We start from the raw sequence: 57,671 nt of genomic DNA, 5'->3' as shown, positions 1-57,671 counted from the left end.
TTGCCCAATGGAATCCGGGTTACAGTGTGAATATAGAGACTGACGTTATCGGAAAATACGTTCAGCGTATGCTTGGTGCATGGCAGCCCAACGCATCGCAGGAGAAATCTGCTCCCAGCTCTATTACTGAAGAGTTTCTCAGAAAAAATGGATTCTAATTTTCGCATTCATTAATCTGCTTCGTGGGACATGCAGTTTAAGAACATACAACGAGGTGCGACAATGCCAATGTGTACGGCCGAAGAGGCCATTGAAGAGATTAAAAAAGGTCGGATGGTAATTCTCGTAGATGACGAGGATCGCGAGAACGAAGGTGACCTTACTATTGCTGCTGAGCATGTAACACCAGAAGTTATTAACTTTATGGCAACATACGGTCGCGGACTTATTTGTCTAGCGCTCGCTCCGGAAGGAGTAGACAAGCTTGAGTTGCCTATGATGACCCAGCGCAACGGTTCCAAATTCGGCACCAACTTTACGGTTTCTATCGAAGCCCGCACTGGCGTAACAACCGGTATTTCTGCAAAAGACCGTGCAACAACAATCCTTGCAGCTATTGCAGATAACGTACAGCCGGACGATATTGTTACCCCGGGTCATATTTTCCCACTGCGCGCACAGCGTGGCGGCGTTCTGGTTCGTGCAGGTCAGACAGAAGGCTCTGTAGACCTTGCAAAACTCGCCGGTCTGAAAGGTGCAGCAGTAATCTGCGAAATCATGAAAGACGACGGTGAAATGGCACGCATGCCGGATCTCGTTGAATTTGCTGAAAAGCATGACATGAAAATCGCAACTATCCGCGATCTTATCCGCTACCGCATGCGCCCTGACGAACTTTCAGTCACCCGTGTTGCGGAAGCAGAAATGCCGACCAAATACGGTGAATTCAAAATCATCGCATACGAAAACGAGCTTGAGCCGGAAACTCATATTGCCCTTGTAAAAGGCCCAATTGATTCCAGTAAGCCAGTCCTTGTCCGCGTTCACAGCGAATGCCTCACAGGTGACGTGCTCGGCTCCATGCGTTGTGATTGCGGCGACCAGCTTGCAAACGCAATGTGTAAAGTTCAGGCAGAAGATCAGGGCATTATCCTGTACATGCGCCAAGAAGGCCGCGGTATCGGTCTTGCTAACAAAATCAAAGCATACAATCTTCAGGATCAAGGCTACGATACAGTGGAAGCAAACGAAAAGCTCGGCTTTAAAGCAGACCTTCGTGACTACGGTATCGGCGCACAGATGCTTGTGGACCTTGGCGTACGCCAGATGCGCATGATGACCAACAACCCTAAGAAAATTGTTGGTATCGAAGGGTACGGCATTGAAGTTGTAGAACGCGTTCCTATCGAAATGAACGCATGCGAATTCAATGAGGATTACCTGCGCACTAAAAAAGAAAAAATGGGACACATGCTGGAACATCTTAATGATTCCAAGTAGTAACCATACGATTAGCTGACAATACGCTCCCTAACCCTAAAAATAGTTCTTTTCAGGGCTAGGGGGCTTGTTCTATACTTACCGACCCACTTTTGCTGTTGGAGCAAAAGCAGGTTTCAAGAAGGAGATTATACCATGCTGCATATCAAAACTATCGAAGGTCAGTTCGACGCTAAAGGTCTCAAAATTGCTATCATTGCAACCCGCTTTAACGATTTCGTTGTAGATCGTCTTGTCGGCGGCGCAGTAGACTACTTGGCTCGCAACGGCGGTGACCGCGAAGACATGACTATTGTTAAACTTCCTGGCGCATTTGAAATGCCAATCGCTGCTAAAAAACTGGCAGAAAGCGGTAAGTATGACGGCATCGTAGCACTTGGCGCGGTTATTCGCGGCGCTACTCCTCACTTTGATTTTGTATGTAATGAATGTGCAAAGGGTCTTGCTCAGGTAAGTCTTGATTCCGGCATTCCTGTTGGTTTCGGTCTGCTCACTTGTGATTCCCTTGAACAAGCAATTGAACGCGCTGGCTCCAAAGGTGGCAACAAAGGCGTTGAAGCCGCTTCCGCCATGCTTGAAACATACCGTGTTCTGGAGCAATTGTAATATATGGCTAACAAACCTAAAAAAACACCACGCAAGTTGGCACGTGCACAAGCATTCCAGTTTCTGTACGGCTTAAACTTCTCTCCGGCTATGACTATTGAAGCACTGCAGGAAGCATACATGACCTCTCCTGACAATGCGGACAAGCCGGAAGCCCAGTGCCAGCCGGAAGGCTTCACTTGGGACCTCATCGAAGGCGTATGGAGTAACTACCGCGCTCTCGACGATGTGATTTCTCAATTTTCCCGCCACTGGAAAGTGGAACGTATCGGCAAAATCGAAATCACTCTGCTCCGTCTTGCAGTTTTCGAAATGCTCTACCGTGAAGACATTCCGCCAAAAGTTGCAATCAACGAAGCAATCGAACTTGCAAAGCAGTTTGGTGATGACCGTTCCCGTCCATTCGTTAACGGTCTACTAGATGCTGCAGCAAAAGCTCTCGAAGAAGGCAAACTGGAACTGAAGTACTAACAAGTAATACAAGAGAACGCCTTGGTCGGCACTTCACTTTGCTCAATACGTGAAGTTTCCGCCCTCGCAAAAAGTGGAAGAAACAAATTTTCTCACCAGTTACGCACAGGCTTCTTACTGTACCTCTTTCAGTCGCCTTCATATATAGCGTTTTTTTGTGCCCGGACTCCTTGAAAAAGGAGTCCGGGCATATCCCGTTAAAATAACATTTTTGCACAAAACAAGCCCCCTTCTCTTGCCGAAGAACAGGTTGTTTTGTATTGCAAGGCATTAAAAATAAATATGATGTTCCAGAACCTTTATACTGCATCTGCTAAGCAAAAAGTTTCTGCGTAACCATGTATATTTTATAAAGAATCAAAAAACTGCTGTAGACACCCGTTTTCTTTTTATCGCGACTTCGTAAAAAAACGGGTGAAAGCATCGTCACAAAACGCTCCGCAACGGCATCGAGAAAAGACTCTCCGTCATCAGGTACCGTTTTATGACTCTTTTCAGCAGACTTTTTTAATGAGCGAAAGATTAAAGGAACTGTCGGCAATGAAATATGATCCGCAAGCCATAGAAACAAAGTGGCAGGAAACTTGGGCTACCAACGGCGATTTCCACACTGATCACAAATCAGACAAACCTAAACACTATGTGCTGGAAATGTTCCCGTATCCTTCCGGCAACATTCACATGGGTCATGTTCGTAACTACTCCCTAGGCGATGTTGTAGCACGCTTTATGCGCATGAAAGGCAAAAACGTTATGCACCCAATGGGTTGGGACGCTTTTGGTCTTCCTGCAGAAAACGCAGCTATTAAAAACAACATCCACCCGGCAAAGTGGACTCATTCAAACATCGACAACATGCGGAACCAGCTTTCACGCCTCGGTTACTCCTTTGACTGGCGTCGTGAACTTGCTACCTGCGATAAAGAATACTACCGCTGGGAACAGCTTTTCTTCCTCAAATTTCTTGAAAAAGGTCTGCTCTACCGTAAGCGTCAGGCTCAGAACTGGTGCCCTACTTGTAACACTGTTCTTGCTAACGAACAGGTTGAAGACGGTCTTTGCTGGCGTTGTGACACTGTTGTTGAACAGCGTGACCTTGCTCAGTGGTTCCTTAGAATTACCGACTACGCAGAAGAGCTTCTTGCTGACCTTGATAAACTCAAAGGCGGCTGGCCTGATCGCGTTATCTCCATGCAGGAGAACTGGATCGGTAAATCTGTAGGTGCTGAAATTCAGTTTAAAGTTGAAGATTCTGAAGAAGTAATTCCGGTCTTCACCACCCGTCCAGATACCGTATTCGGTGTATCTTTCATGAGTCTTGCTCCTGAGCACCCAATGGTTGAAAAACTTATTGAAGGCAAAGAGCAGGCTGAAGACGTTCGTGCGTTTGTAAAACGTATTACCAACATGGATCGTATCGAACGTACTTCTGACAACCTTGAAAAAGAAGGTATCTTCACCGGTGCTTACTGCATCAACCCTGTAAACGGTGCAAAAGTTCCTGTTTACGTAGCAAACTTTGTTCTCGTTGATTACGGTACAGGCGCTGTTATGGCAGTACCTGCACACGACCAGCGTGACTTTGAATTTGCCCGCAAATACGATCTTCCACTTCAGGTTGTTATTCAGCCGGAAGGTGACGAACTCGATCCGGCAACCATGACTGAAGCAATTTCTGCTCCGGGTAAAATGGTAAATTCCGGCGAATTCTCCGGTCTATCTAACGAAGAAGGTAAAGATAAGGTTGCTGTTTGGTTGCAGGAAAACAACTGCGGCGAAAAAACCATCAACTACCGTCTCCGTGACTGGAACATCTCCCGTCAGCGCTACTGGGGTGCTCCAATCCCTGTAGTGTACTGTGACGAGTGCGGAATCGTTCCGGAAAAAGAAGAAAATCTTCCTATCGAATTGCCGCTGAACGTTCAGACTCACGCAGATGGTCGCTCTCCGCTTCCTGACACCCCTGAGTTTGTAAACTGCACATGCCCTAAGTGTGGCAAGCCTGCACGCCGCGAAACAGACACCATGGATACTTTCGTTGAATCTTCATGGTACTTCGCACGCTACACAGACGCACAGAACCACGAAGCACCGTTCACTCCTGAAGCGCTTAACTACTGGGCGCCTGTAGATCAGTACATCGGCGGTGTTGAGCACGCAATTCTCCACCTGCTTTACGCACGCTTCTTTACTAAAGCTCTGCGTGACTGCGGTTACATGAACTTTGATGAACCATTCAAGAACCTGCTCACTCAGGGCATGGTACTTATGGACGGTTCTAAAATGTCCAAATCTAAAGGCAACGTAGTTGATCCGACTGACATGATCGCACGCTACGGTGCAGATACTGTACGTTTGTTCTGCCTCTTTGCTGCACCACCGGAACGCGACTTCGAATGGTCAGAAACCGGCATTGACGGTTCTTTCCGCTTCGTAAACCGCATCTGGCGTCTCATTGAAGAACTTGAAGGCGAGCTCCTTACTGTTGAGCCTTGTTCTTCCACTGCTGACGACTGCACTTGCAAAGAAGCAAAAGGCATCCGTCTTAAAGAGCATGAAACAGTTAAGAAAGCCGGTGACGACATTGAACAGCGCTTCCAGTTCAACACTGCAATTGCAGCTGTTATGGAACTGGTTAACGAGCTGTACCTTGCTAAAGATGCACTTAAAGGCGACGAAAAAGGACGTAAGGTTCTTTCTTCTGCCATCAGCACAGTTATCAACCTCATGTCTCCATTCACTCCTCACCTGTGTGAAGAGATTTGGGAAATGCTTGGACACAAAGACCGTCTCGTTCACGCTCTGTGGCCGACCTACAGCGAAGAAGCCATGGTTAAAGATGTGCTTACCGTTGTAGTTCAGGTAAACGGTAAAGTTCGGGCACGTCTCGAAGTTCCTGCTTCTGCAAGCAAAGATGAAGTTGAAGAACTTGCTAAAAACGATGCGAACGTTCTTAAGCACGTTGAAGGAAAAACTATCCGTAAAGTGATTGTTGTTCCTGGTAAGCTTGTTAACATCGTAGCGAACTAGTCCAACGACGTTCCAAAAATACAAAGGACTGTCCAGCAATGCTGGGCAGTCCTTTTTTATTGCTTGTGTCTCTAAGCCATCGATATTTGAAGAATCCAGCTAAACTTGGTACCGCCTGTTTTAACACGCATTCAAAGGGCGCTCTTGGTAAAACACACCGCTTCGGTGATTGTTTCAAAGACAATTCTTTCAAACCTGTCATCTCAATTCTAACAAAAAAATAACTTCACTTTCTGAAAACAATGCGCGAGGAATTAGAGATAGAACGCACAACTTCATCTCCGTGCTTTGGTGCACGGACATTCTCTGGATTCACATGCATTCAAAAATAAAAATTATTCTTTATCTCCTTGGCGGAATTATTGCCATTGCTCTCGGTTCCTTATTGCTTTCCGGCATTCGGGTACTGGCGGACATTGCCGGTTACATTGACCCGACCTACGTTCCCGTAGTTTTCTGGACACTCACCATCGCAGGCTGCGGGCTGTTAGGCTACGCCGCGCTAACTCTCTTTATCTTTCCAAAACCGCTGTTGCTTCCTGAAGATCCGTCAGAAGAACAGATTCAAGAGTATCGCAAAGCATACGTAGACCGCCTTCAACGCAATCCTTTCCTCAAAAGCCAAAAAGTCTCCTGTAAAACAGAACAGGAAATAGAAAACAGTATTGCTGCGCTTGAAACAGAGGCAAACAGACTTATTGATGAATCAGCAAAACGTGTATTCATCGGGACAGCCACAGCGCAGAACGGCAGATTGGATACGCTCATTGTCTTCGCGCTCATCACGCATCTTATTTATAAAATCACAAAGCTGTATGCCCAACGTCCTCATGTGAATGATCTAATCACGCTTTATAAAAACGTTGCTGCAACAGCGTTCTTCGCTGGAGCAATGGAAGACATTGTTGTCGAAGAATACACTCAGCAAATAGTGGGACCGCTCGTTGCAACCTCTGTCATAGGGAGCATCCCGGGAGCACAGGCTGTAGCTTCTGTGGTAACCTCGTCCATCCTTGATGGCTCTATGAATTCACTCCTGACAATGCGTTGTGGAATTATCGCTCGAAACTATATGAGCATCTACACTGATAAGGATCTGATGAGCCGAAAAGAATTACGCAGATCTGCCACAAGAGAAGCCGCCGCCATGTTCATGCGTACTTCAGGTGACACCATTGCAACGGTTGCCCAGCTTCTTATTTCCGGCGCTTCAAAAACCGTCAAACGCGGTATGACTCGAGCATGGGATGCTGTGCGAAATATCGGCCCTTCCTCGAAAAACGACTGTGTAGAAGAAGATCATTCTACCGCGAGTGACAAGTCTGAGAAAAAAACAAGGCTCCACTCTGCACGCAAGGGCGTAACCCAAATGGCGTCTTCTGCAACCAAGGGCGTAGCTAAGGCGGCGTCCTCCACAACTGAAGGCGTAGCTAAAGCGGCGTCCTCCGCAACTAAAGGTGTTTCCAACACAGCGGGAAAAATAGCTTACGGTGCCGCAACTACAGGGAAAACAATATCTACAGTTTCAAAAAATGCTGCTTCAGGCGTTGCTTCCGGAGTAACAACCGTTACCACCTCTGCAACCAAGGGCGTAACCAAAGTGGCGTCTTCTGCACGCAAGGGCGTAGCTAAGGCGGCGTCCTCCACGACTGAAGGCGTAGCTAAAGCGGCGTCCTCAGCAACTAAAGGCGTTTCCAACATAGCGGAAAAAATAGCTTACGGTGCCGCAACTACAGGGAAAACAATCTCTACAGTTTCAAAAAATGCTGCTTCAGGCGTTGCTTCCGGAGTAACAACCGCTACCACGTCTGCAACCAGGGGCGTAACCAAAGTGGCGTCTTCTGCACGCAAAGGCGGAGCTAAGGCGGCGTCCTCCACAGCTGAAGGCGGAGCTAAAGCGGCGTCCTCAGCAACTAAAGGCGTTTCCAACACAGCGGAAAAAATAGCTTACGGTGCCGCAACTACAGGGAAAACGATCTCTACAGTTTCAAAAAATGCTGCTTCAGGCGTTGCTTCCGGAGTAACAACCGCTACCACGTCTGCAACCAAGGGCGTAACCCAAATGGCGTCTTCTGCAACCAAGGGCGGAGCTAAAGCAGCGTCCTCCCCAACTGAAGGTGGAGCTAACGCGGAGTCCTCCACGACCGAAGGCGTAGCTAACGCGGCGTTTTCCGCAACAGAAGGAGTGACTAAAGTCGCCTCTACGGCAGCCAAAGGAGGAGCAGCAGCCGCAGCAAATGGTATAAGTTCCGCTGCATCTTCTACAACCGCAGGAGTACATACCGTAGGAAAAAAGACAGCCTATGTTGTTTCCAAAACTGACGCTTCTGTAAAACGAGGAATCAAAAAATCTGGAAAGAAAATTTTTTCTGCAGCAAGTAAAGCTAAAAAAGTTCTGAAAAAACCTTTTTTACGCAAGAAAAAACAAGAAACAGAGGCTCAATAAGTATCTGTTGCCAACTGAAAACACAAAAAAAGAGATCTGTTGCACAGAAAAAACACTCATTTATACAGCCAATAAAGCTGTTCAACTGACATATAAAGGAATGCTCCCCAGCCTTTTTCTCTAAAAGCCGGGGAGCATTTTTATAAAAACAAAAACTTATGCTGTAGATAAAATCCGTTAACACAATACATATAATATCTTGAAATAAAACAAAAAAAATAAAATCTAGTTCAGCACCAAATAGTTCTAATTTAATGGGCTACAACGCTTGTTCTTCTTTCAACCTTCGAGTTACATACTTATCCAGCTGATTTGTAAATTCTTGTTTATCGCGTGCTCCAAGCGGCGCCGGCCCACCGGACACCATCCCTCCACTTCGCAGTTCTTCCATCAGATGACGCATCCTAAGTAGCCCTTTTATATTATCTTCTGTATATAACTGCCCCCTTGGATTCAAGGCAGTAGCTCCTTTTTCAACAACCTTATCTGCAAGCGGCACATCTGCTGTAATTACCAAATCCCCTTCACATGCAAGCTCAACGATTTTATTATCCGCAACGTCAAAACCAGCATCCACGCGAATAAAATCTATATACTGAGACATCGGAATAGATAAATGACTGTTCGCCACAAACGTTGTCTTTATCTTCCTACGTCCGGCCACAGTGAACAATACTTCTTTTATCACTTTCGGACACGCATCCGCATCTACCCATATCTGCATATATGCTCCTGTACACACAGCGTTGCGCCGGATATGCATTTTCACCACTATTAATCTATTACCTGTTATCCCTAGACGAAGCTAGACGTAATCACACTTCATCTGCTATCACGTAGCGTGTTGGTATCACTTTGCTTATACTGCAACCAACCAACATCACTTTTACCTTTAGACATCAAAAACACAGGAACCTTGGTATGACGCTTCCTCGATTTTCTTCTATATCCCGAATCATCACAATCTGTTGTCTGCTCGCCACAGTAACTCTTACTGGATGCGGATACACTCTTACAAACAATCAGCCAAGCGTTCTTGGTACTGGTTCCTCGACCGTGCGTATCAGAGAAGTTAAAAACTCAACAATTTACCCTTGGATTAACCAAGTGGTTCGTTCCAGCATGTATGATGAAATTACAAAACGTAATATCGCCATCATGACAGCGTCTGAATCTTCTGACTATAGCATGGTTATTGATATTACTAAGTTCACTATCAATAGCCGAATCAATGGCACAAAAGACGAAACTCTTGAATACACGATTGATTTGACCTTCAACACCATTGTTTATGACGATCAAAATCAGCAGATTTGGACTTCCGGCAGCACAAGTTTATCTCGCTCCTATCCAACCTCTGATGCCCGCTTTGCCGGTACTCAAATCTCAAGGCTGATTATTGAAAGAATGGTCGACAAAATGCGTGACCAATTCTAGCTGCACGACACAGACCGTAGACCAACACGATTCCATTGTATATAAAGAGGCTCGGAGTTATTACTTCGAGCCTTTTATATTGGTAACTGAGCCGTACGAATATCATTTTTATACAAACTAAAGCCTACTATTGGTGCTTGCTACCAACAGAACTTGAGGAACAGGATTGACTATGCCTAGACCCGGATTTTCCATATGTGTCTGCCCAGACATCCAGTTGACAAAAAACACTATTGAAAGCCAGTTACAGGATTTTCCTGCACCTGAAGGCTCATGGGAAAAACATGTCTATTGGAGTGATGAAGGCTTACCACCTATTTTTTGGGAAAACCTTACCCTCCAAGGCCTTTTTGCCTCTCCTAAAGTCCTCATTATCCGTAATGCACACAATCTCCCTATTGATGCATGGAGGAAGCTAAGCACTAGCCTCGGGCAATTTAATCCTCTTGCATGGGTAATCATTTGCCTTGAAGCACCTTACGACAGAGGTAAACCCAAAATCCCAGCTGCGGTAAAAAAACTTCCGTGCTGGAAACTGGCAGAAAACAAAGGCTGGATATGGCAGTCCGCAGGGCTCACAGAACGTGCAATGCGTGGATTCATTGAACAATGGGCAATACAGAATAATATCCAGATTGAACCCAAAATCGTTCATGCGTTATCTCAGGTGCTACCGCTAGATGCTTCAGCCGCTAAAAACGAACTGGATAAACTGGCATTACTCAGAGGAGAGTCCCAGTCTATAACTGAAGAGCATATTAAAGATATTTCCCATGATGCTGATATAGATATATTCGCATTCATAAATGCTCTCCAATCCGGCAATGCTCCGGAAAAAGTTTGGAAAAAAGTAATTTCCAGCCAAGAAGCAGGAGAAGCTATGATCTTTTCCTTCCTTGCCATGCTGTTGAGAGAAGCCCGTATTCTTTGGCAACTCTATGCAGGAGAAATGGTTCGGCTTCCTTCAGGCGTCACCCAACAAAAAAAACGACTGGCAACCAACCTCGGTCCAGTTCGACTCTCTAAAATTTGGGATCTTGCGCTTGAGGCTGAAATGGGAATTAAAACCGGTGAACGAAAACCAGAACAAGCAATGGAAATTTTAGTTGCAGGGCTTCTCGCACTTTTCAGTCCGAAAAAATAGCTTTTTTACGCAATTCACCTGCCCGCAGACCAAATTTATTCGACCTGATGCCCTTTTTTGTTGAAATATAATCAAAATTCACCTGTTACCGCTTGCCACGGCGCAATTCCTGTTTATTATGACAGAAAAAGCTCACTATCATGGACACAGAAAGCGTCTGCGCGAAAAATTACACAAGAACGAGCAGTCGCTGGCGGATTATGAAATTCTTGAACTAGTGCTTGGTACAGTTATTTTGCGATCCGATACAAAACCGCTCGCAAAAGACCTACTTAACCGTTTTGGTACGCTGCGAGGCGTTCTGGATGCACCAGATGAAGACCTGCTTCAACTTAAAGGCTTTGGAAACTCTCTATTAAGTCATTGGAAGCTGATGCGAGAACTTTTTTCCAGATACATGGAATCTGGGATTTCACAAAAGAAAACTCTTTCAAGTCCGGCCGAAGTAGCAGAAATGGCTCGAATTCGATTAGGACGAAAAGAAAAAGAAGAATTTTGGGCTGCTTTTTTGGATAACCAAAACAGACTGCTCTCATGGGAACGAATTTCAACCGGAACAATCAACTCTACCATGATTTACCCTCGAGAACTCATGGAGCAGGCACTGCAACGTAAGGCTAGTTCTTTAGTGATTGTTCACAACCACCCTGGTGGAAACGTAACTCCGTCTTCACCGGACATTGAGGTCACACGGCACATTGTTCAGGCTGGACGCATACTAGGCATCAGGTTGCTCGATCACCTAATTATCACAGCTGACACCTACTACAGCCTGAAGGACGAAGGACATATATAACCTTCCAAATCCAAAAGGAGGCGTATCATGGCCAGACAGCGATATATTGTAACGGGGAAAGTGCAAGGGATCGGTTTCCGATATTGGACACACCACACAGCATCTTCGTTCGGACTGCATGGCTGGGTACGTAATCTTCCAGATGGAAATGTTGAACTGGTTGCGGAAGGTGACCTAACTACCCTTCGTCAATTCGAAAAAGAACTTTGGCGTGGCCCCATACGTAGCAACGTAACTGAAGTAAAACCATGTGAGACAAATTTACAAGAATCCCTTTCAGGGTTTTCAATGCTATAACTGTTTATACAGCCACAGCGATGGCGACAAAATATAACACCGTTTCTGCCCAGCTTGGAGGGCACCGATGACCGAAGATATGATGAACAGCACACCGATCATAACCGAAGAAGAAGTTCTTTCCGGCGCCTTAGAGCACGATGCCGATGGAACTCTGCCGGAATTTCCTGCAGAACTTCCAGTTCTTCCGGTTCGCGATATCGTCGTCTTTAACTACATGATTCTTCCGCTTTTTGTCGGGCGTGAAAAATCAATTCAGGCTGTTGACGCAGCTCTTAACGGCAGCCGCTACATGATGATTACAACACAAAAGGATGAGGGAACAGAAAACCCTTCTCCTGAAGACCTGCACACTACTGGTACTGTTGTAATGATTATGCGTATGCTAAAAATGCCTGACGGTCGCTTGAAAGTGCTCGTACAAGGTGTAAGCCGTGCAAAAGTTGAACGCTTTACCAGTACTGACCCGTACCTCATGGCAGAAGTTAACGGGTTGGAAGAAATAGAAATTGAAGAAGTTTCTGTTGAAACTGAAGCTATGATGCGTGCCGTACGCGAACAGAGCGAAGAAATTCTCTCTTTACGCGGTGTTGCGACATCAGAAATTATGTCTGTTCTCAACACCGTACATGACCCGGGTCGTCTTGCTGACTTGATTGCAGCGAATCTGCGTATGAAAGTTCCTGATGCTCAGTCAATCCTTGAATGCAACGACCCTCTTGAACGTCTCGACCTCGTAAACAAGCAACTCCAGAAAGAGTCTGAAGTTGCAAACGTACAGGCACGCATTCAGTCCATGGCTCGAGAAGGTATGGACAAGGCACAGCGCGACTACTACCTCCGTGAACAGCTTAAGGCTATTCGTACAGAGCTTGGTGAAGGCGAAGGCGCGGAAGAAGAAGCAGAAGAGCTTGCAGAAGCGTTAAACAAAGCAGGGCTTCCTAAAGACGTACGTAAAGAAGCAACAAAACAACTGCGTCGTCTCACAAGCATGCATCCTGAATCTTCTGAAGCAAGTGTTGTTCGCAGCTACCTTGAATGGTTGTCAGAACTTCCTTGGAAGAAACTTTCTCGTGATCGTCTTGATATCCTGAAAGCTCAGGAAATTCTTGATGAAGATCACTATGGTCTGGAAAAAGTAAAAGACCGTATTCTTGAATATCTTTCTGTACGCAAGCTCAACCCGAAATCAAAAGGACCTATCCTTTGCTTCGCGGGCCCTCCGGGGGTTGGTAAAACTTCCTTGGGACGTTCTATTGCCCGATCCCTCGGACGCAAATTCCAACGTATCTCTCTTGGCGGCATGCGTGATGAAGCTGAAATTCGCGGCCATCGCCGCACATATGTTGGTGCCATGCCGGGGCGTATCATCCAGACCATGAAACTTATGGGGACTCGAAACCCTGTCATCATGCTGGACGAAATCGACAAGCTCGGCTCAGACTTCCGTGGTGACCCATCATCTGCTTTGCTTGAAGTGCTTGATCCAGAACAGAACAGTAACTTCTCTGACCACTACCTGAACGTGCCTTTTGATCTGTCAAAAGTTATGTTTATCTGCACAGCGAACCAACTAGACACTATTCCGGGTCCATTACGTGACCGCATGGAAATAATCCAGATTCCTGGATACACCATGCAGGAAAAAACTCGTATTGCCCGCCGTTACTTGCTGCCACGTCAGGCTGAAGAAAACGGCTTAAAGAAAGATGAAGTAACCATTGCAGACAGTGTACTCTCAAAAATTATTCAGGAATACACTCGAGAAGCAGGTTTGCGTAGTCTTGAACGTGAAATTGGTTCGGTCTGCCGTAAACTCGCACGTCAAAAAGCAGAAGGAACCGCAGGACCTTACAAAGTAACGGCTAAAACCTTGCAAAAACTTCTGGGCATTCCTCGCTTTATCGATGAGGAAAAGGATACTGAAACAATCCCGGGCGTTGCACAGGGACTCGCATGGACTCCATATGGTGGTGTCATTCTTAACATCGAAGTGACTCTCATGAAAGGTAAGGGCAAACTGACTCTTACCGGTCAGCTCGGCGATGTTATGAAAGAATCTGCGCAGGCCGCATTAAGTTATGCAAGAGCAAACGCTGAAGAACTGAACATTGATGCCGACTTCCTTGATAAGCACGACATCCACATTCACGTTCCGGCAGGTGCAACACCTAAAGATGGTCCGTCTGCTGGTGTTACTCTACTTATTGCACTTATCTCTGCCCTTACAGGAAAACCTGTAAATCAGGATCTTTGCATGACCGGAGAAATCACCTTACGAGGTCGGGTTCTTCCAGTAGGCGGTATTAAAGAAAAAATTCTCGCCGGCGTTGCACGCGGTCTTCATCATGTTTGTATTCCAAAACAAAATGAAAAAGATCTGGAAGATGTTCCTGCTGATCTGCTCAAAAAAATTGATGTACACACAGCCTCACATATTAAGGACATCATTCCGCTTGCGTTTACTAACAAATAAAGCAGCGATTACATTATTGTCAGCAACACGTTGACATCCTACTGGACGCAACCGGTATCTTTTGATAGCCCCAAAACGTCCACTGATCACATAAGCAATTGAGGCGGTGAATAAAAATTCACCGCCTCAATTTTGTTAAAAGGATTTTCATAATGCAGACTGATGACACAACTCTTTCCAATCTACATCCTCTTTTCACACGCCTTTCCGGTCAAGTTGTGTGGCTGCTCATGGAAGAACATGATGCTTCTTCAGAAGATGTAAACGCATTTATGGACAATGTTATGGCATGGCGTTCTGCCCACCTGAAAATCATGCGTGAACTTCTTGAAGACAACTCCCGCTATCTGCAAATAACTGTCGATCACATCGGAGATATCCCTGTAGACCAAGAAGCCTGCAAAACATGTGAGGCGCTGAAGGGAAAAATTATCCCTGCTTCCCACCCAGAGCTTATTTCGATGCTCCCTCCATACTCACTAGGATGTCGCTGCCGTGGAAAAATAATTACAAAAAAAGAGTTACCCGAAAATCCTCAATTTCTTTCCAAGGATGAATGTCCCAAACACTCTTTCATGTGTCAAACCGGATGGTTTCTTAACTATCCTTGGGCAGAAAAAACGCCTACGGCAACATAATTACAGCACCAAAATTTAAAGTCACAAGTGAATTTTTGCCAACGACAAGTGATCTCCTCCTTACTAAGAAAAAGCTCCTTCTAAAACAAAATCCCCCATCAGGTAAGCAGCAGTAGATTGCAATACAAAAACAAATGCCACTAAAAATCTTGAGCTCGATCTTTTTGCAAATACTTTGCTAACCACACATTCATACGCTATCTTCCCGCACACAAGAGGGAACAATGAACCAGACTGCACTAGATATTCTTCGTACGACATACGGCTTTAGAGATTTTAGAGGGAAACAGGAAGACATCATTAACCACATGATTGATGGTGGTGATGCTCTTGTTATTATGCCTACGGGCAGCGGAAAATCACTCTGCTACCAACTCCCTTCTATCCTTCGCAACGGTACAGGCATAATTGTTTCACCGCTGATTGCGCTCATGCAAGATCAGGTGAACGAGCTGGTTCAAATGGGCATTCGGGCAGCCTTCCTCAACTCCAGTCAAACTCCTCAGGAACAAAGTGCTGTTGAACAACAGCTACGGAACGGTGAGCTAGACATGCTTTATGTCGCTCCAGAACGTCTAGTCACACCTGTATTTCTAGCGTTACTCGAAACTGTCACCCCCGCACTTTTTACCATTGATGAAGCTCACTGCGTTTCGCAATGGGGGCATGACTTCAGACCGGAATACACACGTCTTTCAATACTTAGAGAACGCTTTCCGCAAGTTCCTGTAATTGCCCTGACAGCAACAGCAGACAGTCCTACTCGTAAAGATATTGCTGAACAGTTGCACATTCAGCAGGCACCTGTCTTTGCTACAGGGTTTGATCGTCCCAATATAACATACACAATTCAGAATAGAGAACGCGGTAACGAGCAACTCTTCTCTTTCATACGCTCCACTTACAAAGATGAATCCGGTATTGTATACTGTCAGTCTCGAAAAAAAGTAGACGACATTGCAACTAAACTTGTAGATGCCGGATTTAATGCTCTTCCCTACCACGCAGGTATGAGTGCAATTCAACGCAACCACAATCAATCAAGATTTATGATGGAAGAAAACGTCATTATGGTTGCAACAATTGCCTTCGGCATGGGAGTCAACAAACCCAACGTACGATTTGTAGTCCACCTTGGGTTACCCAAAAGCCTGGAAGCCTACCATCAGGAGACTGGACGCGCCGGTCGAGACGGCCTTCCTGCCGACGCGCTACTGCTTTATAACTTGCAAGATATTGTGCTTGCACGACGCATGATAACACGGTCTTCAGCAAACCGGGCTATCATTGAGCAACACAAATTTAATGCCCTTCTTGGATTTGTTGAAACAACAGAATGCCGCCGCAACGTTATTCTTTCTTACTTTGGAGAACATCGAACCGAGAAATGCGGCAATTGCGACACATGCCTGTTCCCTGTTGAAACGTGGGACGGAACAATTGCAGCACAAAAAGCATTATCGTGCGTTTACAGAACAGGGCAACGCTTCGGTGCTACACATCTCGCAGATATTTTAATAGGCAACCTTACTAAACGTGTCTCTGAGCATGAGCACAACCTGATTAAAACATTTGCATGCGGAAAAGAGCTTGGAAAAGAAACGTGGAAAGGTGTGTTCAGACAACTTGTTGCTTTACAATTTCTTGGCTCAGATCCCGAAAACGGAAGTCTGCGGCTTAACGACTTAAGCTGGCAAATCCTTCGTGGCGAGAAAAGTGTTTCGCTTCGTAGAGAATCGCTCTCAGCGACCGCTGTAAAACATGTCAGCAAAAAAGAATCTGATGCAGCCATGCAGGCAGCCTTACATTTGCCAGATGCAAACCTGTTGCTGGATCTCTTAAAAATGGAACGCACACGAATTTCACGCGAACAAAACATTCCGCCATACTCTGTACTTCCAGACAAAACATTACTTGAGCTCGTTGCTTATCGCCCAACAGAACGTGATGACCTTTGTAACATCCACGGGATTGGGCAGACAAAACTCGCCATGTACGGGGATCTCGTACTCTCTATTCTTCAGAACTTCGAAGTTGAGCATGGCAGACCAGAGGAACTTCCACCTCTTCCGCAGCGGGCGGCAGCTAAACAGAAAAAGAAAGACGCCGGAAAGACCATTACTGGCACTGTTCAAAAATCAATAGATCTCTTCAAAACACATGGCGATGTACAAAGTGTAGCATCTGAACGCAGTTTGGTAACTGGAACAATATATGGTCATTTAGCGACGGCTGTAGAATTGGGTGAAATCGAACTCGCGGCCGTAACGGCTCAACTTACTGCAGAAGAAATCGAAGCAGTACGCGCTGAAGTAGCCGCTGCAATTGGTACAGGAACAGGCATAAAAGGCGCGCATACAGCGCTACACGGAAAATATGACTATGGACTGCTTAGGTGCATTGCCGTTGATTTAAAAAATGGAAGCTCAGATGATTGGTAATAAAAAAGCCGTCATGTTTAAAAACATGACGGCTTTTTTTGTTTACTTCAGCCACTCAGATTAACCGCCGCCAACAGCAGGGAACAATCCTAAGCGATCCCCTTCTGTCAACACGCTTTCCAGTGATTCATGTTTACCGTTGATAAACATAATTTTCACGTCTTCAATAGCTATTCCGAGAGACTCTATGACTTGTTGAATAGTCGTGCCTTCTTTAACATCCAGCACATTCCCTTTCGGGGTAAATTCAGAAAGTGTGGCAAAACATTTAATCTCAATCTGCATTGTGCGTCCCTTTATTTACGATTCCAACATAAACAATAAGAGAAAAAAAATAGGAATACAAGCAGTAGAAACATCATCCAGACATGCTTTCAAACTATGCTCCCTCTGCTCGCGCGGCTCTCGTCACAACATCGTCAACCGGTGCCACAACCCCCCGCAACACAACAACGCCGTTACGCCGTAATGGAGTTACGTGAAGACTAACAGCTTGCGGTTCATTCTGTGTTTCAAGAGCAGTATGAATCCGCATAGTATTCTGAGGCGTTGCCAGTGCCTCTGTCTGGTAATCTGAAGCAGAAACACCAAGAGCGAGACAGCTTATCAACAATGATTCAACACGGTCTCGTTCCTCGGGGACAAGAAAATCGATTATACTCTGCTTTTCTGGAGAAGCGATGCTCCCCAATAGCTTGCCTGCTCTTTTATTTGTAAATAATATTCGCCCATTATCGCCTATATCTAAAACTCCAACAGGAAGAGAGTCAGAAAAAGCTACAACTTCCTCACCGCCACTTCTAAAACACTTATAAAGCTCAAAGACTTCAATGGCTGAAGCGCAGTTTTTACAGACAATAGAAAGTAACGCCATTTCCACTGCGGTCAAGTTTTTAGCACCCTCTGGAAAAACTCCAACAAACATGCCACGCACTCGTGAAGATGTTTCCAAAACATGTAACAATACTCTGCGTTGCAACTCAACAGCATGAACAACAACAGGGCGCCCCTCTCTCAAAGCAAAGGAGAACATACCGCTATCAATAAATGAATTCGTTGCTGCCTCTATCTTTTCATTCCACTCCTGCTGATCCGAGTAAGCCAGATAAAAATCTGAGGTTCCCTCGTCTACCAAGTACACGGCAGAAGCTGAAAAGGGGGTGATCATTGCTACGCGTGAGGCTGCTTCGCGCAACAGCAGCGTTGGTTCATGCAGAGAGCTGATACTCACCTGACAATCTCCAAGTGATGCGGCCAACTCAAGAGCATCTAAGGTGAATCGCGCCTGATCTTCCAGTCGCGACACTCTATCTTCCAGATACTCAACGCCGGCGGATGCTGTTTTATTCTCCATATGCCAACCGTGTAATTTCTTTAGACTTCAGGTAAATCATCCTAACAAGCTCGGTAAGATTAGCTTCTGAAATATGTAACATGCGCCAGGCGGCAACATCCACAGTAGGAGGAGGAACGTCGTATACAGGATTAAAAGTAAGAGCCTTTGCAATACACTCTGCTACATGCATTACTGCACTTTCCTTTGTTGCAGAAGTATTGAATTCAGTATGATGCTCTTCTACAGTTTTTTCCATAGATGTAGGAAAACCTAAAATCTTTAATATATAGGCTCCAACATCAGCATGATTCTTTCCCATATACTTTTCTTCTACTGCGCAAAGATCGTGACCATCATTGATCACTTTTTGACGTACTTTTTCATATATGGCTGACTGTGTCCGGCTATAAAATAAATATCCTATATCCCGAAGTGCTCCACTTGAAAAAAAACATTCTCTTCCATACACACCCACTGCAGATGCTATGTAGCGTGCAGCAATTCCAGTAGTCATTGCTGCTCTTCCATAATGCATTATTACATTCGAATTAAAGTTCTCTTGAACATGATGAATATAAACTAGCATAATTGCCAAATACAATACAGTCCTGTTTCCTAAAAAAGCAGTGCAAGCATTGACAGTTTTTACTCTACAATTTGAAACGTGAACAAGCGATTCACATATCAATAATAACTTATTCTTTACCTTTTCATCGCTCTCTACAGCTTCTACAACAGCTTCTGTTGTTACATAGACATCATTCAACATCCTAGTAAATACAAAAAACTCTTTAGGAAAACTGCTATAATAAGACCCAAGTCCGGCTTTATCTATATTCAGAACACAGTCTTCAGATGTGAAAACCTTTAGCTCTGGAATTGAAGGTGTATAAAGATATGAAAAAAAACCTTCACACGGCTCAACACACTCTTCAGCCAACTTTTTACTCTCCTGAAACAAACAAGAAACAGGAAAGCTTGTCATAGAGCTGCCTCGATACAACAACTGCACAGAAGGAGAAGTGCTGCACGCTACAACAGCACGAGTTTCACCGCTTGATGCTGCGGCATTCTTTTTTGCTTCCCCATGCAGAGGAACATTCTGTACTCCCCAGATTTTTAACACCCGCAATGTTTGCTCAGTGATTACATGCCCAGATGAAAACAATCTTCTTCCGTTAGCAACATGCACATCACCCGATAGAACTTGTCCTACTTCAAGACTAAAAATCGTCATGGTATTTTATTTTCCCCTCATAACAACAAGCAAACAATAAAGTAATACGATTCATTTTGATAACAACTATCTATAGTTACCCACAAACGCAAATGCAATTGTGTAAATAGCTGTCTTTTCCAACGAATTATTTTATGCTACTACTCGCAAAGATTCACAACCGATTTTACTTTTTTGTAGGCAGTACATGAACTATCTTGATCTCATATTTATTGTCATTGCTGGATTTTTCTGCATCAGAGGCTTCTTTAGAGGACTCATCCTGGAAACAACTTCCATTGCAGGTGTTGTTGGCGGATTTATTTTAGCCAACAATTATTACGAGCAACTCTCAATTCACCTCGAACCGTTAATTGATCCGAAATGGGCAGGCGTTGCCTCCTATGCCCTTATCTTTATCGGTGTACTCATTGCTGTTGCCATAATCGGTGGGTTGCTTCGAAAAATTATCGGTGCAGCGGGCGCAGCACTGTTAGATTACACCCTTGGCGGCATTCTCGGCCTTGCCAAAGGTGCACTCCTTTGCTGCATCATTCTTGCCTTTGCTTTACATTTCTTCCCCAACGCACAGGTTGTACAGACCTCTGCAATCGTTCCCCATTTGAGCATTGTCACAGATATACTCCGGCAGTTTATTCCCGCTACCTTGTAACACCAGAACGCTAATACTGCCCTTGCTTAGACAAGGGCTTTTTTGTGTGTGCCTTTAATTAAGACCATACCGTAACTAATAAAACGAAGAGCGAAACAATGAACAAAAGTACTACTGAATCCCTTATTGCCCTGCGTAACGTTATTGACGAGCTCCTCGGTGAAAACGGATGTGCATGGGACAAAGAGCAAACTCCGCAAACACTATGTGATTACTTGCTTGAAGAGACCTACGAATTGGTGGACGCCATTCGCAGTGGTAAAAATGTAGATGTGCGCGAAGAAATGGGCGACGTTATGTTCCTCATTCTTTTCATCAGCAGCAAGTACGAATGCGAAGGTTTCACACTTGCAGATTCCATGCAGGAAAATGCTGCTAAAATGATTCGCCGTCACCCTCATGTCTTTGGCGAACTTGATGTACAGAATGTTGAAGAAATTTGGTCTAATTGGGAAAAAATTAAGCGTACAGAGAAAAAAGGGACCGAAGACGGCAAGCCTAAAGGCACTTTTGACAGTCTTCCTAAAGGACTTCCATCTCTGCTCAAAGCCTACCGCTTGAATTCCAAAGCTGCCCGTGTCGGCTTTACATGGGATAGCGATGCCGATGTAGAAAAACAATATCAGGCAGAATGGAAAGAATTTGCTGCTGCTCTGGAGTCAGGTGATACCGATGCCATCGAAGCTGAGTTCGGTGATGTACTGTTTACCCTTGTAGAGTTTGGTCGCCGTAAGGGCATTAAAGCCAATGCCGCTCTAGACAGAACAAATCTCAAGTTCCTTGATCGCTTTGAAAAAATGGAAGCACTTGCGCACGAAAGAGGTTTAGTGTTCGCTGACCTTTCTTTCGAAGAAAAAGACGCACTTTGGAATGAAATCAAAAAGTAGAACGACGCATTGAGTTCTAGCATTTTATGCTCACTACTATTGAAAACATTTACGCTGTTCTCAACAACTGGTTGCGAACGGGTCAAGCATTTACAGCAGACGCTAAGGACTATGCAGAAACAGTCCTTGGCGTCTGCACGCTTTCTGAACTGAAACCACTCATTGAAGATGGCGACAATCCTGACCTGGAACCCTTTTTTGAATACATCATCTTTCCAGACAAAACATTGCTCCTCTCACTGGAAAAAATTCTCACAGCCCCACTCCCCAAAAAGGGCATAGAAAAACTCGCAAACCTGCTTATTACCGAACATGCTACGATTACACTCCATGAAGCGAACCAGTCATGTTCTTTTTCTATTCCTGACTGGATGTGGGAAAGTTTTCTTACTCGACTTCACCTTGATGATGAGACAGTACCTTTTCTCATATCAACCGCCCCCTGCTTAAAAAATACACTCCCCGACACCACGCGTATCTATTTACGCACAGCAGCACTCAAGGACTCAAAAGAAATCCGCGACGCCTTGCTGTTGTTCTTTACAAACACTCTGCCTCACGATTCAGTTCATACTGACATGCTTAAAACGTGGGTTGCAGCGTTGACGTCCCTTCCACAGGACGAATCTGCCACAACAGCTGTTTTAAAAAAACAATTGGAAAAACGCCGCAGGCGGTTATACAAAGCTATTTTTGATGCTAATGAATTTGCAAGAAAACTTCAGCGGTTCAACATGGAAACACTCATGATGTCCGGCGAAGTTCCACCTGCTATAAATATTGATGAAGCACGAATGGAAATACGCATCATTGACCGCCTATCCATTGCACTCTTTCAAGAAAATGTAGGGGCTATTGAAGAGCTTGAAGACAGAGGATGGGGAGATTACTTCGACTATCGGAAGCACGCCCGCCTCCTCCCTAATCTCCCTGAATCATAAATAAACAGGCATTCACAACTATTCAGTACCAAAGTATAAACCAGCATTTTTCATTGGCAGATATGTTCTATTACGGATACAATGCCACACAATGTTTATTACTACACACAGGCATCCTGCCTAAGCGTATGAAACTATATATGGAAAAATGCTCTGATTATGACAGAAGAAACAAAGAACAACTCCACGGAATGTAAGCCCGACCATACTGGGCCGACACTCAAATTTCCGCGTAACAATCTGTTCCGCTACTTTACTATTCTCCTACTCATTTTTTCACTTTACCTTGCATACCTTATTGCTGCACCGTTTTTACATACAATAATCATCTCTATTGTTATTGCAGCATGTTGTTATCCTGCCTACAAACGCATTCTCAATTGGGTTAACGGTCGTGAAATATGGGCATCAACAATTGCAATGCTGCTTCTTGTACTTTGCATTGCAGTGCCATTAACACTTTTCATCACAAGCCTTATTCCACAAGCAGTAGACAGTGTTCATGCCGTTACTACATGGCTTCAACAATCTCAGTCTGAATCTTTTCTTTCTGAAATCCAACATAACCAGACATTACAGTGGTTCCATGAAAAACTCCCTTTTTTTGACATAAATGAAACCGCAATAAAGTCATATCTGGCAACAATTTCTAAAGCAGTGGGACAACAGCTTGTTGCTTTTGGTACCTCAGCTCTTGGTGACACATTCAACTTTGTTGCCAAATTTTTACTCATGCTGCTTATCGTCTTCTTCTTACTCAAAGATGGAAGTAAAATGATTGAAGGCCTTAAATACTTATGGCCAATGCGTGAATCACAGGAAGACGCTCTTCTCCACTCCTTGCGTTCCACATCACGCTCTGTGCTTGTGGGTGGTCTACTTGTAGCAATCATTCAGGGAGTTGTAGGCGGTATAGGACTGGCTTTTGTAGGCATCACTCCACTATTCTGGGGAACTGTGATGAGTTTTTGCTCACTTATCCCGATTGCAGGTACTGGTATTGTATGGATTCCTGCCAGTCTTTACCTGTTCTTCACTTCAGGATGGCAATCTGCATTATTTATGGTGCTCTGGGGGGCAATCCCTGTTGCAGCTATAGACAGTTTTCTACGTCCGTATTTCATGCGTGAAAGTTCCGGCGTGTCCGTATTTTTCATTTTCCTCTCCATTCTCGGCGGATTGAAAACATTCGGCATGCTCGGCATTCTTTACGGACCGCTTATTTTGAGCTTCGTGATGGTAATGCTCAAAATTTATGGTGAAGAATACCATTACGTTTTGTCGGAAAACTCCCGCCACTAACATATGATATTGAAAGGTGCCGCAATGAAAAATCTTGTTATTGATATAGAAAGCTCAGAAAAATCTCACGCTACTTGGCGCTATCTCATGCAATCGCCTTCAGAAGTTACAGCTGACATTGGCGACACTATGCTCCATTTTTTAACAAAGCGTCTTGAGTTTGATGAAAACTATATTGATTCACAGATTAAAACTATCTTCATTGACGGCAAGCCAGTGGACGATTTGACCACAGCAAAAATACCAGAAAATGCCCGTATTGCGCTCGGTGCTGTTGCACCGGGCGTAGCGGGAATGACCATGTGTCGTAACAGCCCTATTTCCAGTATGCGCAGCGGTATTACGTTTCATAATGAACAGACAGACCAGCACATCACAGAAGGAACTGTTACTCTGCTTCTGTTTAATGCCGTTATGGAAGATAAGGGATTGCAGGTTCTTCAAAAGGGCATCGCAATACCTGCATCAAAATTAGAGTCTGCGATTACGCAAACCGCAGAAGAAATTCGCTCTGCATCGTTAAATGACGAAAAAATCACATCAGAAGAGCTCTTAGAGTGGGTACGAAAAAACCCGCAGTCGCAAGTGCAACTACGGGTTAATTCAGCTTCATAAAACAATGAACTGTTACTGCGGGTCAGACTCAAAACCAGGAATGGTAAGGCTACCACTTCCCTGATCCTGTCCGTTACCCTTTGGACAGTCCGGCTGCAGGTAACAAATGTCACATGCACCCTTAAATGGGTAAAAAGTAAGAACTGCAAAACGACGGGAAAGTGCAGAGGCATTGTTGTTGTAAGGACAACCAATACCTTCCATTGCTTCAACAAGTCCGTCAGTTGGTTTTGGTGCTGGAGCACAACCAGCAGTTTCTACATCAGGAAGAATAGAATAGATACTGCTCATGATGAAAGCCTGTGCAAGGTTTGTAATCATGTATGCATCAGACGGAGAGTCATCCCATGCATCGTCTGTATCTTTTTCTGCATCTTCATCAAGCCAAACAGCAAGGTACTGAATTTTACCCACTTTGATTTTCTTTACGGTCAGGTGGTTCAGCCACTTTTCCCATAAAGTAGACATCTTATCCATCAAAGCGCCGTCGATACGAGTCTCCTGACTCAGCTGCAACAATAATTCAATATCAAAATACGGTTTAGCGTCGAGATTTTCGCTTGTATAGTCAGCCATAATCCTCTCCCGGGATGGTTGATTTCGTGAGCTGTGACTGTGCTGTATAACCGCAAATCAGTCAAGCCCCACAGTCGGGAGAAGCCTTTGCCAACTCATTTACTGCCGTGTATATTGCTAGGGATATTGCCTAGCTAATTCCTTCACAAATGCATTCAATGAAATAAAAAACACGTTCTTCAGGAGAAGTCATGCCCCGTAATTTCAAACTTCCATCTAAAATCCGCTTCGAATACGATATCCGCGAAGGAATCAAACAACAGTATACCCATGGTGTATGGGGCGGCGTGAATTCACAGGGTGAAATTGAAATGAATTTCTATACTGAATCCGACAAGCTTCCGGCTTTTTCTGAACGTGCTATAAACCCTGATGGTACATTAGGACCTGAACTTATTGTTCAGACAGATGAAAAAACACTTGTACGCGATGTTCATTCCCGCATTGTCATGAACTACCACACCGCACAGGCGTTACGTCAGTGGCTTGATGAAAAGCTTTCAGCAATTGAAACTGAAGAAACAGATCTTACCGAAGTTTTCTTCAGTGAGCCTGAAGGTGGCCTCGAACAGTAGCCAACCATGTCAAAACGTAAAAAAAGACCGGCCTATCCGTCGGTCTTTTTTCTTTCTGCATATCTCACGGAAACAACATCCTTCGCCATCACTCAAAACAACTATTTAATAATTTCAAAATATTACAACAGCAAACAACGCCGTCCAACATTCTATTCAGCTACGGTTCACGGTTAAACCTACTCCGAGGAGGGACACCTGGCAGACTGTCTTTACGAACACTTTGCCGAACTTCGCCATCTTCCCGGTACACCTCTCCCCGAGCGGCTGTATCAACAAGAATTGAAGCAGTGGTTCCCACTCGAAGTTGAACATTGGGCGGAATATGGGTCAAATAAATTCTGATTGGAATACGCTGGGCAAGGCGTATCCATTCAAAGGTTGCTTCCACCTCCGGCAACAGATTTTGCCCGAGTGTACTGTTTGATTGATAGATGCCCCACCCCAAGCTTTGTACCACACCATGAATAGGTGTCTCAGGATACCCCATGAGCGTAATGACAGCTTTATCCCCTCTTCGTATGTTACGCACCTCAGTTTCTCTAAAGTATGCATAAATCCAGTAAGAGGATGCATCAACAATTGAAAATAGCGGGGTATCCGCAACAGACATAGTTCCCGTATACATGCTGTAGTTTGTAATATAGCCGGAAACAGGTGCATAGACATCTGTGAAGGTCAAATTCAACTCGGCAGCCTCTAGTCTAGCTTTTGATTCTTTCACCTTTGCATCTGCCGCCTGCCACGCATATTCATATTGAACAAGAGCCTGACGTGCTATCGCATCAACATCCTCTGCAACCAATTTTCGCGACCTCTTCAAAACATCAAGCGCCTCAGCAGCGTTTGCCTGATCTACAAGCAACTGCCCCTTTGCCTGATTCACGGCAGCGATAAACGTGCTTTTCTCTATTGTAAAAAGAAGCTCACCCTTTTCTACGTATTGGTTATCTTTAAATCCTACAAAGGTCACAGGCCCAGTCACCCTTGAGGCAATAGTAATAATATCGGCTTGAACCTGTCCGTCCCGTGTCCACGGCTTAATCAAAAAGTCTTCATAGCGCACAAGCAAAACAACAACTGCTGTTGCTACAACTGCGCATGTGATGAACCATTGAAAAAGCCGTTTCATAGTTACCAACCCTTATGCTGGAATAACGTATTTACTAAGCAAACAAGTATACAAAACCACCAATGCAATAAACACCAAGGGAGGATAGATAAAGATTCGTGACAATCGAAAATAATTCAAAACAAAAGCAGTACCAAGAGCAAGCGTAAGCCCCAAAGCAAAGTTAGCCAGTAGCGGGGAAAAGTAGATCCCGATAATTGAAAGTTCATGTGGCATATTTTCTCCTAAAAGCGAGCTTGTGCCCACTCTTCCCAATCAATGGAAGTCGATGCCTGTAAATATTCAACGATTGCATTTGATAGTCCTCGGTTGCGCTCAAGCAGTAAGTAGAGAACTTTGTTCTCCTGCTGATTAAAAGCATGACCGGCCTGTTCTGCCTTTTCATTCGAACGCTCAATTGCTTCCTGTATCCCTTCCAGCCTGCGCTGGATGTTTGTTTGAATCTGAGCAAGATCAAAATCCGGAGAGGCAACATTACGCTCCATCTCTTTAAACACTGAAATCTTAGCAGCGCGCCAGTCATCAAAAAGTGTTGAAAGCTCTTTTGCGATAACAACGTCACGCTCTACCATATGAGTTTTGAATAAGTAAAAAAGTGCCTCTCCTAACAACTCAAATGAAAAGATTACCTCTCCCACCTGATTCCGTGAAATTTGAAGTCGTGAATCATCCATTCGTTCAGCAATACTCAACATAGTTTGCGGAAGACGAACAAAGTTCTGCAAGCAAGCCCGAATACGTATTCTCTCAAACAATGAGGTTTTACCGCTAACAGCCCTCGGCATAATCTGGAGCAAAAAAATGGCACTGTTAAAAAAACGTCTTCTCGTCTGCAAAAAATGCCTTTCAGGAATTGGATATGAAGTAATATACAAACCGACGCTGGCAAGAATTCCCGCTAACCCCATCGACATTCCACTGTTTAGCACCGTGGTAAAATCATAAATTTGGACGTTTGAAAATTTAGGCAATGAAAGCCACGCAAGCATAATGGCCAACTTAAACAAAACTTGATCAGGCTTTATCAACACAAAGTAGGTTGTAAACGTGACACAAAAAATAAGAATCCCAAGCCCGAAATACGTTGTCAGATGCTGAAGTGTAAGCACATAAATAACGATGGCAATGAGCGCTGCAGACACATAGAATGTACCGTCCCGCAACGGCTCATGCGTTTTTACAAAGACAGAAATTAGGGAAAACGCCCCGCCAAGCTGAATAAATTGTGCGTTATCTAATCCAGGAGGATACAAAAAGAACCACAAAATTGCCGCCATTGAAAAAATGACAACACTTTGGAAAGCTCTCACAAGATAGTCAAAATCCAGTGGCAGCTCCCATACTGTTTTATGTATAAACGGCTTTGGCGGCTCCAGTGAATCATCGTGAAAAAAACAATGATAACGCAGTATCGCATGCACAAGCTTTCCCATTTCATTGAATGCTTCTTGAACGACTATGACCTGAGCCTGCAAGTAGTAGGGTAAACGCCCCAGAGCTTCTTTATCATGATCAAGTTGAATTGGGTCCGGCATATTTTTTACATGCTCCGCATGAAAACCATATTTCAATCCACTCAAACGGGCTTCCATTTGCCTAACTTTCACATCAAGTTCCGGGAGGCACCTTTTCATGTACCCTTTACGTAATTCCGGTACCACCCACCCCCACCGCAACTGTGCTCTGACCAACTCTCTGGAATGAATAATAAACGAGTGCCAGTCGTTTCTCTTTTCCCACACAGGGTAAGAATCAGTTACAGCAAACCCGACGAGCTCCTCTATTTTATCAAGCAAACGGAATGCTTTTCTCTGAAGAGAAAACACTTCTTTTTTGCTCTTTGTCTGTACCCGCCGCATTTGGCCTTTAAATAACTCTACGTGCAGGTCTGTCATTTCGCTTACTTTCTTCTGTAAAACAGGCCATGCACTACGACGCCATAAAAGCAACGTCACTGCGGCATACACTGTCATCCCCAGACATGTTTCTTCCAATCGTGCAAGAGCGTATACAAACACCTCGTTACTATAAGGGATGGCAGTTGTAATGACGATTAGGCACACAAACGATATTGTGAAAAAGAAATATCCATTCACCTTGCATGCCTGTAAAAAATACATGCAGACACCGCAATATAGAATCAATACAGGAAACAAGAAGATGGGTTGCTGTGGAAAAATAGAGAAAATAGTGAGCGCTGCAAGACCGCCTATAAGTGTGCCCGGTATCCCAATCAAAGCCCGCCTGAAAGCCTGACCGGATGTCGAAAAGCTCATCATCAACACTGCAAAGGCAGCCCAGTACGGTTGCTTTAAGTCCAGATAAAATGCCAACGCAATGACAATGCTCATTGAAAGAGCAGGTTTTATGGAATCAATAACGCGCAATTGAAAATCGTGTGACAATGAGCCCTCGCCCCACGCTTCAAATCGCTGCTTCAATGATGCTATCAGTTCCATCTCTGCTCCGACAATCTCAGTTCATAACGGTGCCTCTTCTCAGTAATAGTTAAACACAACTCATCTATCATACATGTTATTTGTCGGGCATCATTACGAGTTTGTCATGGTTCGCACGCCTACAACGAGCATCATTAAACTCTCTATGTTAACGACCATACTCACCCAGACCTTCGTCCCCTTTTAGAAGCTCGCCCTTAACAAGCAAAAAAGCCTCACTCCTAAAATTGGAATGAGGCTTTTTACGGCATCCTTTGAAATAACTAAGCTCGACGTAGAACCCGTCCACGCACAAACGTAATAATCGGCTCTATCGCCTTTGGAGCGATCAACCAACTGGTACAGGCATACAACACACAGAAAAGCGTTCCACTAGCTGCCAGAGATGCAAAGGCACCAAGCAACGGCTCACCTTCCAACAATATTGTAACGTTACTAACAACATAGACCGAAGCCCCCATTGCCGGTACACAAAGAACAGCCGACAACAAAAACATTCGAATAACACCATCAAAAGCACCTGTGCCATGCTTACGAGCCCAAACAGCAGAAAGAGTAAGAGTGTAAAGAACAACAGAAAGCGTCCCCGCCAATGCAACTCCCATGACTCCGATTGTCTTTCCTAAAAACCAGTACACTGGAATAGCAAGAACAGAAACGAGCGTTCCTACAATAGCTGGAGTCAACGTATCTTTATGTGCATAAAAAGCACGGCCTATCATCTGCTGAACGCCCCAGAAAGCGACTGAGGCAAGCATAATCTGCAAAAGTGGTGTCGCACCCAGCGTTTCCGAAGCTCCAAAACTTCCCTGTTGGAAAATAAGACGAAGTGTCGGCTCTGCTGCACTGATCATCCAAAAAGAAAGTGGAACTATAAAGAGCATGGTATTGCGCAACGCTCTGCTGAGGGTTGTGTTAAATTCTTTCGTATCCCCCTTAGCAACTAACGCTGCAAGAAACGGATATGATGCAACACCCGCTGCCTGCGCAACAACACCGACTGGAACAAGCATAATTCTTCGGGAATAGTTCAGCAGACTGACAGCTCCGTCACCAGTCAGAGAACCAAAGATACGAACAAACTGCTCATCTAAAACTACAATAGACTGTCCAATCATCAGAGGCAGGGCAAGCAAAACAAAGCGCTTCACTCCGGGGTGACGCAGCGTGTACTTCCACTGAAATCCGCCACTCCGCACCGCAAGATATGGCAACATAAAACTTCCGGAAGCAGCGCCGAACAAGACTCCCCAGCAAAAACCTTCCATACCTTTGTCGATCATAAACAGCCCGCCGAGAATAATGCTGGCATTGTACACAAGCGGTACAAATGCAGGCACTAGAAACTGCTTACGCATATAAAGTACGCCAGAGAAACACGAGCCGAGCAAAAAGAAAATCTGTGCAGGAAGAATAATACGAAGGAAGTATGTCAGCCTTGCCAAGGATGGCTCATCGAACCCCGGTGCGGCAACTTTGGCAAGATACGGTGCTCCGATCCATGCAACACAAGTTCCTGCTGTGATGGCAATGCAGACCCACAAAAGAACGCTGGAAAAAAATGACCAACCTTCCTCATCATTTTTACTAAAATACTCTGCCAATAACGGGATGAGCGTAATAGAAAAGTATCCGCCTGCAAGCAGGTAATTCAAAAAATCCGGAATAACAAATGAAGCGAAATAAATATCTGATTCAATAGATGCACCGTAATAAAAAGAAATTACTTTATCGCGGATTAGTCCCATGAATCGTGACAGGAAAATGCTGACAGCCATGATTACTGCCGCAAGACCCATATGCTGTTTGCCGGTTAAAAACGCCATGTGCGCGTTAACTCCTTACATAAAAACCCTGAAATAGAGACTTATTATCCATGCTCTATCTGCTCATACAACAATTAACTCTATCTACCTTAACAAGGTTCGAAAGACTACTTATGCTTTGTTTGCATATTTATCGAAAAACACAATAAAGTTAATTGTTCAAAAAATAACAATCTAGTTTTTTTGTTATATAACCGCAATCTAATCTATAACAACCTATAATAACAACAATATCACTTTTTGCAAATTTATTGCTTGACTTTATCTTGCATTGAACCATACTAGTACTTATCTCATGAAGAGGACACGAGGGATCTGGCCCAATGACTGTCCGGCAACCTATACTACCAACAGTAGTGCAAGGTGCTAAGCCACCCCGCGAGAAGCGGAACCATGAGGCTGTGTTAGCATTTTCAGCCTCTCCTCCGTGAGAGGCTTTTTTTATTACTACAGGGCGGATTTTTAGCGATTGCGCGCCCGATTAAAGAATTCAGCTAAGAGCTTTCCGGACTTCCGGATAAAAGGAGATTGTTCATGTTAGCCTTTTTATCACAATTTGCAAAAGCACCTAAAGCAGACATTGTGTTTTTGTACCACGATTCCACTGTATTGCCAGTCCCTGCGCAGTATACTGACCCTTTGGAACTACTGGGCGACATTCGAATGCTTCACCTTACGCCGGAACAGAAAGACGAATTGCGAACGAAACTTCAGAACGATCTTGTCACTGGCGACGAGCATGAAATATGGCGTCATAGAGCGTTGAGGAAAAACCTGATTCATTCTCTTGGTCAGATTGTGTAACCTCCCTACAAAAAAGCCAAAGGATCTATCCTTTGGCTTTTTTATCGATCTTTGCAAGATCAAAACTATCTATGATTACACGGTAAAGCCCAAAGACATTAGAGCGTCATCAAGCTGTGCGTATGAATGTATGGTGCGAATATTTTTCTTTTCTTTGCACTCGCTAGAATGCTGATTAAACCAGATTCCGTTTATACCCACTTCTGTAGCTCCCCAGATATCATCCATATAGCTGTCACCGATCATGACGACCCGCTCTGGCGGCAACTGAAGATCATGCAGTGCGTATCGCCAAAACTCTGCCCATGGCTTAGGACGGCCAGCCCTGCCGAAGCTGTACACAGATTCAAAACACTCACGGATGCCAAGCGGCGCAAATGCCGCAAGCATAGCCTCATCACCGGACTCTGAAGCATTTGTCGCAAGAGCAACCCGCCAGCTTGCACTCATTTTTTTTACGGCTTCTACTGCCCCTTCAACGGGTGGAACAGTTGACCAACCTTGCTCTTCACCAAGATATACAGGCATGGTCTCCATAAGAGTCCCACCCCAGTCAAACAGTAATGCTCGATCGAACATAAATATCCTTTTTAGAATCCATTGATATAAAAACAAAGGCAAAAGCCGCCTCTGTTCCCTACATAAATGAAACAACGACAACCTTAAAGAGATAACTCTTCATCTTGTCAGGACATCAATCTCAGTCTATTTCATGGTAAATCTGTTTGGCCTGCCGCAAACGTTAGAAACTCAACTAACAACCACCGCCGCAATTTCCCTTGCAACCGTATTTCGCCAATCCTGCTAACGAAGTTTCTCGATACCCGCATTTCAAATCACGTCCTGTTTCGGCCATGGTAAGCACGACCTGATCAAAGCTTATCCGGTGCTCTCCATCCGTCAACATTGTATATTCAGCAGCATTAATTGCCCGCACAGCTGAAACGGCATTCCGCTCAATACATGGAACCTGAACATAACCATCTATCGGATCACAGGTCATGCCGAGATGATGCTCAAGCGACATTTCAGCAGCGTAATCTATCTGCATCAGAGTACCACCAAAAACATACGCAGTCATTGCACCTGCCATGGCACAAGCAGTACCGACTTCGCCCTGACAGCCGACTTCTGCGCCGGAAATGGAAGCATTTTCCTTCACAAGGTTTCCAATAAGTCCCCCGACAGCCAAGGTGCGCAAAAGCTCCTGCTTGTCCAAACCATATTCTTCCTGCAAAGAGCGAAGTACAGCAGGAACTACACCTGAAGAGCCGCATGTAGGAGCCGTTACCACCTTGCCGCCAGAAGCATTTTCTTCTGAGACAGCAAGCGCGTAAGCAAAAATTTTACCCGTACCATTCAATCGTCCAGAATGAGTACGTGCTTTTTTAAAAAACGTATTGGCTTTACGTGGATATCGAAGCTCACCAGGCAACACTCCTGTACGATTCAATCCCCTCTCAATGGATGTCAGCATTGCTTCCCATATCAATTCAAGAAACGACCATATTTCAGGCCCTTCCTGTTCTTCAACGTACTGCCACAATTCTAAATCATGAGTACGGCAATACGACATAATCTCAGCAAATGTTGTATGAGGATACAGAGCGTCTGCCCCCCTGTTGGAAGCACCTGCCTCGGCAATTGTACCTCCACCAACGCTGTACACTTCCCACTCACAACTCACGACACCCTGTTCATTTAGTGCTTCAAACACCATACCGTTAGTATGAAATGGACGAACCTCGTCTGCACGCCACACTATTTCTGTGCGCTGTGCCCCGAGTGTTTTTTCAATAATCCAATCTGTCAAATGCCCTTTGCCCGTGGCCGCAAGGCTACCAAGCAAGGTGACTCGGTATCCTGAAGCATTCGGACAGCGTTTTAAAAAAATTTCAGCAGCTTTCTGCGGTCCCATTGTGTGGCTGCTTGAGGGACCATTACCAATTTTATAGAGTTCTTTTAAAGAATCCATACTATCACCTTCTATAAAATAAGGCTGCCCAGACTCTGAAAAGCTCAGAGCGCCGGACAGCCTCAAAAGTACGGTTGTTTGACGTCTGTTAACGTTTAGCGTTTAGCGAAGCGGTTATTCAGCATGCACTACGGCAGCTGCATGACCTCATTCAGTAGCTCTACAAAAACAGAGCTTCCGACAAGTATTGCTGTATCGTTAAAGTCGTATTTACTGTTATGGATCACAGGCGAATCTACACCATTCCCTACCCACACAAAACATCCTTTTGTTTTCTGCATGTAGAACGCGTAGTCTTCACTTCCCATTGCAGGAAGCTCCTGTGTCAAAACATTCTCCTTACCCACAACCCGTGCAGCGGCATTAACTGCCAACTCCGGTGTTGAATTCATCAACACTGGATGTTTTCGATTATACGTAAAGAGTGTTTCCACCTGATACATTTCAGCAATACCATCCGCCAATTTTCCGAGAGATTCCTCAATGAGATCCTGAACGTCATCGTCTGTGGTACGCACGTTACCACGAATAATGACTTCATCCGGAATGACATTATATGCACTGCCGCCATGAACCTGAGTGATGCTGATTACAGCTTTATCGTGTGCAGAAATCCTGCGTGGAATAATGGTCTGTGCACCTTTAACAAAGTCTGCAACAGCCGCAAACGGCTCTACACACAAATGAGGTACCGAGGCGTGCCCGCTTTTACCGCGGATTACAAGATCAAAACGATCCTCAGATGCCATACAGGCACCGAAATGAACCACAACCTGATCTTCTGCATACCCCGGCCAGTTATGAAGACCGAACATATAATCAATACTGTATTTTTCAAACAGGTTGTCTTCAATAACCTTTAATGCCCCACCGTATCCTTCTTCTCCTGACTGGAAAAGAAGGAGTACGGTCCCCTCGAACTCGCCATGTTCTGCCAGATAGCGGGCAAACGCCAACATTGTTGTTGTGTGCCCGTCATGCCCACAGGCATGCATGCGCCCTTTGACTGTAGACTGGTAGGGAAGTCCAGTTTCCTCCACAGTTTCAAGAGCATCCATGTCAGAACGAAAAGCAACAGTTTTACCCGCCCCCCGTCCTTCAATCTTAGCCAACAGCGAATTTACGCCGATGTCTTCATACCCGACACCAAACTCATCCAGTTTGCCTTTAATAAAAGCTACTGTTTCGCTCGTTTCCAGCCCTACCTCCGGACAGGAGTGCAGGTGTTGTCGGATACTTTTTAGTTCCTCAAAATAAACCTCTATTTCAGGCTTCAAAATCATTTAGATTTCTCCAAGGAATTTCAAAACAACGTGGGCAATACCGGCAGAAGCGACATATGTGCCAGTCATAACAAACAGGCTGACAACCACGATACGCCATCCTGTTTTTTTCAGTGCAGGCAAGTCCTTCCCGATACCGACACCGGCATAGGCAAGGATTGGAGTGGTTAAAGCCAGAAAGTTTACTTTCGCAACCCATCCGGCAAACATCTCGTGTCCGGGAACGCCAGGCATGGTAATGATCATACCGAACGTAATAACATATAACACTGTCGGCAGGTTATAGATGTACTTGTTTGCAAGCACACCAAGAATGCAGATCCCTACAAGCACCGCCATGCCGGGAAGAGCTTCCATGATACCGAAACCGTAGCCTATCCAGTTACCGATCAGTGTAATAGCACCAACGATCAGGAGTACAATTGCAGATTCAGTGACTTTATTCATTACTTGCCCTCCTGCGGGGTACCGAACTTAATGCGGTACAGAATCTTGTAAAGCTTGTTAGACATCGGCAAAGCAATGATCATTGACATGTATACACCATCCAGACCGGAAAGTGTGTTACTTGCGACACCGAATGCCTGGATTTTGTCTGCCATTTCTGGGTAGATTGCAGAAAGGCTGCCCACGGTAGCAGTCATCATACTTGCAGAACCAACACCGGAAGCCATTGCTAATGCATATGGATGGAACCAGTTTAATATGCTCAACATAGATGCAGCCAGACCAAAGAAAATAGTGCCGAACACTGTACCGCAAATGTATACACCCATTACACCGCGGCCTTCAGCAGAGTCTAAGCCATAAATATCACCGATCAATGCTACGTTCGGCTCACGGGCAATAGAGTGAGCCGCCCCCACAGCTTCACGCTTAAGGCCAAGGAACATCGCAATTGGAATACCGATAAGCAGCGTACCGATGTTACCGAATTCCTGTAAGATAAGAGCCGGACCAGCTTTCAAAATTTCAAAGAATTTAGGGCCAACCAGCGTACCGTAACGAGCCATAAGCAGCATAAGAGTCAAGCTTACTAAGGCACTCGCGTTGTCCATATCTTTGTCATTAACGACCTTAAGAAATTTTGGTCCTAAAAAGGTACCAAGGAAAACAGCATACAACATTGGCAGCAGTACAAGTTTACCCGGTCCCACATCAAATTTAAGAATACCTATGAATTCTGCGCCAACCACCAGCGCAAGAACAAGCAGGTGTACTTTTACGTTCTTAATTGCTTCTAACATACTCATTTCCTAACGTTAAAACCCTGTGTATTGGCACCAGCATATACGATAAGCTGATGCGGCCTCCTTCAAAACAACAGGTCTACACAACCCCTCTCTGTCTTCTGATATAGCCCTCCTCATTTGATGGTAACAAACGTTCATATATTTCGGACATGTCAAAAACATGTCCGAAATTAACCCATAAAAATATTAAATGGTAATTTTTATCATATTTTTTGGACGACCAACTTGATGTGAATTTTCTTTGCCCACTAATTTAGCATGTCCACTATCTAAAAATTTCTTAAGCACTCTGCGCGCGCTGCGTTCACCAATACTTAAACATGCTGCAAGGTCATCCGCATCAAAGGTGCTCTTCCCTGTCTTGTCCATAATAGCTCGTATTCTATCGAGGTAGCTTGGACTGATACCTATCTCTTTTGCCATCCGTAAAAGAGTCGTGTCCTCAATACGTGTCCGATATTGAAGTTCATCCTGCTCCCCCAATGGTCCTTGAATATGATCATCGTGGACAAGAAAAACCCCACCATCTGGCAACTTACGGCTGTTAGCCAATGCTTTTTGCGCAGACTTTTCTGCTTCAAATGCTGTTGCTCCGATTCCGATTCCAGAGATTACACGAATATTATTCCCGCGCCCCCAATCAAGAAGGTGCTTAAACATCTCAAGATGTTCAGGCGCTTCAATAACGCCTCGAGTAGAAAATATTACATATTCCCGTTTACCAATCGAAAATAAACTGCCCTGCACTGCCCGAACATAATCAAGCATCTCCAAAAAGAAACGCCCTTCATCTTTCATTCGGTCATACTGGTTGATGGCGTGTTCTTCGTTACGGCAAAGCCCGATAATTTGGATAGCAATGCCGGCAGAACGCAGATCACGTGCCGAAATATCTCCAAGTAAATGGGTTATTGTCTCACGAACCTGCAAGGCGCTTGGCAACATGCGAAATACAGGATGTCCTGCTTCTATCAACTGTTGATATACTGAACCGAAGCCTGTCACAGTAACATCAACTTCATCGGAGTCCAGTAAGTCTCTATGCCAGTCATGAAACTCCTGTTCGCGGTGCTGTACAGAAAAAGGCATAGAATAGACCTTTTCAAAACTCACACCGAACTCACGCAAAACTTCGCGCAGAACACTCTCTTTCACAACATCAATGCTGATTCGCCCCAACGGCAACCCGCTGTGTTGAATTTCAGAAAACACACGCATGAGACTATACGCACCACGTTCAATCTGCGCATACGGCTTAGTAATAACACCTCGTGCCTTACACGCTTCCTGAACCCCAATACCGGAAAACAACAAACCATCGCATTCGCTCTGGCTTAACTCAAGCACCTCATGCGAATCTTCAGTTCGTTCTCGAATATAGGTCTTGAACGCAAGATTAGGAAAGAACCGTATTACGGAATCTTTCATAACCTTCACGGAGTCGGAAGGACCTATAAGGGCAATGGTCTGTTTCATATATTTTCCAATTTCAGGTGCACACCCTCAGCACATCCGGCTTGAATAATTTGAAAACTCAACATAGATTATGGTCGTGTCCAAAAGGTGTCCTTAATTCAGTACCGCCCAAAATATACCATGTCAAGTACAGCACAAAATCTATGCTGTTCTTTTTTATGCAAAAAAATAACCCTCCATGAGTAACACTCATGGAGGGTTTGTATATTTTTCTAAAACCTGCGTTGGTTAAAAGGGTTATGTAGGTAAAAAACTGCAAACAAGGGTGTATGTGTATGTAAAATAAGGCTTTCATAAGACACCCTCAAAAAAAGTGTAAACAAAACACGTTTATTAGCTATTTTATTTACACTTTTTATAAAACCAAAATTAAAATGCGACCCGTCTGAGAATTACCCTGTAGTGCGTTTCAAAATAGGCTCCAAAACTTTTAAAGCATGTTTCGCATCCTTATCGTTTGGATTAATCTGAAGTATAAAATGCGCCTTGCCTGCTAAGTGTTCTGGGTAATTATTCTGCGTAATATTCTTCTTGAGCATATGCCCCATCAAACCATTACGTTCTATGTAATGAATGTCTTGCCGTAACTGCCGTCTATATTTTCGCGTAGCTTGCAATTTTTCATTAACAACAATTCCTGTCACCCTTTGCTGCTGACCTTTTCGATACACACGGGTTTTCTCTTCATTTAAATTAAACCCTTCGTACATCAAAACATTTTTGGTAAATTGAACAACATTACCAATATTTATTCGACCGGAAAAAAACAAGTCATCCGCGTAACGTGTGTATCGATAACCATTATACTGGGCAAAAGCACCAAGCCTGTTATCAGCTTTATACATAAGTAAATTAGACAAAACAGGACTTGTAGGAGCACCTTGAGGCAGCTCATTATAAAGCGTACACAACTTCGCTATTAACATCGACACACTAGTTGTGTAGCCATGAGCAAGTAACTGTCTAAAAATCTTATTTGTATTAATAGACGGAAAAAAATTTTTGATGTCCAAACGCATTACGCAAGGTTGTCTTCTGTGAAAGCGTGCGTTGGCCTTAATAGAACTTTTTTTCAAATAAGCCTTTGCGTATTTACTTACAGGAAAACAAGAAAAAAAATTATTAGCGAGCCAATATTGAATATCTTTAAGCCCCGGCAACGGTTCAGATATTCTGCGTTTCCCTTTCGTTCTTTTGGGAATTGAAAACGAACGGTAAAAAACTTGGGGAGCGTTAGAAACACCTAGTAGATATTCAAGATCATACCCCAGAAGACTACTTAAATGTTTTGGCGAATAAATGATCGGAAGATCCTGTGAATATAACCTATGAGCATAGGCTATTGATCGCTCGATGCCCCAATCAGTCATCTGAGCGTCTTTAGCTTGGTTTGTAAAATCAGCTAAATATTTATCCCAATTTAAATCAGGCATGACTTCTCCATTACTATCATGACAGATCTGGCAAATACATAAGTGAAATCGGGCCTTGGCGATTTTACTTATGTATTTGTACGGCTCTGCCGTGCACTAGGCATGTTTAAAACGTGAATCCTTGAATGTTTTAAATATGCCTAGTGGGTGGCTTGAAAGCTTGTTCGTTCGAGAATGGCGAATCGCCATTCATGCTAGGTAAAGCATGCTTTACTTTGCATCGGCTAATAGAGAAGTCATGCCTATGGAAATTTTTTAATATCATCTGCAGTTGGAAGAAACACATCAGTAAGGCTTATCTGTTCACAAAAAACATCTTCTGAAGGGCCTTCTATCCAACCACTTGACTTCATACCAGAAACTGGAAGCTTGGTTATGAGTTCTTCACCCTTTTCTGTCAAGATCAAAGTCCTCATAGAACGTTTAAGATAACCTTCAGTTTCTCCTTCCGATAACATATGGAAAATATCCGAGTAAGTAATACCTTTTTGAGTAAGAAAACTTATATCGTTATGACCTTTTATAAGGCGAAGTAGCATAACAAAATACGGAGAAGAAGTTACAGAAATCGAGGAAAAGGTGCCGGCCATTCTAAACCTCCTTTAGTTTCTGAATCCCAAAAGACTGGAAATGTATTATTAGGTGTCCGCTGCATTGTAACTAATGCTTCAGACTTCTCATATCCAAGAGAATATTTAGGACAATTTTTCAGATTTTCTTCAATAGACTTCATAAGTTCAATCGTTTCTTTTTTCTTTTTAAAAATAGGGCAATCCGTAATACCACGATTAAACTTCTTTACTGTATAAAATGGATAGTCCTTTTTCTGAAGCACATTGTATCCGTCCTGCATACTACCCAAAACAGTTAGACAAAAATTTTCTTTTTTTCTTGAAGAATTTGAGAAAAAATCATCGATTGCTTTAGTTGCTGTTTTTCCTGTTCCAACAAAGTCATCCACAAAAATTAACAGATCACGCTTATTCCGAGGATTTGAATAACTAAAAGGAGAAGAGAAACACTTGGGGCTTAAATCGCATTTTGAACCAAGTTTTTTTCCAATAAGCACCTTAAAGTTCTTTGTGCGATAATTATTTACGATTCCCAGTCCACTCTTATAGTTACCAGCATCATGATCTTTTTTAGTAATACAGGGAACAATACTTATTGATTCAATATCGCTGAATCTTCCAAAGTCTATATTCTTTATTGCTTGAGTACATAAAGAACTATACTCAAGAACGTTGATAAACTGATAGTTCTCAAGCAATGTTAATATTAAATTCTGTTGAGTCTCATCCAATTTCGCAAGTAGATCACAACCCTTTTCAAATGCCTCGTAACCAACCTCACCCTCACCTATGGGAAAATGCGGGTCAATTACCTTCTCAAGTATTACTTTTAATCTAGCTGCGGTATTACCATTAAGCGACATCATTCCACCTTACATAGGGTGTTAATAACAAATCGTAGCAAAAAAGGTTTATATGGAAAAATCAACTATGCGGCATGTGCCGCAAGAATCGCTTTCACAAAAAAAGAAAATTCTTTATCTTCACTAGCTTCTGATTCTAATTCATCTAACAAAAGCTGTTTTAGCACAGGAGATGTGCATCGATGACAAGCGTTCAATGTTTTCTGAATTTCATTTATACGAGTAAAGCGTACTTCTAATAATTCTGGTCTATTTAATTTTATATCCCGGATAGTTAAATCAGCGCTTTCTGAACCATTTTTTATAAATAAAAATGTCCCCGCAGCAAAGAAATGTTCGTCAGGATCATCCCGATAAGGATTGATGTACGGACATTCAGCATAATATTTATCAGACTTTGCATTATTACATTTTGGACAAGCATATCCCAGATTGTCCCAATCAAATTCCAATTCAGGAAATTTACCGTCAGCTTTCGGCTTAATGTGTTCCACATGCGCAAAGTCAATATGAGAAATTTTGCTTTCACAATACATGCACTTATCAAAACTTGCGTTCTTCAACGCTTCCTTATTTCTCGGATGCTTATAGTTTCCATTTTCCAATGCAGCTGGGTAAGGACAAGCGGGTCTATTTAACTTAATCATCGCCTTTCTCCGCTATTTCTTGAATCGCATATGGCAGTAATTTCCCAAGACCAGATTCAGTTAATTCTTTTCTTAAATCTGAAAGACTTGATTTCGTTATTGGTGCAGAAATATATTTTTCAATAATACTAGTTAGATTATTCTCAGCCCATACAGGCATTGTAAATGACACCCCTAAAACTTCGTCAAGAATTTCGCTAGCAGTCTTTGCCTGCCCAACAAGATCCAATCGAGTTGATTCTATTTTTTTACCTTCATTATACTTAAGAACGTAAACAGCAGAATCCCTAACAGATCCTACGATAAGCGGACTATGGGTTGATACAATAAACCTTGCTTGGGGAAACGCATCAAGCAAATTTTGCAGAATTGAACGCTGCATTGTCGGGTGTAGATGGTTTTCAACCTCATCTATTATTACTGTAAAATCTGAGTGTTCCTTAGTGGCATACATGTAAATTTGCCATGCAATATCAATTAGTGCACTAATTCCACCTGATGCTGTTTCTAATAAAAATTCATCATTTCCGTCATTACAAACAAAAACGATTTCCATATTTCGAATTTCTATTTCCTTAAAACCCAATGATGGTGGAAGAATTTTTCTTAATATATTTTGGAAGCCCTCGAAAAAACTTATTTGCTCAACATCTCGAGCCATTATTACTTTGTTATTTGTATTGGTAACCCCATATCCATTAATGGCCCACCCAATCAAAGCATTTTTCATCATAAAGCTGCAAGGTTGAGTGCCATTACCCAAATATTGTTGCCTATATACATTAGAAACTTCTGTAAAAGCATTATGCTTAGTCTTCTTAGCAGTCGGAATATTTCCTACAGCCTGATACCTAAAAGCAGATCTATGAGAAGGAATATAGATACAGTCAACACTTTGCTGATTTTGTATTTGAATTTGATACTGTGCCCTGTCTTGAGTTGGTATCACTAAGTTGCTAACTACACCATTTGAATAAATAATGTTTCCAATAGACGGTGTTTGACTTCTATCCTCGCCCTTAAATAAGCGTGTACAAAATCGAATCGCTTTCGTTTTTATATCTTGCTTAGGCGTAGAAAGAGATGAAATTGTCCAGCCAACGTGTCGAGCAAATAAACTTAGGATAGTGGTTTTTCCACTTCCATTTGCACCAGTCAAAACAGTTAAACGTTCATGAAAATCTAGTTTAACATTCTCAAACTGTTGCCAGTGATTTAGCTCTAATTTCTTATAATGCATATCCCACTATCACCTTGATTTTAGTCTAGACCAATCGTCAGCAAGCACTTACAACGAACAACGTATTACCAAGTAATATAACTTATCAAGATGTTAGATAGAAAATTTTGACTGCTAGCAAACCTCGCCGATCTGACGACGACTGCTTAGCGCACAATTTCGCACCGCCATTTCAAAAGCCCCCTTATCCCCTACAAAAACCACCTGTTCAACACCACGCGTAAGTGCAGTATAAACAAGTGCATGATCAAACAGTCTAGACTTCGTAACAACCACTATAACACGCTGGAATTGACTCCCCTGTGCTTTATGCACTGAGACTGCGTAGGCCAGCTCCACAACTTCCAATACTTCTTCTATGGAAAACGAGTGGATTACACCTTCAAAATCCACTTTCACGTCTATGTCACCTTGGCCGTCGAAAGACACTATATGACCAAGCGTTCCATTCATTAGATTTCGATCATAATCGTTGCGTAAATGAATAACAGGATCATTTACCTTTAGTTGTCCAAAAACGATCTTTTTGCCCATGTTTTGACGGTAAAAATGAGTATTAATTCTTTCGATACCCGCTTCACCTTGCCGTGTGGCAGCCAAAATTTGAAATTCTTTCCCATTCCAATCAGTAGACAGACGTTCCAACACAGACAGAATATCTTTCTGATCACAATCAACAAAGGAAACACCTAACGACTTACCGGCATATGAAGGAAGATCGGGAACGATTGAGTCCCGGACAGACGCTGCTATTTGGGGAATTCCAGTTTCGGCTGCTTGGCGATGAACTTCTGTTAATTCAACACGGGGGATAACGTCACTTTTCACTAACTGATGAAACACTAGGCCAAAGCCAACAGGCGGAAGCTGGGCAGCATCCCCAACGAACACAACGTGAACATTGTCAGGAAGACTTGAAAGGATTCTGAAGGTGGACGGTAGATCAAGCATTGATGCTTCATCTATTATGATAAGAGAACCAGACGGTATTTCAAATTCACTGGATTTAATTTGATGTAGAAATCGGGCAATAGTTATTGCGTCATGTTTGGTAACTTCTGTCATCCGTTTTGCGGCACGACCTGCAAGTGCCATTTGAATAACACTAATGCCCAACCTCTTTGCAACAGCGTTTACGACACGGAGCACCGTTGTCTTTCCGACGCCTGCGCCCCCTGTGACAACAGAAAAAGCATTACCGAAAACTAGATGCAACGCTTGCTGTTGCTGTAGATTTAACTGAAAGCCTTGAGCACTTTCACACTTAGCAACAACTTCTTCTAAGATCTGCTTTTTCTTTTCTGGAGCACCCCGCATGAAATGGGGGGAGCACCCCTTTTGAACCATGTTCTGAATGCGTCCAGCAATACGCTGTTCTAACGCAGCAGCGCCCACAGGCTGGTATCCAAAATTTTTATCACCAACTATTGCATTTTCTTCTAACGCTAACGCAATGGCGTACGTTTTGACATCAAGATCAATCCATCTGCCAAGAAAATCCGTCAGCCTGTTCTGGAGCATTTGAGATGGGGTCAGCGTATGACCGTCTTGTAATCGATCATACAAAACAGCTTCAACGGCACCTACTAACCGACGGCTATCATCAATAGGTATGTTCATCTTCATTGCAGCAGCATCAACACGTTTCCATGAAGAAAATGCCAACATGTAATACGGATTGCGCTCCAGCATCGCTATGGCATTAGCACCCCATACCTTCTTAAGCTTATTCGCTAAATTCGCTTCAAATCCGTACTTGTCTAAAAATGCTATGACTGCCGTATCTTCTTGCTGTTCGGCCCACACGCTAATAATTCTGTCAGCGAGACTGCTGGTCACAACACAGGTCAAAGTATCTGCATCACCGGCATTGAGTATATCAACCAGCTGGTCGCCAAACACATCATAAAGCGCTTTAGCTTTAGTTTTTCCAACACCAGCAAATTCTGGATGAGCTGCTAGGTATTGAATGAGCAACGCCCCTTTAGGCACTACATTCTTTCCACTGCTGGCATACAACTGCTGTCCATAAATCTGATGCTCACGATAATGCCCGGCAATTTCCCATAGTTCACCAACAACAGGCTGTCTCGGCAGTACGCCACTTCGAGCAACTACACGAATAGACTTACCGTCTTCTAGATGCCCAGAAAAAATTGCTGTACCATCAACCGCCTGAAAGAGTAACGAATGAACTGTTAGTGAAACTGTATTATGCATGGTCAAAAGGAACTGGGATCCTGCGCCCTGTTTCAATCGTCATATCTTCACGACCAAGCTGTTGACGAAGATTGGCAAGCTTTTTTCGAAGGTCTGAATTTTCTGCAACTAAAACGGCGTTCTGTTGTTCCAATTTTTCAACACGACGCTCCAATGCTCTTCCCTGCTTATCAGCCTTAAGAGACAATTTCTTATCTTTTTTACGGGAAGCCTTAGTAGAAGTACTTTGCACTTCAGCCCGCTTCAAAACGCCATGGACTTTACGGGCTTCTTCTAGTGCAGCCTTCATTTTGGGATTCTTGTATAACGACTGCCGAGGGACACTTGCTTCTTCAGCAAGCTTGGTAACATTTATTGTACCATCAGCATTAATAGGCAACTTCGATGTACTGGAAAGATAGCTTTGTAACGCCTGCAAATACTGCTTGCTCAGAACTTTGCCGCTTTGTCCCATTTCCCCTCCAGCTACTGATATTATGAAGCTTTGGACTTAGTTGCGTCACGATCAATACTATTCAAAGGCCGGTTCAAGAATTCTTCCGTTAGGCCACGAGTATGGGCATTAGTAGACCAGACAACAAACTTGAGCATTAAGCGTTCATTTTGAGCACGCAACTGTTCGTTTTCTATCTTTAACTGATTATTACGAGAAACAATGGCTTGGATTTCTGCCTGAGAATAGCTAGCGGCACTTCGCTCTTCAACTAGCTTAGTTTTTGTAACTACCTTTTTTCGCCTTTGATATGCATCAATTATTTGCGGGTGCTTACTTAAGGCTTGTCGGGTATACTTCAGACCTGTTTGTCTTTTAATTTTTGTAAGTAACAGATCCCATGTTAATTTCCCCTGCCACCCATCAATTATCCAAATAATTTTATTTCGGTATTCTTCTGTAATATTAATTGAACGATTACTGCGCATAACCTTCACCCTATAAAGCTAAACCCCGCTTCAATACTCGACGAGGCTTCTTTTCAGATTCTTCAAGTGCTTTTTTTTCATTAGTGGCCTGTTCGATACGAGAAGCAGGCTTAGCGTCACTCAGCTGAATCACCGTTCCCAAAGGAACATTTGGATCATCCATTATTTCAACAAGCTTTGTTAACAACATCACAGTTTGACTATGATGATCAAGCCAGCGGTCAATTTTGTCATTACAGTACGTTGGGCTACCTTTTCTGTATTCAACTTCCTTGATAGCTAGCTGAAGCATACCTTCTGCTTCCTGCAACTGTTGTCGAATTCGTGCTGTCTTTTCTATGTCACCTTTAATACAAACATGCTCATTGCAATTAATACAATCCATAAACTTTGTGCATGGTGACATCACAAAATTTCGCACACAATACCCAATAGCTGTTGTATGTGCTGTAGCAATTTCCAATTCTGAAAATTCACTGCGTGTAATCAGATTTTTCTTTTTTGGTGCAGCAGCAATGGGTCCCATGGCCTTATCAAGATTACCAACGGCATTCCGAATCTTTGCTAATTCATCTTCTCTCAAACTATGATCATAATCAGCATTCTGTCGTAGGTTTTTTCGTCCACTCCATTTTGCTATTCTAAGTTCCCCTACACCGCATGTTTTTGCTACTGTATTGAGGTAATGTCTAAATGTATGAGTAGTTGCAACCAATGGGCTTCCGTCAAGTTCTTTCAAATCAAACTCATCGAATATTGATTTTTTACCATGCTTAGAGCGAATACCTAGACCATCATTAACCTGTCCAATTGTAATAGGTTCGACTAAACAAACATATTTTGCACGCTTACCGAATGTACCTTTAAAACAAAGCATCATTGCTTCATGCATCAATAACAACTTTGTATTGTCTACATAAGGAAAATGAACGAGCATCATTTCTAATATATGCTTTTCAACATCCGCAAAACATACATAGAATTGATTACCTACTTTGCTTCTTGCTATTTTTTGGGATACACACCAGTCACGAGCAGAACCAGCACGCCCATCCTTTCCCCACAAAATATGAGCAACATCTTTGAACGTTAGCTTTTCTTTATTCCTCAAATATTCAAATTCAGGCAAAAGGTATATCTTATCAGGGTGATCATAATACCATTCAGCCACTTGTCGTGCGGGATCTGTTATCTGGCGAATATTTTCAATGGCCTCCTTCGCGGTATCAATCATCGTGTTAATTTTCCACTTCACCATGGGCTTGGCACCTTTTGCAGGTCGCCAACTGTGACCATAGACATCTTGGTCACCTTCGAAGCCATCAACTTCACAATTTTTATGAAGAATAAGAACCTCATTAATGCGATCTGGTGCTGAACACAAAAGTGCGGCAATTGATGATATCAAAATCTGACGGTCAGTGGTTGCATTAACATAGACATACGAAAGAGCTTCCAATAACTGTTCAGAAGGCATTTTTTCCTTTCTGCGTTGTTCCGCTTCCTTACTACAGCGACTAATGACTTCGACAGGGCGCTTTATTGGGGACTTCCAATCTAATGGCACAAGTAACATTTGCTTCTTTACTAAAAAATCAGCAAGTAACTTAAGTTGTTTTCCCGCACCATACGCCGGTTTTGGAGAGTAGTTTTGCTTCAAAAGTTGCGCAGTTCTGTTCAAGATATCTGCATTAATTTTTATTATAGGCACGTCATGACCATTCTCAGTTAACGCTATTTCAAGCATGCGTAACGCCTCAAGCTGTCGAGCAAAACTTTGTACCTTATACTTAGTGTAAAAACTTCTAAGGTAAGCTTGGGCAAAGGAAAGATAAAATTTTGAAAAAGGTACCTTATCGTTCTTTTTCTTCAATACTAAGTGATGTTTTGTAAAATAGATCCTGTGTACTTGGTTCCCTTTCCCTTTTATTTCAATATCCTTGGTAATATCCCAAACATATGAATCAAAATCTAAATCAGAACCAAATGCTGTTAAGTCGTTGCGTGCGAAAGCAATAAAAGCATCAAGATTACCTTGGGCACCTAATTCGTGGCGTGGTTTAAATAGTAGAATTTTAGGCATCAATGCACCCGGAAGATTTTTTAATCTGCTCACACTGCTCGACGACATCTGCAATAGCTAGAATTGTAATGTCGTTTACTGATGCCACCCTATTATTCACTTCGCCTAACCGCTTGCGTTCAGCTATCAGCTCATCCAATATCTGTTCATGGGGTCCGTCCAACCATGCGGTAAACAATTTACAAGTATAGCAACCAAGTGGCACAGAAAATGAACAATGGCTGTACTGCCCACATTTTCCCACTGAAGAAAAATCTTTTGTATATTGTGGTGCAATCACATGCTGAATATCACTGTTTCCTTGCAAGTCTTCTTTCTTTGCAAGGTTTCCTGCAAATGCCTGAGCAAGTGGAGCAAGCTTCATAGCCATTTTTTTATCGATGCTCTTTATTATTTCAGGAGAATTACCAACATAATTCCCAACATTTTGCGTGTCTGCATGGTCTAACAGTTCAGCAATAACAAATTCTCCCCACCCTTCACTTGCCGCAACGGTTCCTACCGTATCGCGAAACCGTGAAGGTGTAGCATGAATAAAAGAGCCTGTTCGTTCAGACCTCACATTTAGTTTTTTCCACACCCTCTTGGGCACGCTACCTATGCTATTAGCTGTCCTATGATATGCAAGTAACCCTGAAGAAATATCACCTTTCTTTTCACTGGGGAAAAGTGGAGCTTGTTCCAAGTCTTTCAATTTGCCATCAAAGTTATTCCTTATTTCCTGTGCGTATTGATATAACAACTGTCCAATGTATGAACTGCCAATCTTCCACTGACGGGACAGCTCACGGATTCCTTGCCGTTTTTTCGCAGATGGAATTCTTAACAGGTAGACTAACGAATCATCATTTTTTTCAATTACGCTAATATCGCAAACCTTCAATGCTGCGACCTGAACTGGACGTGGACCAAAAAACATAAATATCAAGCAGAGTAGGTAATCACTAGTCGCCACACTTCCATCAGCATACGCCTGATCCAAAGCTGTACGAAGAGCATTGCGCTCAATGAGCGAAAAAGGACCTTTCACAGGATCTAACGTTGCTGTTGCAACCCCTTTTTCATTTCCTGAAAGCTTTATTTCGTCTAGGTAGTCCACAGCTTCTTTTGCAATACCAAAACCACTAAGCGCGTACCATTGTTTCAAAAAACCAGATAATTGCCCCAACTTATATTCGTGCTTTTTTCCAAGCGATGCATGATAATTCATTAAATGTTTATCTGTAATTTCCAATAAAACCTTATCGTCAGACACTGCTCCAACTAAGCGCTGCACTCCCGAAAACATATTCCCTACAGTGTAAGGGGAACTATTTTCAGCTAGCCATATTAAAGCAAATTTAAAACCTAACAAAATATCTGCGCTTGCATTTTCTATTCTTCTAAAATCAAGTTTTACATTTCTTACGCCGTCGCGATATTTCCACACAGACTCACGCGGGTAAAATGTCACACCACTTTGGGTTACTGCGGCTTCAGGTAGTAGTTCTTCATTTATTCCTTCTGAGTAAAATTTTGTATTATTCACCGCAGTCCTCCTGTGTAAACTTTTCTTGTACGCTTAATGATGCTTCGCGCGCCTGTTCTCTTATAAATGGCTTAGTATAATGAGCAGGCATATCAGAACCAGTTACCCATCCATTTTCTTCACATAATGCTTGATGTGAAGATTCTTCATCATGCCCGCTTTCTTTTAGTGCCCTAGCAAACATTGTACTAAAAGTGTGGCGGCAAATATGACTTGAAAAATCACTTGGCAATTTTTCGACATGTTCACGAACTGTCGTAAAAATATCATAAAGTGCATGTCGGCTTAGTGGAGCACCATCCTTACTAGACACAATCAAGAAGGTATGCGTATTTGCCCCATGAATTTTGCTTCGTATATTAATAATATAATCATACAAAGAATCAGTTAGTTCACCTGATAAAGCCTTTGGACGATCCAGCGTTTTTGCGTTGGGTTCCTTGCGCCTTGGGTCATCAGGATCATCTGGGCGGCGGGCTACTTCAAAAAAATTATCTTCAAAGACTATGTCGTCAATTTTTAAGCCTAAAAGTTCACCGCATCGTAATCCAGTTCGTAATAACATATGAATAATTAATGAATTGCGATGCCTAACGATATCGCTTTTCCATGGATTACAAGGCGAATCAGGGGATATAACATCCTTTAAAAATTCAAGCTGTTCTGGTGAAAGCGCTTCTTTTGTCCTTAGGACATTACGTCTAGTTCCCTTGGGAATTCGTGACGCAAGATGCTCAAGCACAGTTGTATGATCCCTATCTAACTTTTTCCGCAGTTTGGGATCTATGTCATATTGTGTGCGCCTTAAGTCAATTAGCCATTTTAAAAATCTATGGATTGTACGCAATCGAATTGCAGTAGTATGCTTGTTAACCAGTGGAACAGCTTTAGCACCTTTTGGGTCTAAAAAATGAACTTTTTTGGCTTGTTTCTTATTCATTTTTTTTAGTGCTTTTTGGCAGTATCTAGCTAATCCATCGATTTCACCAAATGTAAACAGCTCACCATCCCAAACACGTTTCACGGCGTCTATCTGCAAATCACCAAAATAGTCCAACAGCACAGCAAGATCCCTTAAGCCCCGTTCAATCGTATTCGAAGCACAGTTTATCTGACGCAGTTGGGTGATAGCAAAAAGATTAGGGTAGAATTCAGGTATTCCACTTGTCCTATTGATTAATATAGGAAGCCGTTCGCCATCTGGAAAAACTAGTGTTTTAACTTTATATCTATTCATTTTGTTTACACTTTTTCTTACCTACAGGTCGCAAAAATATTTACAATTGTAAAAAGCGTAAACAAATAAAAAAGCGAAGTCAAATCAATGACTTCGCTAATTCTATTTACAGTGACGAGCTGTCCCTACATCAGAACGGCACATCGTCCATTCCGCTAGCTTCAGATGGGAATGCTGGACCTAAGTCTTCATTGCCAGAATTATACTGCTGCTGTTGCGGCTGGAAATTGTTGTTCTGCTGTGGACGCGGAGCGTTGTTCTGCTGGAAGGAACGACGTTCGCCGCCCTGCTGCATTGCATCGCCTTTGCGATCAAGGAACTGCACACGCTGTGCTTTAATTTCCGTAGTATAACGGGTCTGACCTTGCTGGTCTTGCCACTGGCGGGTCTGAAGACTACCTTCAACATACACAAGGCTGCCTTTGCCAAGGTAGTTTGCGCAGTTCTCAGCCACACGCTGGAAGACAACCACGCGGTGCCATTCAGTACGTTCCTGTTTGTTGCCTTCACGGTCTGTGTAGGATTCGTCTGTCGCAACGTTGAAGTTAGCGATAGGCGTACCATTACCCGCGTAACGCAACTCGGGATCTGCACCAAGACGACCGATGATCATCACTTTATTCAGCATTATTAGGGCTCCTTAAAAATTAATCTTATCCACGATTCTTACTCGTTCGGTAAATCTTTTTCAAGGTCTGATAATGCATCTTCTATTTTATCCGTAAGCTGGTTAGCTTTCTGCGGATTCCACTCACTTAACGCCTCTTCAAGCTCCTGCCGGAGCGAAAAAAGAGCATCAAGCGGTTCTTTGGCATACGCCTTCAACTCATCAGACCAATCTGCAAAACGACATGCATCAACCAGTGTTTCAATCATTTCGACAACACCGGTTTTAGCTACATAGCGCTGCTGCTCTCTAGGAAAAGCCAACTCGTATAACCGAGGCCATTCCCGCTGAACTTCATCTTCTGAATACGTAGACGCCCAAACACGAACCTGCAGAACTTTACCCATGCTTACTCCTGTTCAGTCCATTCAGTCTGTACGCGGACAACAACATCCTCGATAAGCGAAAGCTGATCTGGAGGGCACACACCGATAAGTGGTGCACCAGAATCAATGTTCTCGTTATGCTGGAAGTACACAGCGTAAATTACGCCATCCGGTCCAGAATAATTAAGCGGTGCTTCACGCTTCATACGGGACATGATGAACAGTTCCATACCATCGTGCACTGTGACACTCTGGGAGCCGGAACTTTTAATCTTGCTGTCGATATCCGGAGCAAAGTAGTACTTTGCACGTTCCGGAGCTTCGAACAAGTACAGAGCTTTTTTAAGAATAATGCCGAGTACTTCATCCTTGGAAAGGAAGTGACGCAGACGAACAAGCTCTGTGCCTGCTTCTACAAAAGTACCTTCCAATTCTGTATGAATTTTCTCAACAACACCCTTTTGTGTAGCACGAATAATTTTATCGTTACGCTCACGCTGCAATGTTGCAAGCGGAGTACCGGGGATTTCTCCCCATGTACCGGTCGCACCGATAACACGGTCGCCTACTTTAATGGAGCCAAAGGATACTACACCGGTATGAGGAGCAGTAATAACCAGCTCTTCGTACGGAGAAGCTTTAATCTCTTCAAGAAGTTTAGAAATGTCGAGCATATAAAGCCTCCACTATCTGTAGTAAAGGTTACGGCCGCCCATAGTCATAAGCGCCTGAGATAAATTATGTCGTGCATCACGACGATCCCAGATACCCTGAATGTGACCACGGCTGAGAGCCTTCTGGGCACGGTGGTAATCAGGTGGGATATCCATACCGGTTGTCTCTTTGATTACGCCAGGCCCCGCAAAACCGATGTTAGAAGAACGGATTGCGAACTGGTAAGGAGAACAACCAAGGAAACTTGCAAGCGGACCTGCATAAGAGTTGGTATCGTACAATACGAGGTACAAACCACCGGCATCGATGTAACGACGAACAGCCATTGTACAACGAGGCATCTGGATTACACCGTTAACGCCTTCCTGAATACGAATACCGGCAGTACCATGAACATAACTGATGAACGGGAAGCGTTTTTTCTTCGCACGTTCTGCAGCCTGAACAAACTTTTCACCTTCTGCCGCACCAACAGTACCACCGCGGAACGGAGCGATGAGGGTTGCAACAACAACTTTTACGTTGTTAATGCGTGCCTCAAAAGTGGTGCAGGAAGATTTAAGACCGGTTTTATTCTTAGCCTGCTCAAGCTTAAGGTCAAAGCCTTCAAAACCGAGCGGGTTAGCAGATTCTACTTCTGTATTAAACTCAAAAATGGAACCCGGATCGAAGATGTTGTGCATGTACCACTGGTATTCCATAGGGAAGTGGTGGCCACAGCTGTTACAAACACCAGCATACTCACCAAAGAGATCCGGAGCCCAAAGGTCCTGACAGCCATGAGTTTCTGCGTTTGGACATGTGATCGCACGGTCTTCTTTAGCGCGTGGAGAAATGTAACTCCACTGGCCTTTGCCCTGATCTTCTTCATCCCACTGAGAAAGCATTGTAAGCTCTTTCTCTTTGTCGGCTTTAGAAGTGTTGGCAGGAATAGCCTTGGTAATTTTTTTCCAAGGGCCTTTAACCTTGTCCATCAGAACACGGGCTTCCGCATCCACTTCTTCCACTGCGTACATCAGTTTCTTCTGATGAGAACGCCACAGGTCGTATTTAAAGTAGGAATAGGTATCCCAACCTTTTTCTACGAACCATGCTGCCACACGACGATGAATCGGGCGACGGTCGATGAAAGCAGATTTGGAGAGTTTATTAAACTTCGCATGACGCTTGGCGATAAGACGAGCACGAGCCTTTCTGCTCAAGCTCCAGCGTACATGGATATTTTCAAGATCAAGATCTTCGATAGACTTACCTTTACGACGACGCAGTGCCATAGCACGGAAAGGAGAGAATCCTTTTACGTTCAGTACAACTTCATCAGTTGCGCGGATAACTTCCTGACGCAGACTGCGGAAGAATTCGTAATGGTAAGGGCGGGCACCAAGTGCCGGTTCCTGAATCTTGTGGTCGATGTAACCCATGCGCACGTTATCATCAGCAGTAATCTTAAGCTGATGTGCACACTTTTCAACAAGTTCAGCACCGGCTCTGTCACCACCGCGGACACGGCCTTCAATAGCAGCCGCACCTTCCGGTGAAATTACAGAATAGTAACCGTGTGAAAGCATCAAACGACTATCAGCAAGGCCGATAGCTTCAGCACCGCCGGAGCCGCCTTCGGAGAAGACTGCTACAACAGGCACACTGAGTGCTGCCATTTCATACAGGTTTTTAGCGATCTGCTGAGCAGCGCCCGGAGCATCTTCAACAGGGAAAGACCCCGGAGTGAAGACAAAGGTGTGCACAGGAATGTTTTCAGTTTCAGCAACTCGCATGTAGTGCAACGCTTTTGCGTTACCCCAAGGCTTAACTGAGCCGCCGTTACGGAATTCTTCGCCGTGCCCTTTTTCCTGACCGATAACCATAACCGGCTGGTGATAAACGCGTTTGCCGCTGCGACGAGTAATGTACGCACGGGCAATCAGCATGGACGGGTCAATGCTGTTTTCGTCTTTACCACCGATTTCGGTGTAGTTATCGTATACATTTTCTAAGATATCACGAAGGCAGATACGCTGCGAATGACGCACAATGCGTACCTTGTCCATCGCGGTAAGTTCATTTTCAAGATTGCGTTCTACAAAACCAAAAAGATCTTCGAGCGTAGAGAGAGCTGCGAACTTGTCCTCAACAGACAGTCCGTTCTCACGCTGGATGAACTCTTCGAGTTTTGTTTCAAGCAGACGGATATTTTCCTGCTGCTTATCACCGAAGATGTCTTTGATGTACGTAAGACGTTCGGTTAAATGCTGTGTTCTCTTTTCGGTATCCATATACTCTCCCCCGCGCCGCTAGGCGGGGTTGATAATGCATTACTGAACGGTTCCGGCAGCCGGACTAAAACTTCAGAATCTCGTCGGTTTTAGTGCGCAGGAAATTCACGTTGGACTTAAGTGACTCGCCGCCCTGGTTCTGGCCGGTAAGACGAAGTTCATTCAAGAATTCCTTGCCGTGTACTTTTACCTCAGACAGGTCTTTACCCCAGATAATAGCAAGGGCAAGGTTCGGGTCAAACTCAGTCGGAATATCGTATGCAACATCCGTCGGAACGTGTGAATGCATCTGAAGCCAGTCGTGTTTATCCCAACCGAAGTCCTCAATGCGACCAACCCACGGAGTAAATTTCATCTCCGGATTTTCCGCAATAAGACGGTATTCGATACCGACACCATCAAATGTGATGTTCTCCTGACTGTATCCAAGAGGTTCCCCTAAACCTACTCGAATCTGCTCTGCGATAAGGTCGACACCAGCTTTACCGTTAACACGGGAAATCATAGCAGAAACACCGTTTTCAACCTGAATACGGGTGTTAACTTCCATGAGGAAAGGACGACCGTCACGGGTCACAATCCATTCCCATGTTCCTACGTTATCATAGCCCACCTTGCGCGCCATAGCGAGAGAGTATTCGGTAATATCGTCCAGAACTTTCTGGGCGTCGAATGTGTAGTTAATGGAGCTTGGGTCGAAACCCGGCGCAATTTCAAGGCGTTTCTGGAGACCGGTAGACTGGATAGAGCAGTTACGTGTGCCGAAATGTACTGGATTTTTTCCTGTACGGTCGGACACAATCTGTACTTCCAAGTGGTTGAAGTCTTTGATGCGCTGTTCAATAAGCACACCCTCGTCACTGAACTGACGAAGAGAATAGCTGCGGATACGACGGTATACGGATTTAAAGAGATCAATATCATAAACCTCTTCAATACCCATGCCGCCACCACCGGCAGAAGCTTTTACAAGTACCATTGGGCGTCGAATGCCCTGTTCTTCCTGAAACTCGAAAAGCTGACGGGCAATCTTTTCTGCTTCAAGTTCGTCGTACACTGGGCGGTCAGAGCCCGGTACGGTTGGTACTTCCAAGCTACGCGCGAGGCGTTTAGTATTAATTTTATCGCCCAGTTCACGAATAATTCTCCATGAAGGACCGATAAAAATAAGCTTATTTTCACGCTGTGTTACACGGCGTGCAAAACGATAGTCTTCCGCAAAGAAACCATAGCCCGGATGAATAGCAGTCGCACCTGACTCATCCGCTACAGCTAAGAGTTCGTTTGCATCCTGATAGGAAGAGACACGATAAAGGCTTTTTTCGCCTCCATGCTCTTTAGCCATACGAACATGGCCGGAAGCACTATCTTCTGCAGTGTAAACACAGACAAAACCTAAACCAAGCTTTTGACAAGCCTGCATGATACGGATGGCAATTTCCCCTCTGTTCGCCACCAGCACCTTGTGGTTTGTATTCTGCACGTATTACCCTCGATTTTTTGCAGCCTAATCAGCTGCAGATTTTTCTCTTTTCTTAGCGATCATTCGCTTTTGTAACTCAAGCACGAGTCGGTCGAGCCGTGCTTCCTGTCTGCGATCAAGAGTGCGGAAATCGCAGCCAATTATCCCATTATCAAGTATTCTGACTACTCTGCAAGACAAATCGGAAAGGTACGTCTTTCCTGCAACAAGAATAGAAACAGAGTACTCAGCGCCCTCTTTTAATAATACTGACTCATTTTTTATCGCGAACCCTGTTACACTGACGTCCAGAATATCGCAAGTCACATTTTGCTCTTCAAAGGTGACGGAAATTCCGTATGCCTTTGCTCTAAAAGCTCTACGACGCTCATTACCCGTCGGCATAGTAAATTCAAGATTACTCATGGCTACTTGCCCACCCGTCTTTCTAAAACAAATTCAACTCGTCTATTCTGCGCTCTGTTTGCTTCATTTGTATTGGGCATAATCGGGTCAAGATCACCAAGTCCTGTGGCTGTAAGCCTCTGAGACTCTATGCCTCGTTCAATATAGTAACGCAGAACATTAACCGCACGCAATGCCGATATTTCCCAGTTATCCGTGTAACGACTTGAGGCACTTGGCTTCAAATCATCAGTGTATCCTTTAATGTTGATACTCTGAGCTTTGTTTTTAAGGAACAACTGGCGCATATCTTCAAGCAACACAAAGCCATTGCGGCTCAAGGTTACTTTTCCATTTTCAAACATTGCAGCAGAAGGAAGCCGCAATGTAATTACACCTTCATCAAACACCGCGCCTATCTGCCCCTCCAGACCTTTCTGGTTAAGGTAGGTACGGATATCTGAATAAACTTTACGTTGTGCTTCAATAAGTTGCTTTTGCAGACGGACTGATTCCAAAATAGCTGTATCATCCTGACGTACAGGCGACGTTAACAGATTTTGGTCATCACCGCCAAACACCTGCCGAACTGTAAGGAATGAATCAGTAAATTGCTTCTGGTCAATAACCGACATGGAAAAAAGCAGCACAAAAAATGCCAGCAGCAGAGTTACCATGTCAGCAAACGTCGTCAGCCATGTACCTTCATCTGACTCATCCCCGATATCATCTACTAATGCGTAGTCGTCTCTATCTTCGAACATCTTTTCTGTCCTCTGGAGAGATGAATGAGCTCAATTTTTCGTATACAAGGCGAGGGTTGTTATTTTCCAGAATACACTTGGCACCTTCAAAAATAATGTTCAGCTGAACCTCTTCCTGCAAAGTACGGGCTTTTAATTTACCGGCCATCGGCAGGAATAACAGGTTTGCCAGCAAGGCACCGTAGAATGTTGTAAGCAGCGCAATAGCCATTGCAGGACCGATACTGGACGGGTCATCCAGATGGGCAAGCATTTGAACAAGACCGATGAGTGTCCCGATCATACCGAAAGCAGGAGCTACAGCGCCGAGTCTGTTAAATACCGCAATTGCAATATTCTGTCTTCGTTTCATGGACAGAATTTCAATTTTTAATGTGTCATGAATAATATCTGGATCTGCGTTATCAGCAATAAGCTGACACGCCTTTTTGAGCAGCGGGCTTTCGGTCTTGATATTTTCCAGAGCAACAAGACCTTCGCGGCGACTGATTTCCGCGATACGAACCATAGTGTTTACTACTTCCGGAATCTTTGTACGGCGGGAAGCAAAAACTTTTACAACGCTTGCAACAGCAAACGCCACTTCTTCCAATGGAAATGTTACAAAAATAGCAGCACCGGAGCCACCGAATACAATCATAGCTCCCGGCACGTTAATAAAATCGCCAACACTCCCCCCCATAAAAATTGCGCCAGCAACAAGAGCAAAACCAACAACGACCCCGAGAAGAGTTGCAATATCCATATATTAAACCTATGTAACAGGCGGGTTCGTATATTTAATCACAACATGTGACTGCATCA

At 43.8% G+C, this 57,671-nt stretch carries 54 protein-coding genes and 1 riboswitch (1 of these 55 running past the window's edge); of the genes, 20 read left to right on the top strand and 34 right to left on the bottom strand.

What is annotated here, in order from left to right:
- The 6 genes from QZY95_RS08975 to QZY95_RS08950 form a co-directional block, all read left to right on the top strand.
- A protein-coding gene (locus QZY95_RS08975; RefSeq protein WP_290922445.1) for a riboflavin synthase crosses the window boundary here: on the top strand, window positions 1-158 show its 3' end. It extends 505 nt beyond the left edge of the window; only the last 158 of its 663 coding nucleotides appear in the window; its start codon lies beyond the left edge, outside the window; it ends in the stop codon at window positions 156-158.
- A 64-nt stretch (window positions 159-222) separates the two neighbouring features.
- The gene (locus QZY95_RS08970; RefSeq protein WP_290922442.1) at window positions 223-1,440 is read left to right on the top strand and encodes a bifunctional 3,4-dihydroxy-2-butanone-4-phosphate synthase/GTP cyclohydrolase II; all 1,218 of its coding nucleotides are present in this window, start codon (window positions 223-225) and stop codon (window positions 1,438-1,440) included.
- A gap of 135 nt (window positions 1,441-1,575) precedes the next feature.
- On the top strand, window positions 1,576-2,046 hold the full coding sequence (gene ribE / locus QZY95_RS08965; protein ID WP_290922439.1) for a 6,7-dimethyl-8-ribityllumazine synthase: 471 nt from the start codon (window positions 1,576-1,578) through the stop codon (window positions 2,044-2,046).
- Window positions 2,047-2,049: 3 nt separating this feature from the next.
- Window positions 2,050-2,517: a transcription antitermination factor NusB gene (gene nusB, locus QZY95_RS08960; protein WP_290922436.1), complete on the top strand. Its 468-nt coding sequence runs from the start codon at window positions 2,050-2,052 to the stop codon at window positions 2,515-2,517.
- A gap of 540 nt (window positions 2,518-3,057) precedes the next feature.
- On the top strand, window positions 3,058-5,547 hold the full coding sequence (gene leuS, locus QZY95_RS08955; protein ID WP_290922457.1) for a leucine--tRNA ligase: 2,490 nt from the start codon (window positions 3,058-3,060) through the stop codon (window positions 5,545-5,547).
- Window positions 5,548-5,863: 316 nt separating this feature from the next.
- Window positions 5,864-7,993 carry a DUF697 domain-containing protein gene (locus tag QZY95_RS08950; protein WP_290922433.1) on the top strand — a complete coding sequence of 710 codons (2,130 nt, stop codon included), beginning with the start codon at window positions 5,864-5,866 and terminating at the stop codon, window positions 7,991-7,993.
- A gap of 259 nt (window positions 7,994-8,252) precedes the next feature.
- On the opposite strand, the gene QZY95_RS08945 is transcribed toward QZY95_RS08950, so the two are convergent.
- The gene (locus QZY95_RS08945; RefSeq protein WP_290922429.1) at window positions 8,253-8,717 is read right to left on the bottom strand and encodes a YaiI/YqxD family protein; all 465 of its coding nucleotides are present in this window, start codon (window positions 8,715-8,717) and stop codon (window positions 8,253-8,255) included.
- 197 nt (window positions 8,718-8,914) lie between these two features.
- Between QZY95_RS08945 and QZY95_RS08940 the strand changes: the two genes are divergently transcribed.
- From QZY95_RS08940 to recQ, 7 genes are all read left to right on the top strand, one after another.
- Window positions 8,915-9,430 (top strand): LPS assembly lipoprotein LptE, encoded by a 516-nt coding sequence (locus tag QZY95_RS08940; RefSeq protein WP_290922426.1) that lies wholly within the window; start codon window positions 8,915-8,917, stop codon window positions 9,428-9,430.
- A 172-nt stretch (window positions 9,431-9,602) separates the two neighbouring features.
- The gene (gene holA, locus QZY95_RS08935) at window positions 9,603-10,574 is read left to right on the top strand and encodes a DNA polymerase III subunit delta (RefSeq protein WP_290922423.1); all 972 of its coding nucleotides are present in this window, start codon (window positions 9,603-9,605) and stop codon (window positions 10,572-10,574) included.
- Between the two features lie 118 nt (window positions 10,575-10,692).
- Window positions 10,693-11,370 carry a DNA repair protein RadC gene (radC, locus tag QZY95_RS08930; RefSeq protein WP_290922420.1) on the top strand — a complete coding sequence of 226 codons (678 nt, stop codon included), beginning with the start codon at window positions 10,693-10,695 and terminating at the stop codon, window positions 11,368-11,370.
- 27 nt (window positions 11,371-11,397) lie between these two features.
- Window positions 11,398-11,667: an acylphosphatase gene (locus tag QZY95_RS08925; protein WP_290922417.1), complete on the top strand. Its 270-nt coding sequence runs from the start codon at window positions 11,398-11,400 to the stop codon at window positions 11,665-11,667.
- A gap of 67 nt (window positions 11,668-11,734) precedes the next feature.
- Window positions 11,735-14,143 carry an endopeptidase La gene (lon, locus tag QZY95_RS08920; RefSeq protein WP_290922415.1) on the top strand — a complete coding sequence of 803 codons (2,409 nt, stop codon included), beginning with the start codon at window positions 11,735-11,737 and terminating at the stop codon, window positions 14,141-14,143.
- A 152-nt stretch (window positions 14,144-14,295) separates the two neighbouring features.
- Window positions 14,296-14,781: a hypothetical protein gene (locus QZY95_RS08915; RefSeq protein ID WP_290922412.1), complete on the top strand. Its 486-nt coding sequence runs from the start codon at window positions 14,296-14,298 to the stop codon at window positions 14,779-14,781.
- 224 nt (window positions 14,782-15,005) lie between these two features.
- Complete coding sequence (recQ, locus tag QZY95_RS08910) at window positions 15,006-17,222, top strand: DNA helicase RecQ (protein ID WP_290922408.1); 2,217 nt, start codon at window positions 15,006-15,008, stop codon at window positions 17,220-17,222.
- A gap of 60 nt (window positions 17,223-17,282) precedes the next feature.
- Here recQ and QZY95_RS08905 read toward each other — a convergent pair whose 3' ends face one another.
- The 3 genes from QZY95_RS08905 to QZY95_RS08895 all read right to left on the bottom strand — a co-directional run bounded on the left by QZY95_RS08905 (window position 17,283) and on the right by QZY95_RS08895 (window position 19,795).
- Window positions 17,283-17,507: a MoaD/ThiS family protein gene (locus tag QZY95_RS08905; protein WP_290922405.1), complete on the bottom strand. Its 225-nt coding sequence runs from the start codon at window positions 17,505-17,507 to the stop codon at window positions 17,283-17,285.
- Between the two features lie 94 nt (window positions 17,508-17,601).
- Window positions 17,602-18,576 (bottom strand): GAF domain-containing protein, encoded by a 975-nt coding sequence (locus QZY95_RS08900; RefSeq protein WP_290922402.1) that lies wholly within the window; start codon window positions 18,574-18,576, stop codon window positions 17,602-17,604.
- Window positions 18,566-19,795, bottom strand: a complete 1,230-nt coding sequence (locus QZY95_RS08895) for an HDOD domain-containing protein (protein ID WP_290922399.1) — start codon at window positions 19,793-19,795, stop codon at window positions 18,566-18,568. Before QZY95_RS08895 ends, QZY95_RS08900 begins: the two co-directional genes overlap by 11 nt.
- A 187-nt stretch (window positions 19,796-19,982) precedes the next feature.
- On the opposite strand from QZY95_RS08895, the gene QZY95_RS08890 reads away from it, so the two are divergent.
- The 5 genes from QZY95_RS08890 to QZY95_RS08870 all read left to right on the top strand — a co-directional run bounded on the left by QZY95_RS08890 (window position 19,983) and on the right by QZY95_RS08870 (window position 24,192).
- Window positions 19,983-20,447, top strand: a complete 465-nt coding sequence (locus tag QZY95_RS08890; protein ID WP_290922396.1) for a CvpA family protein — start codon at window positions 19,983-19,985, stop codon at window positions 20,445-20,447.
- Window positions 20,448-20,545: 98 nt separating this feature from the next.
- On the top strand, window positions 20,546-21,334 hold the full coding sequence (gene mazG, locus QZY95_RS08885; protein WP_290922393.1) for a nucleoside triphosphate pyrophosphohydrolase: 789 nt from the start codon (window positions 20,546-20,548) through the stop codon (window positions 21,332-21,334).
- A 26-nt stretch (window positions 21,335-21,360) separates the two neighbouring features.
- Window positions 21,361-22,275 (top strand): hypothetical protein, encoded by a 915-nt coding sequence (locus tag QZY95_RS08880; protein ID WP_290922390.1) that lies wholly within the window; start codon window positions 21,361-21,363, stop codon window positions 22,273-22,275.
- A gap of 159 nt (window positions 22,276-22,434) precedes the next feature.
- Window positions 22,435-23,577: an AI-2E family transporter gene (locus QZY95_RS08875; protein ID WP_290922387.1), complete on the top strand. Its 1,143-nt coding sequence runs from the start codon at window positions 22,435-22,437 to the stop codon at window positions 23,575-23,577.
- Window positions 23,578-23,601: 24 nt separating this feature from the next.
- Complete coding sequence (locus QZY95_RS08870) at window positions 23,602-24,192, top strand: hypothetical protein (protein ID WP_290922384.1); 591 nt, start codon at window positions 23,602-23,604, stop codon at window positions 24,190-24,192.
- Between the two features lie 12 nt (window positions 24,193-24,204).
- Here the strand turns inward: QZY95_RS08870 and QZY95_RS08865 are convergent, their stop codons facing one another.
- Window positions 24,205-24,768 (bottom strand): hypothetical protein, encoded by a 564-nt coding sequence (locus QZY95_RS08865; RefSeq protein WP_290922381.1) that lies wholly within the window; start codon window positions 24,766-24,768, stop codon window positions 24,205-24,207.
- A 191-nt stretch (window positions 24,769-24,959) separates the two neighbouring features.
- Here QZY95_RS08865 and QZY95_RS08860 point away from each other — a divergent pair, with 191 nt between their 5' ends.
- Window positions 24,960-25,343 (top strand): hypothetical protein, encoded by a 384-nt coding sequence (locus tag QZY95_RS08860; protein WP_290922379.1) that lies wholly within the window; start codon window positions 24,960-24,962, stop codon window positions 25,341-25,343.
- Window positions 25,344-25,503: 160 nt separating this feature from the next.
- Here the strand turns inward: QZY95_RS08860 and QZY95_RS08855 are convergent, their stop codons facing one another.
- The 4 genes from QZY95_RS08855 to murJ all read right to left on the bottom strand — a co-directional run bounded on the left by QZY95_RS08855 (window position 25,504) and on the right by murJ (window position 30,760).
- Window positions 25,504-26,475, bottom strand: coding sequence for an HlyD family secretion protein (locus QZY95_RS08855; RefSeq protein WP_290922377.1), 972 nt, complete (start codon window positions 26,473-26,475; stop codon window positions 25,504-25,506).
- A gap of 12 nt (window positions 26,476-26,487) precedes the next feature.
- A complete protein-coding gene (locus QZY95_RS08850) occupies window positions 26,488-26,691 on the bottom strand; it encodes a DUF1656 domain-containing protein (RefSeq protein ID WP_290922374.1) in 204 nt (67 codons plus the stop codon).
- Window positions 26,692-26,699: 8 nt separating this feature from the next.
- Window positions 26,700-28,934 carry an FUSC family protein gene (locus tag QZY95_RS08845; RefSeq protein WP_290922371.1) on the bottom strand — a complete coding sequence of 745 codons (2,235 nt, stop codon included), beginning with the start codon at window positions 28,932-28,934 and terminating at the stop codon, window positions 26,700-26,702.
- Between the two features lie 263 nt (window positions 28,935-29,197).
- Complete coding sequence (gene murJ / locus QZY95_RS08840; RefSeq protein WP_290922368.1) at window positions 29,198-30,760, bottom strand: murein biosynthesis integral membrane protein MurJ; 1,563 nt, start codon at window positions 30,758-30,760, stop codon at window positions 29,198-29,200.
- Window positions 30,761-31,050: 290 nt separating this feature from the next.
- Window positions 31,051-31,160, top strand: a riboswitch (SAM riboswitch).
- Between the two features lie 134 nt (window positions 31,161-31,294).
- Between murJ and QZY95_RS08835 the strand changes: the two genes are divergently transcribed.
- Window positions 31,295-31,564, top strand: a complete 270-nt coding sequence (locus QZY95_RS08835) for a hypothetical protein (protein ID WP_290922365.1) — start codon at window positions 31,295-31,297, stop codon at window positions 31,562-31,564.
- Between the two features lie 75 nt (window positions 31,565-31,639).
- Here QZY95_RS08835 and QZY95_RS08830 read toward each other — a convergent pair whose 3' ends face one another.
- The 25 genes from QZY95_RS08830 to QZY95_RS08710 form a co-directional block, all read right to left on the bottom strand.
- Window positions 31,640-32,143 carry an HAD family hydrolase gene (locus tag QZY95_RS08830; protein ID WP_290922363.1) on the bottom strand — a complete coding sequence of 168 codons (504 nt, stop codon included), beginning with the start codon at window positions 32,141-32,143 and terminating at the stop codon, window positions 31,640-31,642.
- Window positions 32,144-32,318: 175 nt separating this feature from the next.
- The gene (locus QZY95_RS08825; protein ID WP_290922360.1) at window positions 32,319-33,539 is read right to left on the bottom strand and encodes an L-serine ammonia-lyase, iron-sulfur-dependent, subunit alpha; all 1,221 of its coding nucleotides are present in this window, start codon (window positions 33,537-33,539) and stop codon (window positions 32,319-32,321) included.
- A 128-nt stretch (window positions 33,540-33,667) separates the two neighbouring features.
- Complete coding sequence (locus QZY95_RS08820) at window positions 33,668-34,822, bottom strand: amidohydrolase (RefSeq protein ID WP_290922357.1); 1,155 nt, start codon at window positions 34,820-34,822, stop codon at window positions 33,668-33,670.
- The gene (locus QZY95_RS08815) at window positions 34,823-35,269 is read right to left on the bottom strand and encodes a hypothetical protein (protein ID WP_290922354.1); all 447 of its coding nucleotides are present in this window, start codon (window positions 35,267-35,269) and stop codon (window positions 34,823-34,825) included.
- On the bottom strand, window positions 35,269-36,069 hold the full coding sequence (locus QZY95_RS08810; protein ID WP_290922351.1) for a DUF3100 domain-containing protein: 801 nt from the start codon (window positions 36,067-36,069) through the stop codon (window positions 35,269-35,271). The genes QZY95_RS08815 and QZY95_RS08810 overlap by 1 nt, the downstream gene beginning before the upstream one ends.
- A gap of 192 nt (window positions 36,070-36,261) precedes the next feature.
- Window positions 36,262-37,551: a hypothetical protein gene (locus QZY95_RS08805; RefSeq protein WP_290922348.1), complete on the bottom strand. Its 1,290-nt coding sequence runs from the start codon at window positions 37,549-37,551 to the stop codon at window positions 36,262-36,264.
- Window positions 37,552-37,943: 392 nt separating this feature from the next.
- The gene (locus QZY95_RS08800; RefSeq protein ID WP_290922344.1) at window positions 37,944-38,984 is read right to left on the bottom strand and encodes a retron St85 family RNA-directed DNA polymerase; all 1,041 of its coding nucleotides are present in this window, start codon (window positions 38,982-38,984) and stop codon (window positions 37,944-37,946) included.
- A gap of 242 nt (window positions 38,985-39,226) precedes the next feature.
- The gene (locus tag QZY95_RS08795; protein WP_290922340.1) at window positions 39,227-39,574 is read right to left on the bottom strand and encodes a hypothetical protein; all 348 of its coding nucleotides are present in this window, start codon (window positions 39,572-39,574) and stop codon (window positions 39,227-39,229) included.
- Window positions 39,544-40,419 carry a hypothetical protein gene (locus QZY95_RS08790; RefSeq protein ID WP_290922337.1) on the bottom strand — a complete coding sequence of 292 codons (876 nt, stop codon included), beginning with the start codon at window positions 40,417-40,419 and terminating at the stop codon, window positions 39,544-39,546. The genes QZY95_RS08795 and QZY95_RS08790 overlap by 31 nt, the downstream gene beginning before the upstream one ends.
- A gap of 65 nt (window positions 40,420-40,484) precedes the next feature.
- Window positions 40,485-41,066, bottom strand: a complete 582-nt coding sequence (locus QZY95_RS08785) for an HNH endonuclease signature motif containing protein (protein ID WP_290922334.1) — start codon at window positions 41,064-41,066, stop codon at window positions 40,485-40,487.
- Complete coding sequence (locus QZY95_RS08780; RefSeq protein ID WP_290922330.1) at window positions 41,059-42,306, bottom strand: AAA family ATPase; 1,248 nt, start codon at window positions 42,304-42,306, stop codon at window positions 41,059-41,061. The genes QZY95_RS08785 and QZY95_RS08780 overlap by 8 nt, the downstream gene beginning before the upstream one ends.
- 114 nt (window positions 42,307-42,420) lie before the next feature.
- Complete coding sequence (locus tag QZY95_RS08775; RefSeq protein ID WP_290922327.1) at window positions 42,421-44,526, bottom strand: AAA family ATPase; 2,106 nt, start codon at window positions 44,524-44,526, stop codon at window positions 42,421-42,423.
- On the bottom strand, window positions 44,519-44,980 hold the full coding sequence (locus tag QZY95_RS08770; protein ID WP_290922324.1) for a DUF6262 family protein: 462 nt from the start codon (window positions 44,978-44,980) through the stop codon (window positions 44,519-44,521). Before QZY95_RS08770 ends, QZY95_RS08775 begins: the two co-directional genes overlap by 8 nt.
- Before the next feature lie 20 nt (window positions 44,981-45,000).
- Complete coding sequence (locus QZY95_RS08765) at window positions 45,001-45,447, bottom strand: hypothetical protein (protein WP_290922321.1); 447 nt, start codon at window positions 45,445-45,447, stop codon at window positions 45,001-45,003.
- Between the two features lie 10 nt (window positions 45,448-45,457).
- Window positions 45,458-47,530: a hypothetical protein gene (locus tag QZY95_RS08760; RefSeq protein ID WP_290922317.1), complete on the bottom strand. Its 2,073-nt coding sequence runs from the start codon at window positions 47,528-47,530 to the stop codon at window positions 45,458-45,460.
- Window positions 47,523-49,058 (bottom strand): site-specific integrase, encoded by a 1,536-nt coding sequence (locus tag QZY95_RS08755; protein WP_290922314.1) that lies wholly within the window; start codon window positions 49,056-49,058, stop codon window positions 47,523-47,525. The genes QZY95_RS08760 and QZY95_RS08755 overlap by 8 nt, the downstream gene beginning before the upstream one ends.
- Window positions 49,051-50,295, bottom strand: a complete 1,245-nt coding sequence (locus QZY95_RS08750; protein ID WP_290922311.1) for a site-specific integrase — start codon at window positions 50,293-50,295, stop codon at window positions 49,051-49,053. Before QZY95_RS08750 ends, QZY95_RS08755 begins: the two co-directional genes overlap by 8 nt.
- A 130-nt stretch (window positions 50,296-50,425) precedes the next feature.
- Window positions 50,426-50,923 (bottom strand): single-stranded DNA-binding protein, encoded by a 498-nt coding sequence (locus QZY95_RS08745; protein ID WP_290922308.1) that lies wholly within the window; start codon window positions 50,921-50,923, stop codon window positions 50,426-50,428.
- Between the two features lie 38 nt (window positions 50,924-50,961).
- The gene (locus QZY95_RS08740; protein ID WP_290922305.1) at window positions 50,962-51,309 is read right to left on the bottom strand and encodes a hypothetical protein; all 348 of its coding nucleotides are present in this window, start codon (window positions 51,307-51,309) and stop codon (window positions 50,962-50,964) included.
- Window positions 51,310-51,311: 2 nt separating this feature from the next.
- On the bottom strand, window positions 51,312-51,962 hold the full coding sequence (locus QZY95_RS08735; RefSeq protein ID WP_290922302.1) for a biotin attachment protein: 651 nt from the start codon (window positions 51,960-51,962) through the stop codon (window positions 51,312-51,314).
- A 12-nt stretch (window positions 51,963-51,974) separates the two neighbouring features.
- Window positions 51,975-54,236 carry a carboxyl transferase domain-containing protein gene (locus QZY95_RS08730; RefSeq protein WP_290922299.1) on the bottom strand — a complete coding sequence of 754 codons (2,262 nt, stop codon included), beginning with the start codon at window positions 54,234-54,236 and terminating at the stop codon, window positions 51,975-51,977.
- A gap of 64 nt (window positions 54,237-54,300) precedes the next feature.
- On the bottom strand, window positions 54,301-55,719 hold the full coding sequence (locus tag QZY95_RS08725) for a biotin carboxylase N-terminal domain-containing protein (protein WP_290922297.1): 1,419 nt from the start codon (window positions 55,717-55,719) through the stop codon (window positions 54,301-54,303).
- A 24-nt stretch (window positions 55,720-55,743) separates the two neighbouring features.
- A complete protein-coding gene (locus QZY95_RS08720; RefSeq protein WP_290922294.1) occupies window positions 55,744-56,124 on the bottom strand; it encodes a PilZ domain-containing protein in 381 nt (126 codons plus the stop codon).
- A 2-nt stretch (window positions 56,125-56,126) separates the two neighbouring features.
- Window positions 56,127-56,867, bottom strand: coding sequence for a flagellar motor protein MotB (locus tag QZY95_RS08715; protein WP_290922291.1), 741 nt, complete (start codon window positions 56,865-56,867; stop codon window positions 56,127-56,129).
- Entirely contained in the window at window positions 56,854-57,612 is a 759-nt protein-coding gene (locus tag QZY95_RS08710; protein WP_160714630.1) for a motility protein A, read from the bottom strand. The genes QZY95_RS08715 and QZY95_RS08710 overlap by 14 nt, the downstream gene beginning before the upstream one ends.
- Between the last annotated feature and the right edge of the window lie 59 nt (window positions 57,613-57,671).

Origin of the sequence: Halodesulfovibrio sp., assembly GCF_015482765.1 — a bacterium.
In the GTDB taxonomy this organism is placed as follows: Bacteria; Desulfobacterota; Desulfovibrionia; order Desulfovibrionales; family Desulfovibrionaceae; genus Halodesulfovibrio.
This window is presented reverse-complemented; position numbering and strand designations above follow the sequence as displayed.

Excerpts from the sequence above, each read along its gene's own strand:
- QZY95_RS08970 (WP_290922442.1), top strand. The coding sequence starts at position 223 with ATGCCAATGTGTACGGCCGAAGAGGCCATTGAAGAGATTAAAAAAGGT.
- ribE (WP_290922439.1), top strand. The coding sequence starts at position 1,576 with ATGCTGCATATCAAAACTATCGAAGGTCAGTTCGACGCTAAAGGTCTC.
- nusB (WP_290922436.1), top strand. The coding sequence starts at position 2,050 with ATGGCTAACAAACCTAAAAAAACACCACGCAAGTTGGCACGTGCACAA.
- leuS (WP_290922457.1), top strand. The coding sequence starts at position 3,058 with ATGAAATATGATCCGCAAGCCATAGAAACAAAGTGGCAGGAAACTTGG.
- QZY95_RS08950 (WP_290922433.1), top strand. The coding sequence starts at position 5,864 with ATGCATTCAAAAATAAAAATTATTCTTTATCTCCTTGGCGGAATTATT.
- QZY95_RS08945 (WP_290922429.1), bottom strand. The coding sequence starts at position 8,717 with ATGCAGATATGGGTAGATGCGGATGCGTGTCCGAAAGTGATAAAAGAA.
- QZY95_RS08940 (WP_290922426.1), top strand. The coding sequence starts at position 8,915 with ATGACGCTTCCTCGATTTTCTTCTATATCCCGAATCATCACAATCTGT.
- holA (WP_290922423.1), top strand. The coding sequence starts at position 9,603 with ATGCCTAGACCCGGATTTTCCATATGTGTCTGCCCAGACATCCAGTTG.
- radC (WP_290922420.1), top strand. The coding sequence starts at position 10,693 with ATGACAGAAAAAGCTCACTATCATGGACACAGAAAGCGTCTGCGCGAA.
- QZY95_RS08925 (WP_290922417.1), top strand. The coding sequence starts at position 11,398 with ATGGCCAGACAGCGATATATTGTAACGGGGAAAGTGCAAGGGATCGGT.
- lon (WP_290922415.1), top strand. The coding sequence starts at position 11,735 with ATGACCGAAGATATGATGAACAGCACACCGATCATAACCGAAGAAGAA.
- QZY95_RS08915 (WP_290922412.1), top strand. The coding sequence starts at position 14,296 with ATGCAGACTGATGACACAACTCTTTCCAATCTACATCCTCTTTTCACA.
- recQ (WP_290922408.1), top strand. The coding sequence starts at position 15,006 with ATGAACCAGACTGCACTAGATATTCTTCGTACGACATACGGCTTTAGA.
- QZY95_RS08905 (WP_290922405.1), bottom strand. The coding sequence starts at position 17,507 with ATGCAGATTGAGATTAAATGTTTTGCCACACTTTCTGAATTTACCCCG.
- QZY95_RS08900 (WP_290922402.1), bottom strand. The coding sequence starts at position 18,576 with ATGGAGAATAAAACAGCATCCGCCGGCGTTGAGTATCTGGAAGATAGA.
- QZY95_RS08895 (WP_290922399.1), bottom strand. The coding sequence starts at position 19,795 with ATGACGATTTTTAGTCTTGAAGTAGGACAAGTTCTATCGGGTGATGTG.
- QZY95_RS08890 (WP_290922396.1), top strand. The coding sequence starts at position 19,983 with ATGAACTATCTTGATCTCATATTTATTGTCATTGCTGGATTTTTCTGC.
- mazG (WP_290922393.1), top strand. The coding sequence starts at position 20,546 with ATGAACAAAAGTACTACTGAATCCCTTATTGCCCTGCGTAACGTTATT.
- QZY95_RS08880 (WP_290922390.1), top strand. The coding sequence starts at position 21,361 with ATGCTCACTACTATTGAAAACATTTACGCTGTTCTCAACAACTGGTTG.
- QZY95_RS08875 (WP_290922387.1), top strand. The coding sequence starts at position 22,435 with ATGACAGAAGAAACAAAGAACAACTCCACGGAATGTAAGCCCGACCAT.
- QZY95_RS08870 (WP_290922384.1), top strand. The coding sequence starts at position 23,602 with ATGAAAAATCTTGTTATTGATATAGAAAGCTCAGAAAAATCTCACGCT.
- QZY95_RS08865 (WP_290922381.1), bottom strand. The coding sequence starts at position 24,768 with ATGGCTGACTATACAAGCGAAAATCTCGACGCTAAACCGTATTTTGAT.
- QZY95_RS08860 (WP_290922379.1), top strand. The coding sequence starts at position 24,960 with ATGCCCCGTAATTTCAAACTTCCATCTAAAATCCGCTTCGAATACGAT.
- QZY95_RS08855 (WP_290922377.1), bottom strand. The coding sequence starts at position 26,475 with ATGAAACGGCTTTTTCAATGGTTCATCACATGCGCAGTTGTAGCAACA.
- QZY95_RS08850 (WP_290922374.1), bottom strand. The coding sequence starts at position 26,691 with ATGCCACATGAACTTTCAATTATCGGGATCTACTTTTCCCCGCTACTG.
- QZY95_RS08845 (WP_290922371.1), bottom strand. The coding sequence starts at position 28,934 with ATGGAACTGATAGCATCATTGAAGCAGCGATTTGAAGCGTGGGGCGAG.
- murJ (WP_290922368.1), bottom strand. The coding sequence starts at position 30,760 with ATGGCGTTTTTAACCGGCAAACAGCATATGGGTCTTGCGGCAGTAATC.
- QZY95_RS08835 (WP_290922365.1), top strand. The coding sequence starts at position 31,295 with ATGTTAGCCTTTTTATCACAATTTGCAAAAGCACCTAAAGCAGACATT.
- QZY95_RS08830 (WP_290922363.1), bottom strand. The coding sequence starts at position 32,143 with ATGTTCGATCGAGCATTACTGTTTGACTGGGGTGGGACTCTTATGGAG.
- QZY95_RS08825 (WP_290922360.1), bottom strand. The coding sequence starts at position 33,539 with ATGGATTCTTTAAAAGAACTCTATAAAATTGGTAATGGTCCCTCAAGC.
- QZY95_RS08820 (WP_290922357.1), bottom strand. The coding sequence starts at position 34,822 with ATGATTTTGAAGCCTGAAATAGAGGTTTATTTTGAGGAACTAAAAAGT.
- QZY95_RS08815 (WP_290922354.1), bottom strand. The coding sequence starts at position 35,269 with ATGAATAAAGTCACTGAATCTGCAATTGTACTCCTGATCGTTGGTGCT.
- QZY95_RS08810 (WP_290922351.1), bottom strand. The coding sequence starts at position 36,069 with ATGTTAGAAGCAATTAAGAACGTAAAAGTACACCTGCTTGTTCTTGCG.
- QZY95_RS08805 (WP_290922348.1), bottom strand. The coding sequence starts at position 37,551 with ATGAAACAGACCATTGCCCTTATAGGTCCTTCCGACTCCGTGAAGGTT.
- QZY95_RS08800 (WP_290922344.1), bottom strand. The coding sequence starts at position 38,984 with ATGCCTGATTTAAATTGGGATAAATATTTAGCTGATTTTACAAACCAA.
- QZY95_RS08795 (WP_290922340.1), bottom strand. The coding sequence starts at position 39,574 with ATGGCCGGCACCTTTTCCTCGATTTCTGTAACTTCTTCTCCGTATTTT.
- QZY95_RS08790 (WP_290922337.1), bottom strand. The coding sequence starts at position 40,419 with ATGTCGCTTAATGGTAATACCGCAGCTAGATTAAAAGTAATACTTGAG.
- QZY95_RS08785 (WP_290922334.1), bottom strand. The coding sequence starts at position 41,066 with ATGATTAAGTTAAATAGACCCGCTTGTCCTTACCCAGCTGCATTGGAA.
- QZY95_RS08780 (WP_290922330.1), bottom strand. The coding sequence starts at position 42,306 with ATGCATTATAAGAAATTAGAGCTAAATCACTGGCAACAGTTTGAGAAT.
- QZY95_RS08775 (WP_290922327.1), bottom strand. The coding sequence starts at position 44,526 with ATGCATAATACAGTTTCACTAACAGTTCATTCGTTACTCTTTCAGGCG.
- QZY95_RS08770 (WP_290922324.1), bottom strand. The coding sequence starts at position 44,980 with ATGGGACAAAGCGGCAAAGTTCTGAGCAAGCAGTATTTGCAGGCGTTA.
- QZY95_RS08765 (WP_290922321.1), bottom strand. The coding sequence starts at position 45,447 with ATGCGCAGTAATCGTTCAATTAATATTACAGAAGAATACCGAAATAAA.
- QZY95_RS08760 (WP_290922317.1), bottom strand. The coding sequence starts at position 47,530 with ATGCCTAAAATTCTACTATTTAAACCACGCCACGAATTAGGTGCCCAA.
- QZY95_RS08750 (WP_290922311.1), bottom strand. The coding sequence starts at position 50,295 with ATGAATAGATATAAAGTTAAAACACTAGTTTTTCCAGATGGCGAACGG.
- QZY95_RS08745 (WP_290922308.1), bottom strand. The coding sequence starts at position 50,923 with ATGCTGAATAAAGTGATGATCATCGGTCGTCTTGGTGCAGATCCCGAG.
- QZY95_RS08740 (WP_290922305.1), bottom strand. The coding sequence starts at position 51,309 with ATGGGTAAAGTTCTGCAGGTTCGTGTTTGGGCGTCTACGTATTCAGAA.
- QZY95_RS08735 (WP_290922302.1), bottom strand. The coding sequence starts at position 51,962 with ATGCTCGACATTTCTAAACTTCTTGAAGAGATTAAAGCTTCTCCGTAC.
- QZY95_RS08730 (WP_290922299.1), bottom strand. The coding sequence starts at position 54,236 with ATGGATACCGAAAAGAGAACACAGCATTTAACCGAACGTCTTACGTAC.
- QZY95_RS08720 (WP_290922294.1), bottom strand. The coding sequence starts at position 56,124 with ATGAGTAATCTTGAATTTACTATGCCGACGGGTAATGAGCGTCGTAGA.
- QZY95_RS08715 (WP_290922291.1), bottom strand. The coding sequence starts at position 56,867 with ATGTTCGAAGATAGAGACGACTACGCATTAGTAGATGATATCGGGGAT.
- QZY95_RS08710 (WP_160714630.1), bottom strand. The coding sequence starts at position 57,612 with ATGGATATTGCAACTCTTCTCGGGGTCGTTGTTGGTTTTGCTCTTGTT.